The sequence below is a fragment of the Streptomyces sp. NPDC060027 genome (assembly GCF_042737005.1).
Taxonomy (GTDB): Bacteria; Actinomycetota; Actinomycetes; order Streptomycetales; family Streptomycetaceae; genus Streptomyces.
The window spans coordinates 1-57,671 of sequence record NZ_JBHWVI010000019.1 but is presented as its reverse complement, the minus strand read 5'-3'; the positions used below and the strand labels follow the sequence as shown (position 1 = coordinate 57,671).

Here is a 57,671-nt window from a genome sequence, read left to right as displayed (position 1 = left end):
CCCTCCCGGGCCGGGTCCACCCGGCCGACGAGCCGGCCGCCGGCCAGGACCGGCATCGCGAAGTAGCCGTGGATCCGCTTCGGCTTGGGTGTGTACGCCTCCAGGCGATGCGTGAAATCGAAGATCCGCTCCGTGCGCGCCCGCTCCCAGATCAGGGAGTCGAACGGCGACAGGAGCGTCGTACGGTGGCGGCCGCGCGGAACCGTCTCCAGTGCCACCGGGTCCGCCCACGCGTCCCCCGACGTTCTTCCGCCGAGGCTCCTGGCGCCGCCCTTCTGGGCCGTGGGCCTGCCCCAGCCCTCCACCGTCACCGGGACCAGGCCCGAGTCCGCGATCACCGCGTCGACCTGCTCGCCCCTGAGGCGGTGGTAGTCGGCGATGTCCGCGCGGGTGCCGACACCGAGGGACTGGCCGGCGAGGCGGACCAGACGGCGCAGGCACTCCGCGTCGTCCAGTTCGTCGTGCAGCAGCGACTTCGGGATGGCGCGCTCCGCGAGGTCGTAGACCCGCTTCCAGCCGCGCCGCTCCACGCACACCACCTCGCCGTACATCAGCGCGCGTTCGACGGCGACCTTGGTGCCCGACCAGTCCCACCACTCGCTGGTCTTCTTCGCCCCGCCCAAGTCCGTGGCCGTGAGGGGGCCTTCGGCGCGCAGTTGCTTGACGACCTGGTCGTAGGCGCCGTCGGGCAGGTCGTGGTTCCAGTGCGGGCGGGCGCGGTAGGCGCGGCGGCGGAACGCGAAATGCGGCCACTCCTCCACGGGCAGGATGCAGGCCGCGTGGGACCAGTACTCGAAGGCGTGCGGTGCCGGGGATGTGTCGGCGGCCGGTGACGACGTCCAGTAGGCCTGCTCGACGGTCTTGCGGCCGACGGCGCCGAGACGGGCGTACGGAATGAGTTCGTGGGAGCGGGCGAGGACGGAGATGGTGTCGAGCTGGACCGCTCCGAGGTGCCGCAGGACTCCGCGGACGCCCGCCCTGCGGTCCGGGGCGCCCAAGAACCCCTGGGCTCGCAGGGCGATGCGGCGGGCTTCGTCCGCCGAGAGTTCGGTGATGGGAGGCGGAAGACTCGTCATGCCCACACGTTAGGCGGTGCCACTGACAATGGGGCCCGGCCGGGCGACCGGGCCGATGACCGGAGCCCGTGGCCGAGCCCGTGGCCGAGCCCGTGGCGAGCCCGTGGCCGAGCCCGTGGCCGGCGACCGAGCCGGTGAGCGGTGCCGGTCACCGGCGCTCGTCGTCCGCGCCCGGCCGGGCTCACCTGGCCGGCAGGTACGGCGCCGTCGACGGCAGGCCCAGGTCCGACGGGAGCAGCGAGCCCACCCAGCAGTCCCTGCGTACGCCCTTGTTGTTGATGGCGGCGCGCAGGGTCCCTTCGATGGTGAAGCCGGCGCGTTCGGCGACCGCGCGGGAACCGGTGTTGCCGACCTCGGCACGCCACTCGACCCGGTCGACGGACAGGTCCGTGAAGGCCCATCGGGAGGCCGCGACGGTGGCTTCGGCGATGTAGCCGTTGCCGCGGTGCTCCTTCGTCGCCCAGTAGCCGACCTCGCCGACGCCCAGGGAGCGCATGGTGATGGCGAGCATGCCCGCCAACTTCCCGGAGGGGAGGAAGACGCCGAAGGCGAAGGCGGAGCCGTCCGCCCAGCCTTCGGGCACCATCTGGTCCGTGAAGCCCGTCGCGTGCTCGCGCAGATAGGGCGACGGGATCGTGGTCCAGCGCTGGATGTCGGGATCCTGGGCGGCCTCGTAGACGGCGTCGGTGTCGTCCGCCCCCACGATGCGCAGGACGAGACGGTCGGTGGTCAGCGTGACGGGGTCCATCGGCCGATTCTGCTCGGGCATCCGGACGGACGCCATTCCTTTGCTGTGAGTGAGGGGTTCGCTACTTTTCGCTGTGCGAACGCGGCACCTTCAGCAACCCCGGTCCGTTGTCCTGGTGGCTGTCACCGGCAGACCTCCCGGCGCGGTGTGGTCCTCGCTTACGATGGCCGTTGCTCAAGCTGTGATTTGAAACTGCCATTGAAACCGACCGTCCCAGGCCCGACCGGCAAGGAGACAAACCCCCGTGTCCGTCCTCTCGAAGATCATGCGTGCAGGCGAAGGCAAGATCCTGCGCAAGCTGCACCGCATCGCGGACCAGGTCAACTCCATCGAAGAGGACTTCGTCGACCTCTCCGACGCCGAGCTGAGGGCCCTCACCGATGAGTACAAGCAGCGGTACGCCGACGGCGAAAGCCTCGACGACCTGCTGCCCGAGGCGTTCGCCACCGTCCGTGAGGCTGCCAAGCGCGCCCTTGGCCAGCGTCACTACGACGTGCAGATGATGGGTGGCGCCGCGCTCCACCTCGGCTATGTCGCAGAGATGAAGACCGGTGAGGGCAAGACCCTCGTCGGCACCCTGCCCGCGTATCTGAACGCTCTTTCCGGCAAGGGCGTCCACCTCATCACGGTCAACGACTACCTGGCCGAGCGCGACTCCGAAATGATGGGCCGCGTCCACAAGTTCCTCGGGCTCGAAGTCGGCTGCATCCTCGCCAACATGACCCCGGCCCAGCGCCGCGAGCAGTACGCGTGCGACATCACGTACGGCACGAACAACGAGTTCGGCTTCGACTATCTGCGCGACAACATGGCGTGGTCCCAGGACGAGCTCGTCCAGCGCGGCCACAACTTCGCGATCGTCGACGAGGTCGACTCCATCCTCGTCGACGAGGCCCGTACGCCGCTGATCATCTCCGGCCCGGCCGACCAGGCCACCAAGTGGTACGGCGATTTCGCCAAGCTGGTCACCCGCCTCAAGAAGGGTGAGCCCGGCAACCCCCTCAAGGGCATCGAGGAGACCGGCGACTACGAGGTCGACGAGAAGAAGCGCACCGTCGCCATCCACGAGCCCGGCGTCGCCAAGGTCGAGGACTGGCTGGGCATCGACAACCTCTACGAGTCGGTGAACACCCCGCTCGTCGGTTACCTGAACAACGCCATCAAGGCCAAGGAACTGTTCAAGAAGGACAAGGACTACGTCGTCATCGACGGCGAAGTCATGATCGTCGACGAGCACACCGGCCGTATCCTCGCCGGCCGCCGCTACAACGAGGGCATGCACCAGGCGATCGAGGCGAAGGAAGGGGTGGACATCAAGGACGAGAACCAGACGCTCGCCACGATCACCCTCCAGAACTTCTTCCGCCTCTACAAGCGCCACGACCACGACGGCAAGGAAATGCCCGGTCTCTCCGGCATGACCGGTACGGCGATGACCGAGGCCGCCGAGTTCCACCAGATCTACAAGCTCGGCGTCGTCCCGATCCCGACCAACAGGCCGATGGTCCGCAAGGACCAGTCCGACCTGATCTACCGCACCGAGGTCGCGAAGTTCGAGGCGGTCGTCGACGACATCGCCGAGAAGCACGAGAAGGGCCAGCCGATCCTGGTCGGCACCACCTCGGTCGAGAAGTCCGAGTACCTCTCGCAGCAGCTCGCCAAGCGCGGTATCCAGCACGAAGTGCTGAACGCGAAGCAGCACGACCGTGAGGCGCCGATCATCGCCCAGGCGGGCCGCAAGGGCGCCGTGACCGTCGCCACCAACATGGCCGGCCGTGGTACCGACATCAAGCTCGGCGGCAACCCCGACGACCTCGCCGAGGCGGAGCTGCGTCAGCGCGGCCTCGACCCCGAGGAGCACATCGAGGAGTGGGCGCACGCCCTGCCCGCCGCCCTGGAGCGTGCCGAGAAGGCGGTGAAGGCGGAGTTCGAGGAGGTCAAGGACCTCGGCGGGCTCTACGTCCTCGGTACCGAGCGCCATGAGTCGCGGCGTATCGACAACCAGCTGCGCGGTCGTTCCGGCCGTCAGGGCGACCCGGGCGAGTCCCGTTTCTACCTCTCCCTGGGCGACGACCTGATGCGCCTCTTCAAGGCGCAGATGGTCGAGCGCGTGATGTCGATGGCGAACGTCCCGGACGACGTGCCGATCGAGAACAAGATGGTCACGCGCGCGATCGCGTCCGCCCAGTCGCAGGTCGAGCAGCAGAACTTCGAGACCCGCAAGAACGTCCTGAAGTACGACGAGGTGCTCAACCGGCAGCGCGAGGTCATCTACGGCGAGCGCCGTCGCGTCCTGGAGGGCGAGGACCTCCAGGAGCAGATCCAGCACTTCATGGACGACACCATCGACGCCTACATCGCGGCCGAGACCGCCGAGGGCTTCGCCGAGGAGTGGGACCTCGACCGGCTGTGGGGCGCCTTCAAGCAGCTCTACCCGGTGAAGGTCACCGTCGACGAGATGGAGGACGCGGTCGGCGACCGTGCCGGTCTGACCGCCGAGTTCATCTCCGAGTCCATCAAGGACGACATCCACGACCAGTACGCGGCCCGCGAGGAGCAGCTCGGCTCCGAGATCATGCGTGAGCTGGAGCGCCGGGTCGTGCTGTCGGTCCTGGACCGCAAGTGGCGCGAGCACCTCTACGAGATGGACTATCTCCAGGAGGGCATCGGCCTGCGCGCGATGGCCCAGAAGGACCCGCTGGTCGAGTACCAGCGCGAGGGCTTCGACATGTTCAGCGCCATGATGGACGGCATCAAGGAGGAGTCCGTCGGCTACCTGTTCAACCTGGAGGTCCAGGTCGAGCAGCAGGTCGAGGAGGTCCCGGTCGACGACTCCGCGCCCTCCCTCTCCAAGCGGGACGCCGTTCCCGCGGGCGCGATGCGGCCCGAGATCCGCGCGAAGGGGCTCGACGCCCCGCAGCGGCCGGACCGGCTGCACTTCTCCGCGCCGACCGTCGACGGTGAGGGCGGCATCGTCGAGGGCGACTTCGCCAACGGCGACGAGCCCGTGCGCTCCGAGGCGGACGGGCTCACGCGCGCGGAGCGCCGCAAGCAGCAGAAGGGCGCCCGTCGGCGTAAGAAGTAGGGCGAGAGGGTCGCGGGCGGGCGGTGACCGCCGCCGCGCGCGACCGGTGACACGTCGGAAGGGCCGGGCACCTGGTGCCCGGCCCTTCGTGTTCGCCGGGGGCGGAGGCGGCGTGCAATCAGTCGCCGTTCAGTCGTTCGGGTGGGGCATGCGGGGGCCGCCGAGTTCGATCGCCGTGCAGCGCCAGCGGAGGTCGGGGCCCTGCTCCAGCCGGAAGGCCATGGCGCGGAGCTGGTCGCCGGCGCCGATGCGGGCGAAGACCTCGACGGCGCCGGGGCGCGCGACGTAGTAGCCGATGTCCCGGACGACGGGACGGGTGCCGCGGGTACGGAGGGGGCCGCGCTCGGCGAGCCAGGCCAGTTCGTCGTACGCGCGGCCCGCGGTGTGCCGCAGCATGCAGTGCACGGGACGCGCGCCGCTCAGTACGGCCAGCAGACGCTCGGCGAAGACGTCGGTGGGGCGGGGCTGGGGTGCGGGCGGGCGAGGCGCTTCGGCGGATGTCGTGCCGAGCGGCCGGGCCCCGCCTCGCGCCGTCGCCGGGGCCCGGCTTCCGGCCGGTGCCGCCGACGGGCTCCCCGTGGTCGGCGCCGTACACGGGTGGCCGGCGGGCCGGGTGGCCGACGGGTGGCCGGTGGTCCGTGCCGCCGACGGGTCGCCGGTGGCCGGAGCCGCGTACGGCCCCGGAGCCGGGTACGGCCGACTCGGGCTTCCTGGCGCCGACGGGTGGCCCGTGGACGGTGTCGGGGACGGGCGGCCCGTGGACGGAGCGGCGGCCGGGAGGCCCGCGAGGGGTGGCGGAGACGTGGCCGCGTCACCCGGTGCCGGGCTGCCGCCCGGGGGCCTGGTGGGGGTGCCCGTGCCCGGGGTGCGGGGTGGGGTGCTGCCGGGGCGGTGGGTGTCCTGGCGGCCGGGCGGACGGGTGCCCGGGTGGCGCCGCGTCCTGGTCATCACCTTGTTCATACGTCGTCCCCGCTCGTCGGGACCGGTCGACGCCGGTCGCTGGAACCGATCTCTACCGGTCGGTAACTTTCGTGTTGGGGATCTTGTACGAGGCGGGAGCGGCCCTCCGCAAGGACGGCGGGAGCGTGTCACGGCGCCGGGAGAGTTCACCTATCAGGGTGGCCGGGACGGGCGGAACCCTTGGCGGCACAGGGGTGCACCGGGTGAATCGCGGGCCCGGGGTGGACGCCACGGAGGGTGCGGCCGGGAACTCGAAAGGGGACGCCCGCACGTATCCTGAAGGCCCTCCCCGGAGGCGCGGGACCGCTCTCGCCGGAGCGCCCCGCGAGCCCTCGGGAGCCCCCGACTACGAAAGCGGCCAGCCATGCGCGTCTACGTCCCCCTGACCCTCTCCGGTCTCGCCGAGGCGTACAAGACGGGAGAGCTGGAGGCGGGACCGTTCGTCGCGTACGCGGTGACGCCCGCCCTGCGCGAGTGGTATCTCTCCGACGACATCGAGGAGCTGGAGTACGCGGCGCTGAGCCGTGCCGCGCTGGCCTCGCTGCGGCTCCTGGCGGTCGATCCCGGGGCCGTACGGCGCCGGGTCGTCGTCGCGGTCGACGTTCCGGACCGGGCCGCGGTCGCCGACCCCGACCGGGGGCTCGATCCCGTGGCGCTCGGCGAGGTGCGGGTCTCCCAGGCGGTGCCGTTGACCAAGGCGGCCGCCGTGCACGTCGACTCGGACGACGCGGAGGCGGATGTGACCGCGGCAGCGGCGGCGCTGGGCGCGGCGGACATCGGGGACGACGACGCCCAGTTCGTGGTCGACGGGGCCGAGGACCACGAACTGCTCTGGTTCGCCAGGCAGGAGATCCCCAACCTGATCGGGCTCGGGGAGTAGCCGCCCGGTTCCCGCCCACGATGAGGCGTTGTCGGTGGCGGCGGGTACGTTCTTGGTATGGGGAAGCAAGGAAACGCGCACATTGTGTGGGACTGGAACGGCACGCTGTTCCACGACAATGTCGCGATCATCGGGGCGACGAACGCCGCATTCGCCGAGCTGGGTCTTGAGCCGATCACGCTGGAGCGGTACCGGGCGATGTACTGCGTGCCCGTGCCGAAGTTCTACGAGCGGCTCATGGGGCGGCTGCCCACGGACGCCGAGTGGCAGATCATGGACGAGACCTTCCACCGGTACTACGCCGAGCACCGCAGAACGTGCGAGCTCACCGCCGGGGTGCCCGCGCTGCTGGCCGGATGGGGCGCGGCGGGTCGCAGCCAGTCCCTCCTGAGCATGTACGGCCACGAGGATCTGGTCCCGCTGGTGCGGAACTTCGGCATCGAGCCCCACTTCGTCCGGGTGGACGGGCGGACCGGGCCCTCCGGCGGCAGCAAGGCCGAGCACATGGTGCGGCACCTCGGGGCGATCACGGGTGTCGAGCCGTCCCGCGTGGTGGTGATCGGCGACGCCGCGGACGACGCGATCGCCGCACGGCACGTCGGGGCCGGGGCGGTCCTCTACACCGGCGGTTCCCACAGCCGCGCCAGCCTGGAAGTGGTCGGCGTTCCCGTGGTGGACAGCCTGGAGGAGGCGGTCGAGGAGGCCGAGCGGCTGGCGGCCTGAGCGGTCCGAGAGCCCTGACGACAGCCAGGGAGTGGCCTGGGCGGTCCGAAAGACCTGACGGCAGCCAGGGGGGCGGGGCGTCCCGAGAGGTCTGGCGCCGGCCAGGGAGCGGTCGGGGCGGTCCGAGGCGAGTTCTGGCGAGGGGACCTTCTTGAGCCCCTCGCCCGGTCCGCCCGTCCCGCCCGTGAGCCGGCCGTGCCCCCTCAGCTCACCGGGGCCTTCGCACGCAGCACCTTGAGGAACTCGCGCATCCAGGCGGAGTGGTCCGGCCAGGCGCGGGCGGAGACGAGGGTGCCGTCGACGACGGCCTCCGCGTCCTGGAAGGTCGCGCCCGCCGCCTGCATGTCGAGTTCCAGCGCGGGATACGCCGTGACGCGGCGGCCGCTCAGGCTGTCGACGGCCGCGGTCAGCAGAGGACCGTGGCAGATCTGCGCCACCGGCTTGTCCGCGTCGAAGAAGGACTTGAGGATCTTGCGGAGCTCGGGGTCGTTGCGGAGGTACTCCGGGGCGCGTCCGCCGGGGATGACCAGGGCGACGTACGCGCCGGGGTCGACCTCCGAGAACGCGAGGTCCGCCGGCCAGGTGTAGCCCGGCTTCTCGGTGTAGGTGTCGAAGCCCGGCTCGAAGTCGTGGACCACGAACTGGAGCTTCTTCTGGGTGGGGGCGGCGATGTGGACGTCGTAGCCCTCCTCGCGCAGGCGCTGGTAGGGGTACAGGACCTCCAGCGACTCCGCCGCGTCGCCGGTGACTATGAGGATCTTCGCTGCCATGATGCTGCGCTCCCGTCGGCCGTCTCGCGTGTTCCGTTGGTCGTCCCGGTCAACCTGCCTCCGGGAGCGGTTCTTGCCAAGGGGGCGTGCGCTGTTCGGGGCACCCGCGGTGGGGCCCGCCCGCGCACCCCGGCCGCCACAGGACTCCGCGGCCGCCGCAGAACACCGCCTGTAGTACGACGGTAGCCCGCAGTCGGCCCGCACTGCATGTCATCGCCCCATTCGTCCCTGTGCATAGTGTCAAAGTTCCACCCCCGGTTTTGTACACATACGGCTCATGACGGGGGCCGGGTAGAGGGCGATAGCCTGGTGGCGTGATCAGCGCGATATCTCGCGGGGGCATCGTCGCCCCTGCCCCGCGCCCGGAGCGCACGGACGACATCCGTGACCGGGCGTCCATCGCTGATCTTCGCGGGCGGGACGGGATGACGGCGAACGCCGTGTGCGGACACGCAAACGCGGCGAGCACCGACGGCAATGCACCCCGTGCGTCGATGGCACCCCGGGAACGGACGTCGCCGAGAGCAGCGTCACAGTCTCCGAATGCGTCGAGAATGACCGATACCCCGCCGCTCATCTCACCTTGCGGCATAGCGTCGAAGCAGACCGGACACCCCGCGTCACGGCGTTGCGTCGGAAGAGACGAGACCGTACTTCCTTCAACGTCACGCAACGGCGCGCGACAGGAGCCAGAGGACAATGCAGACCAAGCTGGACGAAGCCAAGGCCGAGCTGCTCGAACGGGCCGCCCGGGTAGCTGAGAACAGCCCGGTCGGGGGGCACCTACCGACTGGGACGACGGACGAGGGCACCCCCGACCGGGACAACGTGCTCGCGTTCCTCCAGCGCTACTACCTGCACACGGCCCCGGAGGACCTCACCGACCGAGACCCGGTCGATGTCTTCGGAGCGGCCTTCTCCCACTACCGACTGGCCGAGAACCGCCCTCAGGGCACGGCCAACGTGCGCGTGCACACCCCCACCGTCGAGGAGAACGGCTGGACCTGCAGCCACTCCGTCGTCGAGGTGGTCATGGACGACATGCCCTTCCTCGTCGACTCGGTGACCAACGAACTGTCCCGGCAGGGCCGCGGCATCCACGTCGTCATCCACCCGCAGGTCGTCGTACGACGCGACCTCACCGGCAAGCTCATCGAGGTGCTGCCCACGCGGCCCTCCGCCGAGGACCTGCCGCACGACGCGCACGTCGAGTCGTGGATCCACGTCGAGATCGACCGCGAGACCGACCGCGCCGACCTGAAGCAGATCACCGCCGACCTGCTGCGCGTCCTGTCCGACGTCCGTGAGGCCGTCGAGGACTGGGAGAAGATGCGCGACGCGGCGCTGCGGATCGCCGAGGAGCTCCCCAAGGAGCCGACCGCCGACGATCTGCGCGACCAGGAGGTCGAGGAGGCCCGTGAGCTGCTGCGCTGGCTCTCGGGAGACCACTTCACCTTCCTCGGGTACCGCGAGTACCAGCTGCGCGACGACGACTCGCTGGCCGCCGTCCCCGGCACCGGGCTCGGCATCCTGCGCTCCGACCCGCAGCACGGCGAGGACAGCCACCCGGTCAGCCCGTCCTTCGAGCGGCTGCCCGCCGACGCCCGCGCCAAGGCCCGCGAGCACAAGCTGCTGATCCTGACCAAGGCGAACAGCCGGGCCACCGTGCACCGGCCGTCGTACCTGGACTACGTCGGAGTCAAGAAGTTCGACGAGAACGGTGACGTCATCGGGGAGCGCCGCTTCCTGGGCCTGTTCTCCTCGGCTGCGTACACCGAGTCCGTGCGCCGGGTGCCCGTCGTCCGCCGCAAGGTCGACGAGGTCCTGCGCGGCGCCGGGTTCTCGCCCAACAGCCACGACGGGCGCGACCTGCTCCAGATCCTGGAGACCTACCCGCGCGACGAGCTGTTCCAGACCCCCGCCGACGAGCTCCGGGCGATCGTCACGTCCGTCCTGTACCTCCAGGAGCGGCGCCGGCTGCGGCTCTACCTGCGCCAGGACGAGTACGGGCGCTACTACTCGGCCCTCGTCTACCTCCCGCGCGACCGCTACACCACCGGTGTGCGCCTGCGGATCATCGACATCCTCAAGGAAGAGCTCAACGGCACCAGCGTCGACTTCACGGCCTGGAACACCGAGTCGATCCTGTCCCGGCTGCACTTCGTGGTCCGGGTCGAACCGGGCACCGAGCTGCCGCAGCTGTCCGACTCCGACAAGGAACGCATCGAGGCACGTCTCGTCGAGGCCGCGCGCTCCTGGGCCGACGGTTTCGGGGAGGCGCTGACCGCCGAGTGCGGCGAGGAGCGCGCCGCCGAACTGCTGCGCCGGTACGGCAACGCCTTCCCCGAGGGCTACAAGGCCGACCACTCCCCGCGCTCCGCCGTCGCCGACCTGGTCCACCTCCAGGCGCTCGACCAGGAGCTCAGCAAGGACTTCGCGCTCAGCCTGTACGAGCCGGTCGGCGCGGCACCCGGTGAGCGCCGCTTCAAGATCTACCGCACCGGCGAACAGGTCTCGCTCTCGGCGGTCCTGCCCGCCCTGAACCGCATGGGCGTCGAGGTCACTGACGAGCGGCCGTACGAACTGCGCTGCTCGGACCGTACGACGGCGTGGATCTACGACTTCGGGCTGCGCCTGCCGAAGTCCCTGAACGGCAACGGCGACTACCTCGGCGACGACGGCCGCGAGCGGTTCCAGGAGGCCTTCGCCGCCACCTGGACCGGGCAGGCCGAGAACGACGGCTTCAACGCCCTCGTGCTGAGCGCCGGGCTGACCTGGCGGCAGTCGATGGTGCTGCGCGCCTACGCGAAGTACCTGCGCCAGGCCGGTTCCACCTTCAGCCAGGACTACATGGAGGACACCCTCCGCAACAACGTCCACACCACCCGGCTGCTCGTCTCGCTCTTCGAGGCGCGGATGTCGCCGGAGCGCCAGCGCGCCGGTGTCGAGCTGACCGACGCCCTGCTGGAGGAGCTGGACGCCGCGCTCGACCAGGTCGCCTCGCTGGACGAGGACCGGATCCTGCGGTCCTTCCTCAACCTGATCAAGGCGACCCTGCGCACGAACTTCTTCCAGGAGGCGGCCGGCGGCACCCCGCACGAGTACGTCTCCATGAAGTTCGACCCGACGGCCATCCCGGACCTTCCGGCGCCCCGCCCGGCGTACGAGATCTGGGTGTACTCGCCGCGTGTCGAGGGTGTGCACCTGCGCTTCGGCAAGGTCGCGCGCGGCGGTCTGCGCTGGTCCGACCGGCGGGAGGACTTCCGCACGGAGATCCTCGGCCTGGTCAAGGCGCAGATGGTGAAGAACACCGTCATCGTGCCCGTCGGCGCGAAGGGCGGATTCGTCGCCAAGCAGCTGCCCGACCCGTCCGTGGACCGCGACGCCTGGCTGGCCGAGGGCATCCGCAGCTACCGGACCTTCATCTCCGCGCTGCTCGACATCACCGACAACATGGTGGCCGGCGAGGTCGTCCCGCCCGTCGACGTCGTCCGGCACGACGAGGACGACACCTACCTCGTGGTCGCCGCCGACAAGGGCACGGCGACGTTCTCGGACATCGCCAACGAGGTCGCGGAGAGCTACAACTTCTGGCTCGGCGACGCCTTCGCCTCCGGCGGTTCCGCCGGGTACGACCACAAGAAGATGGGCATCACCGCCCGCGGTGCCTGGGAGTCCGTGAAGCGGCACTTCCGGGAGCTGGGCGTCAACACCCAGACGCAGGACTTCACCGTGGTCGGCGTCGGCGACATGTCCGGCGACGTGTTCGGCAACGGCATGCTGCTCTCCGAGCACATCCGCCTGGTCGCCGCGTTCGACCACCGGCACATCTTCATCGACCCGACCCCGGACTCGGAGACCTCCTACGCCGAGCGCCGCCGCCTCTTCGAGCTGCCGCGCTCCTCGTGGGCCGACTACAACACCGAGCTGATCTCGGCCGGTGGCGGCGTCTTCCCGCGTACCGCCAAGGCCATCCCGGTCAACGCACACGTCCGCGAGGCCCTCGGCATCGAGTCCGGCGCCGCGAAGATGACGCCGGCCGACCTGATGAAGGCGATCCTCCAGGCCCCCGTCGACCTGCTGTGGAACGGCGGCATCGGCACCTATGTGAAGTCGGCCGCCGAGTCGCACGCGGACGTCGGGGACAAGGCCAACGACGCGATCCGCGTCGACGGCGCCGACCTGCGCGTCAAGGTCGTCGGCGAGGGCGGCAACCTGGGTCTGACCCAGCTCGGCCGGATCGAGTTCGCCCAGCACGGCGGCAAGATCAACACCGATGCCATCGACAACAGCGCGGGCGTGGACACCTCCGACCACGAGGTGAACATCAAGATCCTGCTCAACGCGGTGGTGGCCAACGGTGATCTGACCGTCAAGCAGCGCAACAAGCTGCTCGCCGAGATGACCGACGAGGTCGGCGCCCTGGTGCTGCGCAACAACTACGCGCAGAACACGGCGATCGCGAACGCGCTGGCCCAGTCCCCGAGCATGCTCCACGCCCAGCAGCGGTTCCTCCGCCACCTGGTCCGGGAGGGGTACCTCGACCGGGCCCTGGAGTTCCTGCCCAGCGAGCGGCAGATCCGGGAGCGGCTCAACGCCGGCCAGGGGCTGACCGGTCCGGAGACGGCCGTCCTCCTCGCCTACACGAAGATCACGGTCTCCGTCGAGCTGCTCGCGACCTCGCTGCCCGACGACCCGTATCTGCAGAGCCTGCTGCACGCGTACTTCCCGACGGCGCTGCGCGACAAGTTCCGTGAGCAGATCGACGGGCACGCGCTGAGCCGCGAGATCGTGACGACCGTCCTGGTCAACGACACGGTCAACACGGGCGGTACGAGCTTCCTGCACCGCCTCCGCGAGGAGACGGGTGCCTCGCTGGAGGAGGTCGTCCGGGCGCAGACCGCGGCCCGCGCGATCTTCAACTCCAGTGCGGTGTGGGACGCGGTGGAGGCGCTCGACAATGTCGTCGCCGCCGACGTCCAGACCCGGATCCGGCTGCACTCGCGCCGCCTCGTCGAGCGCGGCACGCGCTGGCTGCTCAACAACCGGCCGCAGCCGCTTCAGCTCGCCGAGACGATCACCTTCTTCAGCGACGGTGTCGAGCAGGTGTGGTCGGAGCTGCCCAAGCTGCTCCGCGGCGCGGACCTGGAGTGGTACCAGCAGATCTACGACGAGCTGTCGAGCGCCGGCGTGCCGGACGAACTGGCCACCCGTGTGGCCGGGTTCTCCTCCGCCTTCCCGGCGCTGGACATCGTCTCGGTGGCCGATCGCATGGGCAAGGACCCGATGGCCGTCGCCGAGGTCTACTACGACCTCGCCGACCGTCTGAGCATCACCCAGCTCATGGACCGCATCATCGAGCTGCCGCGGGCCGACCGCTGGCAGTCCATGGCCCGCGCGTCGATCCGCGAGGACCTGTACGCGGCCCACGCGGCGCTCACCGCCGATGTCCTCGCGGTGGGCAACGGCTCCTCCACGCCCGAGCAGCGCTTCGAGGCCTGGCAGGAGAAGAACACGGCGATCCTCGGACGGGCCCGCACCACCCTGGAGGAGATCCAGGGCTCGGACTCGTTCGACCTCGCCAACCTGTCGGTGGCGATGCGGACGATGCGGACGCTGCTGCGCACGCACTCCTAGCCGGTAGGCGAACGGGGGCGCACCGGGCCATCACGGCTCGGGGCGCCCCCGTCGCGCGTGCGCCGCATCCGCTGCGCGAACGGCGCCCCGTCGAGCACGGGGTGCCTCGCCTCTCTCTTCGAAGTGCCCGGGCCGTGCGGTCCGGGCACTTCGCCGTTCCCGCCGTCTCCGGCGCTTCTCTGACGGTTTTCTGGTGAAACCCCGGCTCGCGATTTACCTATACCTGGTAAATAGGACATTTAGCTTAAGGTGAGTTCGACCGACGGACAGACGTGTGGAGGACCCGGACCCGTGACAGTGCACCTCTCCGAGAGGCCGGCCCCCGTGGCGGCCCTGCCCGTCATCCGCCCCCGGTACGCCCCGAAGGCCCCGAGGGTCCGCCGGCTCGCCCTGGAGGTGGCCCGCTTCTCGGTCGTCGGTGGCAGCGGGGTCGCCGTCAACGTCCTCTTCTTCAACCTGGCGTTGCACGGCCTGATGTGGGCCCCGATGACCGCCACGGTGATCGCCAGCTGTGTCGCCATGGGGACGAACTACCTCGGCTTCCGCTTCTTCGCCTACCGGGACCGGGCCTCGCGCACCCGGCGTCAGATCGCCCTCTTCTTCGCCTTCAGCGGGCTGGGTGTCGCCATGGAGAGCGCGCTGTTCTATCTCGGCTATCACGGCCTGGGGATGAGCGGCCCGCTCGGCTCGAACCTCGCCAAGGCGCTGTCGATCGTGCTGGCCTCGGGGTTCCGCTTCGTGGCGTACCGGACATGGGTGTTCCAACACGCGAAGAACGCACGATAAGCCTCCAAAAAGGGTCACGGTCTCTACGATTAATAGGATGAATGTGGATCAGCACCGCGTGACCGAGCACGGGACCGAGTTCGACGAACGCGGGACCGAATCCGCCGAGCCCGGGGCCCGGTCCGCCGAGTACGGGACCGCGTCCGGCGCGCGACGGCCGGCCGTCTCCGTGGTCGTCATCGTGTACAACGACGCCGCCAGGCTGCCCACGGCCGTGCGCTCCGTCCTGCGGCAGACGCTGCACGGCGTCGAGGTCGTCGTCGTGGACGACCGGAGCACCGACGGCTCGTACGAGGTGGCGCGAGGGCTGGCCGCCGCCCACCCCGACCGCGTCCGCGCCTACCGGCTGCCCGAGAACAGCGGTGGCTGCGGCGCCCCCCGCAACCGCGGCATCACCGAGGCCCGGGGTGACTACGTCCTCTTCCTCGACAGCGACGACGTCCTGGAGCGCGACGCCTGCCGCAACATGCTGGAGGCAGCCGAGGCCACCGGTGCCGACCTGGTCTCCGGGCTGTGCGTGCGCGTGCACGTCGACTCGCGCACGGGCAAGGAGGTCAAGTGGTACCCCTGGCTGTACGAGCGCACCCGCACCCTGGAGTCGATCTCCGAGCTGCCCGACCTGATGGTCTTCGACACCCTGTCGACCAACAAGTGCTATCGCCGGCGGTTCCTGCTCGACGAGGGGCTGCGCTTCGCGGTCGGCATCCACTACGAGGACCTGCTCTTCTCCGCCCAGGCGTACGCCACCGCCCGCCGCATCACCCTCATCCCCAACCGGGTGTACGACTGGAGGGTCGCGGACAAGGCGGCGGCGAAGTCCATCAGCAACCGGCGTGACGAGATCGCCAACTTCACGCACCGCATGGAGATCCACCGGCGGGTCGACCGACTCCTCGCGGACAAGGGCCTCCTGGAGCTGAAGTTCGCCAAGGACGTCAAGTTCCTCAAGCACGACCTCGTGCTGCATCTGCGTGAGCTGCCCTTCCGGGACGAGGCCTTCCGTGAGGAGTTCGCGGCGATCGCCCGGCAGTACCTGGAGTCGATCGACCGCGCCGCCTTCGACGAGGCCGAGCCCATCCACGCCATCTGCGCCTATCTCCTCCAGGAGAGCGACTGGGGCAATCTGCTGCCCGCCGTGGACACGCTCACCAACCGCGACAAGATCTCCTCGCCGCTCGTCGAGCGCGACGGCCGCGTGTACTGGTGCGCCGAGCATCTCGACGACCCCTTCGGCCGGCACATCCTGGACGTCACCGACCTCGGCCACCACGCCAAGCCGGTCGAGAAGATGTTCCTGCGCAATGTGCTGACCTCGTACGAGAGCGCCGCGGGCATCGTCCGGCTCACCGGGCGCGTCACCAACCCGCTCGGAGTGATCCCGCCCGGCGCCCGGCTCGCCGGACAGCTGGAGTTCTACGCCCGCCGCCGCGGGGTGCGCTTCCAGACCTTCCGCTTCCCCGTGGCGAACGTGTGGCACGCGGGCGAGTCCATCGCCTGGGAGGGCTCGGCGGACCTCGCGTCCGTGCGGCCACTGGGCATCGTGGACGCGGTGTGGGACGTACGGCTCCACCTCGACGTCGACGGCGTGCGCACCACCACCCGGCTCAGCGCGGCCGAACCCGGCCTGGCCAACGGGCAGTTGCCCGTCCGGCCCCGGCTCACCCGGCTGGTCGCCGACCGTATCGAGCCGGTCGTCTCCTCGCGCGGGCACCTGTCCTTCCGGCTGGTCCCCGACAAGAAGGCGAACGCCCTCGTGCAGCGAGGCGTGCACGGCCGGGCCGGAACGCTCGCCAAGTCGAGCTACCGCAAGGCCCGTTCCCTGCGCAAGGAACTCACCTCGGGGAAGACCAAGATCCGCCTCTACCACGAGGTGTTCAGCCGGCTGCCCGTCAGGAAGGGGCTCGTCGTCTTCGAGAGCCACCTGGGCCGCCAGTACAGCGACAGCCCCAGGGCGATCTACGAGGAGATGCGCCGCCAGGGCCTGGAGTTCCAGGCGGTCTGGTCGTACACGGGCGGTCCGGCCGGGTTCCCGGAGGACGCCACTCTCGTGCGCCGCTGGTCGCTGCCCTACCTCAGGGCGCTCGCGCAGGCCGAGTTCTGGGTCGACAACCAGAGCTACCCGCTGAAGCTGACCAAGCGGCCGAGGACGACGTACATCCAGACATGGCACGGCTCCGCGCTCAAGCGGATGGGCTTCGACGAGCCCCAATGGAAGCTCAAGTCCCATGAGGGGCAGGCCGAGCAGCAGCGCACCCTGGACCGCTTCGACCGGTTCCTGATCCGCTCCGAGCACGATGTGCGCACCCTCGCCCGGGCGTTCCGGCTCCAGGAGCGGACCCTGCTGCGGGTCGGCTATCCGCGCAACGACGCCCTCGCGCAGGCGAGGCAGCGGGAGGATGCCGAGGGGCGACGTGAACGAGGGCCGCTGGCAGCCGAGTTGGGCATCCCCGAGGACAAGCAGATCCTCCTGTACGCCCCGACCTTCCGGCAGCGCGGCAGCGGACAGCGGCGGTTCGAGCTGCCCTTCGACGTGGAGCGCTTCGCCGACGCCTTCGGTGACCGCTATGTCCTCCTCGTCCGCTCCCACTACCTCAACCACGTCGTGCTCCCGCCCTCCGTGCGCGGCCGGGTCATCGACGTCACCGCGCACCACGACATGACCCCCCTGCTCGCTCTCGCCGACGGGCTGATCACCGACTACTCGTCCGTGATGTTCGACTACGCACTCCTCGATCGCCCCATGTTCTTCTTCGTGTACGACTACGACGCGTACGTGCACGAGGGGCGGGGCACCTATTTCGACCTGCTGGAACGGGCCCCCGGACCCGTCGTGCGCACCGAGGACGAACTGCACGCGGTGCTCGGTTCGCTGGAGGAGCAGGCCGTCAAGTACGCACCCAGAAGGGAGCAGTTCACCGCCGACTTCGGCGAGTACGACCAGGGCACGGCGGCCCGGAGCATCGTCGACGAGTTCTTCGCGCACTGGAGGCGTTGATGACCGGCCGTCCGCAGCGGGACATCTTCTTCGTCTCCAACAGCGTCGACGAACTGGGCGGGGTGACCAGCTGGTCGCACCAGATGGCCCGCCTGTTCACCGAGCGGGGTCACCGGGTGCACGTCGTCGGCGTCACCGAGCCCGCCGTCCCCCAGGAACTGGGCGAAGTCCCGTACCCCACCACGACGTTGTACGACGCCCATCCGCCGCGCGTCGGACCGGCGCGCGGACTCAGGGGGCGGCTCGACGTCACCGAGCGGAGGCTGCGCGCCGAACGGGCGGCGGGCATGCGCGAGCGGGCCGCCGAGCTGACCGCGCTGTTCCGGGCCGCGCGGCCCGGCGCCGTCGTGATCGTCACCCAGGTGTGGGCCATGGAATGGGTGGAGCTCGCCGACACCAACGGGCTGACCGTCATCGGGATGAGCCACGAGTCCTACGCGTACAGCCGGACGACCTCGCGCTTCCGGCGGGTCCTGAAGCACTACAAGGACGTCGACCGGATGCTGGCGCTCACCCGCGAGGACGCCGACCTGTGGATCAGGCAGGGCATGAACAACGCGTCCTTCATGCCGAACCCCCTTCCGTTCATGCCCGAGGTGCCCTCGCCGCGCACCGGGAACGTCGTCGTCAGCATCGGCCGGCTGCACGACCAGAAGGGCATCCACATGCTCCTCGACGCCTGGGCCGAGACCGCGCCGCGCCACCCCGACTGGCGGCTGCGGATCTACGGCTCCGGCGAGGACGAGGAGATCCTGAAGAAGCAGTGCACAGCGCTCGGACTCGACGGTTCCGTGGACTGGATGGGGCGGACGGGCGATGTGCCGGCGGCTCTGCGGGGCGGCTCGGTCTTCGTGCTCTCCTCACGGGGCGAGGGCTTCCCGCTCGCCCTCATGGAAGCCATGGCCGCCGGTCTGCCGTGCGCCGCCTTCGACTGCGCGCCCGGCGTCCACGAGATCGTCCGGGACGGCGAGGACGGCCTGCTGGCCACCCTCGGCAACACCGGTGAACTGGCCCGCAGGCTGGACACGCTGATGTCCGACAAGGCCCTGCGGGACGCCATGGGCGAGGCGGCGCGTGTGAACGTCCAGCGGTTCACGACGGAGGAGATCGTCCGCAGGTGGGAGGAGCTGTTCGCGTTCCTGGAGCGCTGAGCGAGCGCTGAGCGAGCGCTGAGCGAGCGTCGGTGCACGGAACGACCGGAGGCGGAGCCCACCCACGGCTCCGCCTCCGGCGTCGTTCGAGCACTACTTGCCCGTGAACTTCTCGTACTCCTTGAGGACCTCATCGGTCGGTCCGTCCATGCGCAGTTCGCCGCGCTCCAGCCACAGGACCCGGTCGCAGGTGTCGCGGATCGACTTGTTGTTGTGGCTGACCAGGAAGACCGTGCCCGCGGTCTTGCGCAGCTCGCGGATGCGGGCCTCGGACCGCTTCTGGAAGGAGCGGTCGCCGGTCGCGAGGGCCTCGTCGATCATCAGGACGTCGTGGTCCTTGGCCGCCGCGATGGAGAAGCGCAGCCGCGCGGCCATACCGGAGGAGTAGGTCCGCATGGGGAGCGTGATGAAGTCGCCCTTCTCGTTGATGCCCGAGAAGTCGACGATCTCCTGGTAGCGCTGCCTGACCTGCTCGCGGGACATCCCCATGGCGAGGCCGCCGAGGTAGACGTTCCGCTCGCCCGTGAGGTCGTTCATCAGGGCCGCGTTGACGCCGAGCAGCGAGGGCTGGCCGTCGGTGTAGATCCTGCCGTTCTCCACGGGGAGCAGACCCGCGACCGCCTTGAGCAGCGTGGACTTGCCGGAGCCGTTGGTGCCGATCAGGCCGATGGCCTCGCCCCGGTACGCGGTGAAGGAGACGCACTTGACGGCGTGCACCTTGCGGACGCCGGCCGCCTTCTCGCTCTGCTTGCGGCGCAGGATGCGGTTGAGGGCGGCGGTCGCGCTGCCCCGGCCGGCGCCGGTGCCGTTGACGCGGTAGACGATGTCGACGCGGTCCGCGATGACGGTGGGGATGCGCCCGGCGCCGGTCACGGCGGTGTCCTCGGCCGTGACCTCGGCGCTCCGCGGCCGGATGTCCTGCGTGATGATGTCAGCCACGGCCGTACGTCTCCTCAGCCTTCCAGAAGTAGATGAAACCGCCGACGCCGGCGAGCAGCGCCCAGCCGACCGCGAGCGCCCAGACGTGGTGCGGCAGCTGGTGCGCGTGGAAGCTGTCGATCAGCGCGAAGCGCATCAGGTCGATGTAGACGGCCGCGGGGTTGCTCTCCAGTAGGACCATCGCCCAGCGCGGCAGGTCGCTGCCGCTGAGCACCTTGTCGATGCTCCACATGACACCCGAGACGTACATCCAGGTGCGCAGGATGAACGGCATGAGCTGCGCGATGTCCGGCGTCCTGGCGCCCATCCGCGCCACGATCATCGCGACGCCCGCGTTGAACGTGAACTGGAGCACCAGCACGGGCACCGCGAGCAGCCACGAGACGCTCACCGGGACGCCGAAGCACAGCAGGATGACGGCCAGCGCGGCCATCGAGAACAGCAGTTGCTGGAGCTGCTGGAGGGCGTACGACACGGGCAGTGCGGCGCGCGGGAAGTGCAGGGCGCGGACCAGGCCGAGGCTGCCGGAGATCGCCCGGGTGCCCGCCATGATCGAGCTCTGCGTGAAGGTCCAGACGAAGACGCCGGTGACCAGGAACGGGACGTAGTCCGGGACACCTTGCTTGGTGCCGAGCAGGACACCGAAGATGAAGTAGTAGACCGCCGCGTTCAGCAGCGGGGTCATCACCTGCCACACCTGGCCGAGCTTGGCCTGGCTGTACTGCGAGGTGAGCTTGGCGGTGGCGAACGCGGTGATGAAGTGGCGCCGTGCCCACAGCTGGCGGACGTACGCGGGCAGGGTCGGGCGGGCGCCGCTGACGGTGAGGCCGTACCGGGCGGCGAGGGCCGCGGCGTCGTCGGCGGGGGTGACCGGCGTCGCTGTCGGGGGCGGGGTGTGGAGGACCTGGCTCACATCCGTTGCTTTCGCTCGGGGGGTGGGGTTGCGCGAGGTCCGTCCGTGACGTTTCCTGTGCCGTTCTTGCCGTTTTCTTACGTCGGGACGGGACCGTATCGTCGCAACGCGAGCGTAGGCCTTTTCGACGTCGGAACGCAACCGTTTCGTCGTAACGGCCTATGCTGGTCCGTATGACGACGAACGCCGACAACGCCGCGAGTGCCGCCACGCCCGCGCCTGCCGCCGGGAAGGCCCCGCGTCGCCGGGCTCCCGCCGGTGCGGCCGTCCTTCGTGAGGATGTGACCGAGGCCATCCGCGCCGCCGTCTTCGAGGAACTCGCCTCCGTCGGCTACGCCCGGATGTCCATCGAGGGCATCGCGCGCCGCGCGGGGGTCGGCAAGACCGCGGTGTACCGGCGCTGGCGCTCCAAGCTCCATCTCGTGCTCGACCTGGTCTCCGCGGTCGCCGTCCAGGGGCTGCCCGCCCCGGACACGGGCTCTCTGGAGGGCGACCTGCGGCTGCTGTACGAGGTCACCTCGCGCGCCCTGCGGCATCCGGTGGCCGGCCAGATCATCCCCGACCTCCAGGCCGAGGCGGCCCGCAATCCCGAGATCGCGGACGCCATGCAGAAGGCGCTGCGGGAGGGCCAGCAGGGCGTCGCGAGCGGGATCGTCGCGGCGGCGACCGCCCGGGGTGAGGTGCGCGAGGGTGTCGACCTCGACCTCGCGCTCGACCTGATGTCCGGGCCGCTGTACTGGCGCGCGGTGGTGGTCCGCGGCCCCAAGGTGCCGAAGGGCTACCTGGCGAGCCTGGCCCGCGCTACGGCGGCAGCGCTGAAGGCACTGTGACCTGGGCGCTGCGGGTCCTGCGGGCCCGGGTGCTGTCGGTCCTGCGGGCTTGGGTGCTGCTGGTTCCGCGAGCTTGGGTGCTGCCGGTCCTGCTGGCCTGGGTGTTCTGAGGTCCCGGCGCTCCACGGTCCGGCCGGCTCCCCGGCCGGGCCGGTTCTCCGGCTCCGCCGGTCCTCCTGCTCCGCCGGTTCCCCGGGCCTCCTGCTCCCCGGGTTCCCCGGGCCTCCGGTTCTGCCGGTTCCCCGGTTCCTCAGTCCTTCACGGTTGCGAGGCCGAGCAGGTCGGGGACTCCGCCTGGGCCCGCCTCGGCGGTGCGTACCAGCCGGAGGCCCGCCGCGGTGGTGGCGTTGAGGAGGTCCGCGAGCGGCAGGTGCCAGGCTCCGACGCGGGCCCGGACGCCCGCCGGGTTCCACGCCTCGAAGCTGCGGGCACGGTCGGCGTACCGCGCGTCGACCACGATCCTCGGCCGCTCGCTCCAGTCGGCGAACGCGCCGATGTAGCACGGGTGCACCCCGAGGTGCACGAACCGTCCGCCGGGCCGCAGCACCCGGGCGACCTCCCTCAGCACGGCGGCGTAGTCCGGCACGTCGGTGTGGGCGAGCACGCACGCGGCGGCGGGCAGGGAGCCGTCACGGAACGGCAGCGAGGTCGCGTCGGCCCGCACCACGGGCAACCGCCCCACGGCGTGCCTCAGTTGGCCACCCGACAGATCCACGCCCACGGGTGTCCAGCCCCGCTCGGCCAGCGCGGACGCGTGGGCGCCCGTGCCGCAGCAGACGTCGAGGCAGGTCCCCGTGCCGGGTTCCAGCAGCTCCCCGATCGTGGCGTGCACCCGCGCCATGTACTCCCCGGCCGTGCCCGCCGACATGAAGTCGTTGTACCAGTCGGCGTGTGCGTCGTACGTCGCCCCGGATCCCATGGTGCCGATGGTAGGGAGGCGGCTCCGCGCGCCGAGCGGCGTTCGCTCAGGGCATGCGCTCCCGTGCGGACCGCCGGTCGGTCGGTGTTCAGGGTGGGCCGGGTTTCGTGCCGGTCTCGGGCCGTGGCCGGTGCTACGAGCGGCTTGCTCCCGGGTGGTGGCGGACCCAGCCCGACCAGGCCGAGGTGATCATGTCCTCGACGTCGTAACGGGCCTTCCAGCCCAGTTCGGTGGCGATGCGGTCGGCGGAGGCGATGACGCGGGCCGGGTCGCCGGGGCGGCGCGGGGTGGTGACCGGGGGGCGGTCGTAGCCGGTGAGGGCGTTGATGCGGTCGATCATCTCGCGGACCGAAACGCCCTCGCCGCGGCCGATGTTGAGGGTCAGGTCGGTGCCGGGGGAGGACTGGAGGGCGCGGGCCGCGGCCACGTGCGCCTCGGCCAGGTCGACCACGTGGATGTAGTCGCGGACGCAGGTGCCGTCGGGCGTCGGGTAGTCGTCGCCGAAGATGCGCGGCGCGGCATCGTCCGTCAGCTTCTCGAAGACCATGGGGACGAGGTTGAAGACGCCGACGTCGGCCAGTTCGGGGGCGGCGGCTCCGGCCACGTTGAAGTAGCGCAGGGAGGCCGTCGACAGGCCCGTGGCGCGGCCGGTCGCCCGCACCAGCCACTCACCCGCCAGTTTCGTCTCGCCGTACGGGCTCAACGGCGCGCACGGGGTCTCCTCCGTCACCAGGTCCACGTCCGGCATCCCGTACACCGCGGCCGAGGACGAGAAGACGAAGGCGGACACGGACGCCGCGGTCACGGCCTCCAGCAGGACGCGCAGGCCCTCGACGTTCTCCCGGTAGTAGTGCAGGGGCAGGTCCACGGACTCGCCGACCTGCTTCTTCGCCGCCAGATGGACGACACCGGTGACCGCGTGTTCCGCGAGCGTCCGGGACAGCAGCTCGCCGTCCAGGGTCGAGCCGACCACCAGCGGAACCTCCGACGGCACCCGCTCGGCGATGCCCGTGGACAGGTCGTCGTAGACCACGGCCTGTTCGCCCGCCTGGCGCATCGCGCGGACGACGTGCGCTCCGATGTAGCCGGCGCCGCCGGTGATCAGCCAGGTCATGTGCGGCCGTTCCCCTCGTCTGTGATCACGTGGTGTTCCGTGGTCCGTGTTCCTTGTTCCAAGCCGTCGGAGACGGGTGCGCGCTTACGGTGTCCGCGTTCGCGCGTCGCCTCTCCGCGTCCGCGTATCAGTGAAGCAGGCGGCCGAGCCTTCGGTACACCACTTCGGTCATTCCTCGCCAACCGGACGCCGTGCGCAGGGCCAGCGCCCCCGCGTGCGTCCGGTACGGCTGCACGAGGAGGACGCCGGGAACGCCGAGAACGCCATGGTGGACGTCGGGTATCGCGCGGCGGCGCAGCAGTCCGGGGCCGCCGCGCGCGTGCGCCGTCACCTCCCGGCACGCGCCGTCGCGAAAGCGCACGGTCAGGCGCAGGTCCCAGGTGCCCGCGCCCAGTACCGACAGTTCCACCGGTGCCTCGGCCGACCAGGTGTCGCCATGGCGGTCGGCCAGCAGGGGCGCCGTGCCGCGCAGGCCCACCCGTCCGTCGTCCCGGTGGATGAACTCGACGTCCACCGAGGTCGGACCCGCCTCCGCCACCCGCCCGTACAGCTCGTGCAGGCGCAGCCGCAGCAGGGTGCCCCGCACGCGGGGCCGCAGTTCCGCGTCGACGGCGGCCGGCAGCAGGTGGGCCGGGCGGTGCAGGACGTGGTCCAGGGTGACCTGGGGGAGGTCGGAGGACCAGACGGGGGTGCCGTCGGAGGCGCGGGTGTACGGCGGGAGGAGTCGTGCGGGGCGGGCCGCCAGCTCCCGGAGGCGGGGCAGGTCGCGCGGGGCGGGGGAGGCGAGGAGCACGCGCGCCACGAGACGGCCGGGGGCGGCCTGGTTGACGGTGAAGTCGGTGGCGTCGAAGGTCGCCAGGTACGCGCGCGTGAGGTCCCACCAGGCGCGCCGGTACTCGGGAGCGCGCAGTTCCAGTTCGCGCGTGTACATCCGCAGCTCGTGGTCGAGGAACTTGGTGTGCACGGCTCGCGCGAGTTCCTTCTCCCCGGCGCTCAGGAGGATCTCGTAGGCCGCCCGGTTCGCCTCGGTCCGTGCCCGCCAGTTGCCGATGTCGGCGCGGTCGAGCGATATGGACAGGTGGTCGGCGGCGCGCCGGACGTTCCAGACGTACACCGTGTCGGGTATCAGCGCGATGCGCGGCGCGGCGGCCAGCACGCGCGCGGTGAACACGAAGTCCTCGTAGGGGTAGCGGCCTTCGGGGAAGCGGATGCCGTGTTCGCGCAGGAAGTCGGCGCGGTACAGCTTGTTGACGCAGAGGGTGTCGTGCGCGAGACGGAGGCGACGCGAGGGGTGGGGGATCAGGGCGCGCCGTGCGTAGAGCGCGCGCTCCCAGGGGGTCGCGCGGCCCGAGGGCAGTTCGCGGCGCACACACAGCCCGGCCGTGACCGGGACGCCGTGTTCCTCGGCGGCGCCGAGCAGCGCGTCCACCGCGCCGGGCGGCAGGACGTCGTCGCTGTCCAGGAACATCACGTACGGGGCCGTGGTCGCGTCGATGCCGTCGTTGCGCGGGCTGCCGCAGCCGCCGCTGTTGGCCGGGCGGTGGATCACCGTCAGGCGCGGCTCTTCGGCGGCGAGGGCGTCGAGGAGGGCCGCGCTGCCGTCCGTCGAGTGGTCGTCCACGGCGATCACCTCGCGCACGGCCGTGCCCTGCGCGAGCGCCGAGCGCACGGCGTCCGCGACATGGGCGGCGTCGTCGTACCCGATGACGACGATGCTGGCCTTCGCGTGGTGAGGGTTCATGGGATCCATGGGGCGAAATCGTAGGTATTGCGGGTAATTCTCTGTTAAGAGGTGCTCACTGTCCTGTTCGGAGAGTGGTCGGAATCCGGTGTGGGCTCCGCGCCGGTCCGTCCGGCGCGGTGCGGGGCCGCCGTGGGCAGGCCCGACCGCCACAGCCGTACGAGCGACACTCCCGCCGCCGTGGCCAGCAGGCCGTTGCGTACGAGCATCAGCAGGCAGCCCGTCCAGGTGCTGTGCACCACCTCTCCGTACAGCCCCGGGTACACGGCCGTGCTGACCGCCGTCGCCGCCACGATCAGCGCGGCGACGGGGCGCTGGGTGGTGTGCCGCGAGGTCAGGCAGACGCCGGCGAGGCCCAGCAGCCACACCATGTACTGGGGGCTGATCACCCGGCTCGTCACGGTGAACAGCAGGACGGCCGTGAGTGCCGCGTCGTACGGGGTGGCCGTGGTCCAGCGGCGGGCCCGTACCCGCCACAGCAGCACGAGCCCGAAGGCGGCGACCGTCAGGGCGAGCGAGCCGGCCGCGACCAGGCCGACGTACGGCCCGACGAACTCCATCGCGCCGTACTGGTAGCGGACCGTCCCCGGCCATCCGGCGCGGCGCGCGAAGCCCAGTACGGTGCCGCCGAGGGACTCGATCTGCACGCCCCGGCCGCTCTGCTGGCGCAGGAAGTCGAACGGGCCGCTGAAGACGGCCGCCAGGACGGCGAGCAGCGCGGCCGCGGTGACCGCCGCCGACGTCGCCGCCTCCCGGGTGGTGCGGCCCCGGGGTGTGCCGATCAGCGCCAGCGCGGGCCAGACCTTGACCAGGGCCCCCATCGCGGCGAACGCTCCGCACGCGCGCGTGGAGCGCGAGAGCGTCAGCAGGGAGACGACGGCGAAGGCGGTGACCTGCACGTCGTACCGGGCGAGCGGGATGTGCAGCAGCAGGGGCAGGCCCAGCACCCAGAGCGCGGCGCCGCGCAGGCTGCGGCCGGGCCGCCTCCCCGCGCGCGTGAGAGCGACGGCGATCACCGCGTCGGCGGCGAGCGTGAGGGCGACGAACGCCGTGAAGTACGTCAGCGACGGCAGCAGCGCGGGCGCCAGCAGGACCGGGCCGGCGCCCGGCGGGTACTGCCACAGCCGGTCGCCCACCGGGAACGCGCCCTGGGAGAGCACGCCGTACCAGCGGAAGTACAGCTGACCCACCTCGCGCGACACCCCGCCCCGGCCGAGCGGGGCCAGATGGTCGTGGGCCAGGAGCCAGAGCATCAGGGCGCGGGTGGCGAGCCAGGCGGCGGCGAGGGCAAGCGGGCGGTGGTTCCTGAGGGCGCTCATCAAGCCTGGATCGTAAGCCGCATGGATGGGTCATACCGTCAGATACGCCGTCAATACCGATCAAAGGTTGTTTAATAGCAAAAAATCACGCTCATGATGCATGCATGGGTGACACGGTCGGCGGCTCGGCGCGCGGAGGCGGTGGCCGTTCTCCTGCCCGTGCTCGTCATGCTCGTGATCGGGCTCTGGGGGCTCGACCGCGGCGGCATGTGGCGCGACGAGGCGGTGACCTTCCAGGTCGCCCGGCGCTCGGTGCCCCAGATCTGGCACCTGCTGCACTCCGTGGACGTCGTGCACGGCCTGTACTACCTCCTCATGCACGCGGTCCTCGCTCCGCACCCGGGCGAGGTCGCGCTGCGCCTGCCCTCCGTCTGCGGTGCCGCCGCGGCCGCCGGGTTCGTGGCCGCCCTCGGTGTCCGCCTGTGCCGCCCGCGCGTCGGCCTGTGGGCGGGGCTGCTGTACGCCGTCACGCCGATGACCGGCCACTTCGCCCAGGAGGGCCGCTCCTACGCGCTCGTCGCGGCCGGAGCGGCGGGGGCGACCCTGCTGCTGGTGCGGGCCGCCCGGTCCACCCGGCCGGGGCCCTGGTGCGCGTACGGAGCGACGGTCGCCGTCACCTGCCTGCTGCACGAAATGGCCCTGCTCCTGCTGCTCGCCCATGCCGGGACGCTGGTGCTCGCCCGTGTACCGGCGCGGGTGTGGCGGGTCTGGATCGCGGTCGCCGCGGCCGTGGGTCTGGTGCTGCTGCCCCTCGTCCTGGTCTCCCAGGGCCAGTCCGCGCAGGTCGCCTGGCTGTCACGGCCGGGCCTCGGGAGCGTGAAGCGTCTGCTCGGGCTGTTCACCGGCCCGGCACGGCTCGTGACGGTGCCGTACCTCGCCCTCGTCGTCCTCGCGCTCCGGCCGGCGCGCACCCGGCCCGGCACGTTCTCGCTCCAGGCCGTCGCCCTGCCCCTGGTGACCGTGCCGCCGGCGGTGCTGCTGGCGGTGTCGCGCTGGTGGCCGCTCTACGACGAGCGCTACGTCCTGTACGCCCTCGCCGGGGCCCCGCTGCTCGCGGCCGCCGGGGCCGAACGGCTCGCGGCGAGACTGCCGCGGCTGCTGCCCCATGCCGCCCTCAGCGGCGTCCTCGCCGTGACCCTCGTCTTCGCCGTCCAGCTCCCGCTGTTGCGCCGGGACCGCGTTCCCGACCGCCGCCCCGACAACCTGGCCGCCGTCTCCGCCGTCGCCCACCGCGAACTGCGCCCCGGGGACCCGGTGCTGTTCCTGCCGTCGATCGCGAGGCGCTCGGCGCTGGCGTACCCGAAGGCCTTCCGCGGGATCCGCGACATCGCGCTGAGTGTCCCGGCGCCCGCCTCCGGCACGCTGTACGGCCGGGAGGCGGACCCCGGCGAACTGCGCCGGAGGCTGGACCGGCTCGACCGTGTGTGGCTGGTCGCCGCACCCTTCGCGACGGCCCCGGCCTGGTACCCGGGCAACGCGACCGAGCGCGCCAAACTCGCCGTGGTCGACGAGCAGTTCGTGCCCCGGGAGGAGGTCGTACGCAGGGGAGTGACGCTGCGCCTCTATGTGCGCAGGCCTACATACACCCCGGTGATTCCGACAGTGCGGCCTCGTCCAGAGCGGCCGTCAGCCGGTCGAGCCGGGCCCGGAGCTCTCGGATCTCCTCCAGGTCCGCGCCGGTAGCGGCCGCGATCCGGCGCGGTACGGCCAGCGCGCGCTCCCGGAGCGCGGTCCCCTCCTCGGTGAGCCGCACCCGCACGGACCGCTCGTCCCGCGCGCTGCGCTCCCGCAGGACGAGCCCCGCCGCCTCCAGCCGCTTCAGCAGCGGCGACAGCGTCCCGGAGTCGAGCCGCAGATGCTCGCCGACCTTCTTCACGGGCAGCTCGCCGTGCTCCCACAGCACCAGCATCACCAGGTACTGCGGGTAGGTGAGCCCGAGGTCCTTGAGGAGCACCCGGTAGACACCGCCGAAGGCGCGCGAGGCGGCGTTCAGGGAGAAGCAGATCTGCTCGTCGAGCCGGAGGAAGTCCCCGTCCGCGGGGGCGTGGGGGCTCGGGGAGGGTGTTGCGGTCATGCCCCCAGGGTAGCTCTTGCGGCCCATTAAGTTGTGCACAACTGAATTGTGTGCTCTAATTCTGATCGTGGGTCGCCGGACGGTGGCCCCGCCAGGTTTCCGACTTGAGAGGGACGGTCCCCATGGACGCGATCTACACCGCTGTCGCCACCGCCACCCACGGCCGCGAGGGCCGCGCCGTCAGCTCCGACGGCACGCTCGACCTCCAGCTGGGTATTCCGGTGGAGATGGGCGGCAGCGGTCAGGGGACCAACCCCGAGCAGTTGTTCGCCGCCGGCTACGCCGCCTGTTTCGCGAGCGCCCTCGGCCTGGTCGGCCGCGCCGCGAAGGTCGACGTCACCCAGGCCGCCGTGACCGGCGAGGTCGGCATCGGCAAGCAGGGCGAGGGCTTCGGCCTGGCCGTCACGCTCCGCGTCGAGCTGCCCGACACCGTGGACGAGGCCACCGGCCGCAAGCTGGTCGAGCAGGCCCACCAGGTCTGCCCCTACTCCAACGCCACCCGCGGCAACATCCCCGTCGAGCTCGTCATCGAGTAGGGCGGAGCCGCGCACCGGCCGCCGTGCCGGTGCCCGTGACCGGGCCGGCCCCCGTGCCGACCCGGGCCAGCACCTCCCCGGTCTCCCGGCTCCACGCCACCACCGTCGCCTCCTCGGGCACCTGCCGCCAGCGCGTCAGCAGCAGCCAGCGGACGTGGTACCGGCGGGCGACGGCGGTGCGCCCGGCCCGGGTCGAGGACGGGGAGAGGTAGGCGCGGACCGCCGCGAGCCGGCGCAGCCGCTCGCCCTCGTCGAGCGCGGGGTCGGGCCAGGCGGGCGCGGCCAGGTCCGGGCCGTACCCCGCGATCAGATGGACGGAGTAGTACCCGTCGGTGATGACCGCCTCGCCGGGCCGGATGTGCCGGGCCGCCCAGTCGTACGTCGGCCAGCGCGGCGGCTGGTCGAAGCCGACCGGATCGAGCGAGCGCGGCACCACCGCCCCGGCGTGCACCGTCAGGAAGCCGGTCAGGGCGCAGGCGGCCGCGGTCCCGCCCAGCAGCCGGCGCCCCGGTCCCCACGGCCGCGGCGCCGCCAGCTCCACCCCGAGCGCGAACTGCAGCGGCACCAGCGTGAGTCCGAGGATCCTGCCGTACGTGTAGTGCCCGCTCGCCCAGCCGTACGCCACCACCGCGCACTCCAGCGCGAACATCAGCACCAGGGGATCGCGCCACCCGTGCCCCTCGCTCCGCCGGGCGCGCCGGGCCCGCAGCCACAGCGCGGGCACCCCGGTCAGTGCCAGCCAGAAGTGTCCGGGCATCCCGTCGTACAGCCGCTCGTGCATGGCGTCCACACTGCGGTCCCCCGTCAGCCCGAAGACGTCGAAGTACGGCCAGCAGCCCGCGACGAGGAGCGCCACCGCGCCCGTGAGCAGCCACCGGCCCGCCACGGCCGGACGCCATCCGCGCTGCCCGCCCGCCACGAACGCCACCGCCCCGAGCACCGCCGCGATCGACGTGATCGGATGCACGAGCAGGATCAGTCCGTACAGGGCGCCGAGGGCCGCGTACCCCCACCAGCTCCGGAGGCCGCTCGGACCCACGTACCGGACGGGGCCGCCGGTGCCGGCCGCGCGCGCGGCCGTGAACGCCCAGGCCCAGAAGGCCAGTCCGATGGCGAACGTCGAGGGGTAGCCGAGGTTGCCGGTCATCGACATCAGCCCGAGGTAGCCGCTCCACCAGGCCCGCTCGGTGCCCCACAGCAGCACCATCGCGAAGAGGCAGAGGACCGGCGCCCAGGGGCGGGGCGACAGCACCCGCGCGAAGCGGCCGATGCCGGTCAGCAGCACCAGCAGGTTCACGGGGCCGGACAGCCGCACCACCGCCCAGCCGCCGAGACCGGTCAGCCGGGCGAAGGCGCCCTGCGCCACCGCGTACGGCGAGTAGTACGGGCTTCCGGCGCCCGGCAGATCCGCCATCGGGTGCAACGGGTGGAGCAGGTTCGCCCGCAGGCGTTCGACGACCGCCGCGTGCTGTCCCGCGTCGCAGCACAGTGGGGTCCGCCAGTAGGCGAGCGTCATCACCAGCCAGAACAGGGCGCCGAAGAGCTGGTACGGCGTCGGGCGCCAGGTGCCCCGGCCGCGCAGCGCGGTCGAGCCGCGGACGGCACCCCGCCGGGCGAGGACTTCGGCGCTCATCGGGCGGTGGGGGAGGCAGGGGTGTCGGATTCCGGCATTTGCGGTATATGCCCGCCGCGATCTATGCCCTAGCCCAAGATCACCTCATCGGGCGACCCCGGCATTCCTCCGCGACGGCCCCGGAACCGTGCCGGGAACAGCCCGCGCGCCCGGCCGGACGACCTCGTCGAGGAGCAGCGGAAGGCCCACCACCGGCAGCAGCCACAGCAGCACGATCAGCCGGTCGCCCCAGATGTTGATGTCGGGGTGCCCGGCCTGGTTGAGCACCCCGGTGAAGGCCGCCGCCAGCAGGAAGGGGGCGAACGCGCGATGTCGGCGCAGCGCCCCCCAACCGGCCGCCACCAGGGCCGTCAGGAACAGCGGCTCCCAGAACTGGCGGCGCAGCCACTCCACCCAGAAGGCCACCTCCAGATGGAGGAACTCCGACCACGGCCGGGCGCGGTCCGGGCGGGCGAAATGCCCCGTGAGCAGGTCCTGAAGACTCTCCGACTCGGACGGGTAGTGCAGCGCCTTCGCGAGCAGCACGGTGGCCAGCGCTCCGCAGCCCGCCACCACCCCGAGCGTGCGCGACGGTCCGTCCCACCGGCGCCCGCGCACCAGGAGCAGAGCGCAGGCACCGGCCAGGCACAGCCCGAGGAAGAGCGACTGCGAGTGCTTCACCGTGAAGAGGACCGCCAGGGAGCCGCCGACCAGCCAGGTCCCGGCCCGCGCACGGCCCTCCAGCACCAGGGCGCAGCCCCACAGCGCGGCCAGGGTCCCCGTCAGCAGCAGGCCCTCGGTCATCGGACGCATCGCCGTCGTCCCGCACGGCAGGACGTAGAAGAGCGCCTGCCCGGCCAGGGCCGCGCCGGTGGAGGCGCGCAGGGTGCGCAGGACGAGGAAGGCGAGGACGCCTCCGGCCACCGTGACGACGACGCTCGACGCCCACAGGCCCCAGGTCACCCCCAGCACCGTGACGAACGGCACCAGCAGGACCGGATACCCCGGCCGCACCTCGAAGATCCGCATGAAGCGGGGCGGCATGAACGGCACGGTGTGTCCCGCCGTCTGCCCGGCCGCGAGCCGCGCGGACACCCCCCGCCACTGCTGGCGCCGGCACTCCTCCATGACCCGCCGCGTCGGACTGGCCCGGTGGAAGCGCACCACGTCGACGGCCTGGTTGCGCCGTGCGACGGACGCCTTTCCCGCGCAGGCGTAGTCGATGGTCAGCGCGGCGGCCTCGTGCTTGCTCTCGCCGCGCAGACTCAGCGCGTACGAGAGGTAGTTCTTGGTGTCGGGGGTGTCCCGGCCGGTCAGGTTGGCGAGCTGCAGGACGGCGAAGACGGCGGCGATCAGGACCACCCAGGCGCGGGCGGAACGCGGTCGGCGCAGGGCCCGCGCCCAGGCCCGGGGGGTGCGCGTGGTCACGGGGGCGCTCACGAGGACGCGAGGACGTCGTGTCCCGCCTGCGCGGGCACCGGGGCGGCCGGGGCCGGCTCCTCGGCCCGCTCGCCGAGCATCAGCGTCCGCACCACCCGCTCGGCGGCCCGGCCGTCGTCGAACTCGCAGAACCGCTCCCGGAACCCGGCGCGCAGCCGCGCGGACTCACCGTCCCGCCAGCCTCCCGACGCGAACAGCCACGCCAACTCCCGCTGCGAGCCCGCCACATGGCCCGGCGCGTCGGCCGTGATGTCGAAGTAGGCGCCCCGGCTCGCCGCGTACGCTCCCCAGTCGTCGGCGAGGAGCACGATCGGCCGGTCCAGGTTGGCGTAGTCGAACATGAGGGCCGAATAGTCGGTGACCAGGGCGTCGGAGGCGAGCATCAGATCCTCGACGCGCGGCTCGTCGGTCGCGTCGACCACGACACCGCGCCGGTGCAGTTCGGACAGGCCCATCCCGCGGGCCGGACCGTCGGCGAGCGACGGATGCAGCCGCACGACGAGGGTGTGGTCCCCGCCGAGATCGTCCGCGAACCGGGCCAGGTCGAGACGGTCGGCATGGCCGCCGCGGACATAGTCGCGGCGCGTCGGCGTGTACAGCACCACCCGGTTCCCGGCCGGGACGCCGAGGCGGGCGCGGACCGCCTCCCCGTCCTCGGGCCGGGCCCGCACGAGGACGTCGTTGCGCGGACTGCCGCTGCGCAGCGAGGTGAAGTGACAGGGGTAGGCGCGGTCCCAGACCAGCTCCGAATGGCGGTTGGCGACCAGGCTGTAGTCCCAGCGGTCGGCGCGGCGCAGCATCTGCGGCACGTCGAGGCCGTGCCGGGCGCCCGGCTTGTGCAGCAGGTCCGCGGCCATGAACTTCAGCGGGGTGCCCTGATGGGTGTGGATGTGGACGCTGCCGGGGCGCTTGGCCAGGGAGCCGGGCCAGTTGACGTTGTTCACGAAGTACGTGGCCCGCGCGGTGACCTGGCGGTAGCGCAGCGAGTCGAGCAGGACGTGCTCGGTCTCCGGCGGCAGCAGCGCCGCCTGCTCCTCGTCGCGCACCACCCACACGCCACGGATGTGCGGGGCGAGTTCCCGCGCCGCGGCGTACACCGCCGCGGGATCGCCGAGGACCCCCTTGTGCGAGAACGCCGAGTACACCGCCAAGTTCGGGTCCAGCGAACGGTGTTCGTGCACCGCGGACCAGCCGCGCCTGACGCGCGTGGCGGCCGTCCGGCGTGCCTGCCGACCGCGCCGGACGAGTTCCCGGCCCGCGCGGCCCGCCTGCCGCCGCATCCGGTAGCGCGTGAACCCGCCCTCCAGGACGCGCAGTTCGGAGGGCACCGGACCGCTTCGGTGCTTCCGGAAGAGCGCGGCCGTCAGCCGGAAGAACTCGGCCTTGTCCTCCTCCGGAAGCCGGTCGTTCTTGGAGAGGATGTCGAGGCAGTGCTCGCCCATCTTGTGGTGCAGATACGGGCGCCAGCCCGACAGCTCCGGGCGGGAGTCGACGAACGCGAAGACCCGCTCGTACTGGTCGTGGATGTCGAAGTGCTTGCGGCTGGTGGTGGACAGGATGTTGCCCTGGCGGCGCTGGCGGTAGGCCAGGCAGATCCGGTCCAGCGTCGCGATCCGCTCCGCGCTGAGCATCACCGGGAACGTCCAGGGCGTGTCCTCGTAGTACCCGGGCGGGAAGGCGAAGCCCTCCCGTTCGACGAACGCCCGCCGGTAGACCTTGTTCCACACCACCATCAGCAGGTCGAGGATCTCCGGGTGGTCGGCCGCCGAGAAGGTGTCGGCACCGGCCTCCGTGAGCACCCGCGCCAGGACGTTCCTGCGCGTGCCGCCCCACCAGTAGGTGCGCGCGTAGTCGAAGACCAGCACATCCGGGTCCGCCGTCTCGTCCAGCCGGTCGGCGACGGCGCGCAGCGCCCCCGGCGTGAGGGTGTCGTCGCTGTCCAGGAAGAAGAGGTAGTCCCCGGTGGCGAGCGGCATTCCGGCGTTGCGGGCGCGCCCGAGCCCCACGTTCTCCGGCAGGTGCAGCACCCGTACGCGCGGTTCGCGGGCCGCGTAGCCGTCGAGGATCGCGCCGCAGCCGTCCGGGGAGCAGTCGTCGACGGCGATGACCTCGATGTCCGTGTACGACTGCTGCAGGACCGAGTCGAGGCACTCGCGCAGAAAGCCCTGCACCTTGAAGACGGGGACGATGATGCTGAAGCGGGGCACGTCAGCTCCTTACGAGGGTGGACGCGGCGGGAGCCGGGACACGTTCGGCGAGCGGCAGGACGGGCGGGATCGCCTCGGGGGGTTCGCCCAGCAGCACCCTGCGCACGACCCGCTCGGCGGCCCTGCCGTCGTCGAACTGGCAGAAGCGCTCACGGAACCGGGCCCGCAGGTCCGCCGCGGCCGTGTCGGCGTACGAACCGTCCGTGAAGAGGCCGGCCAGCTCGCCCGGGGTGCGCGCCACCCGGCCCGGCGGCTCCTCCATCACGTCGAAGTAGACGCCCCGCGTCTCCCGGTAGACCTCCCAGTCGTCCGCGTACACGACGATCGGGCGGTCGAGGTTGGCGTAGTCGAACATGATCGACGAGTAGTCCGTGATCAGCGCGTCGGCGGCCAGGCACACGTCCTCGGAGGACCGGTGCCCGGTCACGTCGATGATCCGGCCGTCGCTCCGCACGCGGCCCTCGTCGTAGAAGTAGTGGGCGCGCAGCAGGACGACGAACTCCTCGCCGATCTCCTCGCAGAAGGCCTCCAGGTCGAGCCGTGCCTCGAAGCCGGTGCTGTAGTCGCGGTGCGTGGGCGCGTACAGCAGCGCCGTCCTGCCCTCGGGCACCCCGAGCCGCTCGCGGACCCGGGCCACGTCCTCGGCGGTCGCCGTGCAGAAGACGTCGTTGCGCGGATAGCCGTACTCCAGGGCCTCGTAGGCGCCGGGGAAGGCCCGCTCCCACATCTGGGTGGAGTGCCGGTTGGAGGAGAGGTTGTAGTCCCAGCGGTCCACCCGGGACAGCAGCTTGGTGAAGCTGCCGGACGCGGCGGCCACCACCGGATACGTCGACTGATCGACGCCCATCTTCTTCAGCGGCGTCCCGTGCTGGGTCTGGACGTGCACGCTGCCGGGGCGTTTGACCACCCCGTCCGCGAAGTTGGCGTTGTTGACGAGGTACTTGGCGCGGGCCAGCACCTCCCAGGCGCGCCGGCTGCCGATCACCGCGTGCTCGACGTCCTTCGGCAGCGCCGCCACCGCCTCCGGCTCGACCAGGAACACCGAGCGGATGTGCGGGGCGAGTTCGCGGGCCTTGGCGTGGATCGCGGCCGGGTTGCAGGCGTAGCCGCGGCCCCAGTACGCGCAGTACACCGCGAGGTTCTCGTCGAGGGGGCGGCGCAGTTGGGCGGCGTAGCGCGCGCGGGTGCGCAGCATCCTCGGGCGCGGCATCCGCCGGACCACCCCGGCGGCGGCCCGGTTCGCGCCGCGCAGCGCGCGGAACGCGCCGTAGGCGCCGACCGCGAGCAGCCGGTGCTGCACCCCGAGACTGCCCGTCGGCGCCCGGAACCCGGCCGGGCGGTGGCGTCGATAGAGCGTGCCCGCCCGGCGGAAGAAGGCGCGTCGGCGGCGCGCGGGCACCCGGGCGGGGTGGGCCGCCGTCTTCAGGACCAGGGTGAAGAGCTGACCGAACAGCGCCTTCGACCGGGCCGCGGGCACGGTCTGTTCCGACACCCGGGTGAGGACCCGCTCGACCTGGTCGAGGAGTTCGAAGTGGTGCTCGCCCGGCGCGTTGAGCCGGCTGCCCTGGCGGCGCAGGTGGTGCCGTACGCAGACCGTGCGCAGCAGGGCCGACCGCTCGGCCGCCACCGTCACCAGGCCGCCCCAGCCCGCGTCCGTGAAATGACCCTCGGGGAAGGTGAGCCCGTGCTCGGTGAGGAAGCCGCGGCGGTAGGCGGCGCTCCACGCCGGGACGTGCGCGCCGAGGACCTCCGGGGCCTTGTCGAGCGGCGGTGTGCTCGGCTCGCCCTCCCACCAGTGCACCCGCTGATGGCCGAAATAGAGGACGTCCACGCCGGCCGGGAGTCCCGCCTCCAGGGCGCCCAGCGCGCCCGGCACCAGGTCGTCGTCGCCGTCGAGGAAGAGCAGGTAGTCGCCGGTCGCCGCCGCGATCCCGGTGTTGCGCGCCCCGCTCAGCCCGCCCGAGGGCGGCGAATGGACCGGGGTCACCCGGGGGTCCCGCGCGGCGTAGGCGGCGGCGACCGCCGCGGCCGGGGAGTCCGGCGCGTCGCAGACCGGGATCAGCTCGACGTCGCCGAAGGACTGGGTCAGGACCGAGTCCAGCGCGCGGGCCAGGTGCCCGGCGACTCCGAAGGTGGGCACGATGACGCTGAAGCGGGGCATTCTGCTCTTTCTCTCAAGAGGCGCCGAACGGGCGGTTCATCGCCCGGGGCGCCCGGTCGGCCGCCAGGTGGTGGGCCGGGTGGGCGTGGGCCGCGACGGGCTGGAGGGCACGCGGACTCCGGTTCAGAGGGTCTCGGTCAGGGGAACGGCACCACCCGGAGCCGGAACGGCCGTGCGGGGCGCGGTGGCCGGCGCCCCCTCCGGTGGGGCGGAGCCGGCGCGGGGGAGGGCCGCCGCGGCCGACGGGACCGGGTGGCGCTCGGCGAACGGGACGAACGGCGGCAGACCGGCCGTCTCGCCGAGCACCACCCGCCGTACGACGCGCTCGGCGGCGCGCCCGTCGTCGTACGGACAGAACCGCTCACGGAAGGCGGCCCGCCGCTGCGACGAGCGCGAGCCGCGCCAGTGACCGGTGGCGAAGATGTCGATCAGCTCGTCCTCGGTGCGCGCCACCGCACCCGGCGGGAAGGCGCGCAGGTCGAAGTAGGTGCCACGGGCCGCCTCGTACGCCTCCCAGTCGTCCGCGTGGACGACGATCGGCCGGTCCAGGCCCGCGTAGTCGAACATCAGGGACGAGTAGTCCGTGACCAGCGCGTCCGAGGCGAGGCACAGCGACTCGACGCTCGGATGGCCGGACACGTCGATGACCCGGCCGCCCGCGGTGTCCGGGAGCGGAGTCCCGTACGTGGGGTGGGCGCGGGTCAGCACCACGAAGCGCGGGCCCAGTCGGCGCAGCACGCGGTCCAGGTCCAGGGTGCCGTGCAGGCCGCTCCGGTAGTCCCGGTAGGTCGGCGCGTACAGCACGGCGATCGCGCCCGCCGGGATGCCGAGCGTCTCGCGCAACCGGGCCACGTCGGCCGAAGTCGCCTTCTGGAACACGTCGTTGCGCGGCGTCCCGTACTCCAGCGTCGTGTACGAGGAGGGGAAGGCGCGCTCCCAGACCAGCGTGGAGTGGCGGTTGGCGGACAGGCAGTAGTCCCACTTGTCGGTGCTGCGCAGCAGCTCGGCGAAGTCGGTGCCGCGCGCGGCGGCCGGGCGGTCCTGGAGGTCGAGGCCCATGCGCTTGAGCGGCGTCCCGTGCTGCGTCTGGATCATGATCTGGCCGGGCCGCTTGACCAGCCGCCGGTCGAAGTTGACATTGTTCACCAGGTACTTGGAACGGGCGAGCGCCGTCCAGTACCCGGCCGTGCCGGGCCGCACCCGGCGCGTCGCGGCCGGGACGGTGTGGTGGTGTTCGAGGTGCGCGATCCACGCCGTGCGGACATGCGGCGCGAACGTGCGGAACGCCGACTCCAGAGCCCCCGGATTGCAGCCGTGGCCCCGGCCCCAGTAACTGGAGAAGACGGCCCGGTCGGCGCGCAGCGGGAGACGGAGCTGCACGCGGTAGTGGAACTGGAGCGCCGCCCCCCGAGCCCCGCGCAGCAGCCCGGAGGCCAGCCGCACGGCTCTCTTCCGTGTCCGCGACAGGAAGGAGAGCAGGCGGTACGTGCGATGCGCGCCGAACCTGACCAGTGCGTGCCGCAGCCGGGCACCGCCGCCGGCCGGCACGCAGCCCGGGACACGGTAACGGCGGTAGTACGCGCGGGCCTTGCGCAGGAACTCGGCGCGCGCGCCGCGCGGCAGCCGCCCTCGTTTCACGAACACCGTGGAGAGGTGGTCGACCATGCGCCGGAACAGCACCGGGCGCCACCGGTCCAGCTCCGGGTGCGCGTCGACGTGCGCGAAGACACGGTCGTACTGCGCGAAGACGTCGAAGTGCTTACGGCTGCTGGTGCCGAGGATGCTGCCGTGCCGCCGCTGGCGGTAGTGCACGCAGACCCGGTCGAGGGTGGCGATCGTCTCGGCGGACATCAGCGCCGGATAGGTCCAAGGCGTGTCCTCGTAGTACCCGGGCGGGAAGGCGAGGCCCGCGAGCTCGACGAACTCCCGGCGGTACGCCTTGTTCCACACCACCATCAGCAGCCGGAGCAGTCCGGGCCGCTCCTCGAGCCGGAACGGCGCGGGTCCCTCCTCGGTCAGCTGCGCCGAGACCTGGTTGCGTACGACGTCGCCCGACCAATACGTGCGCGCGTAGTCGTAGACCAGGACGTCCGGTTCGTCGGTCTCCTTCAGCCGGTCGGCGATCGCGTGCAGCGCGTCCGGGGTGAGGCTGTCGTCGCTGTCCAGGAAGATCAGGTAGTCCCCGGTGGCCCGTTCGAGACCGGCGTTGCGGGCCCGGCCGAGTCCCACGTTCTCCGGAAGGTGCACGGGGAGCACGCGGGCGTCGCGGGCCGCGAACTCGTCGATGATCGCCCCGCAGGCGTCGGGTGAACAGTCGTCGACCGCGATGAGCTCAAGGTCCGGGTACGACTGTCCGAGCACGGATTCGAGGCACTCGTGCAGGTACGCCTGAACCTTGTACGCGGGGACGATGACACTGAACCTGGGCAAGGGACATCCATGGGTCGGCGCGGGCATACCTGCCCGGGAACGGCCGAAGGGGTGACTTGGTTACGCCAGATGTGGCATACGGGGGATGCCCGGTGAACGCCGAGGGGCCGCCCGGTGTCCGGACGGCCCCTCGAACGCCGCTGAAATCGGCTTATTTGACCGCGCCCGCCATCACCCCGGACACGAACTGCCGCTGGAACGCGAAGAACACGGCCAGCGGGATCACCATCGAGATGAAGGCACCCGGCGCCAGTACGTCGATGTTGTTGCCGAACTGGCGTACCTGCGTCTGGAGCGCGACCGTGATGGGCTGGCTCCCCGCGTCGGAGAAGACCAGCGCGACCAGCATGTCGTTCCAGACCCACAGGAACTGGAAGATGCCCAGCGAGGCGATCGCGGGCCCGCCGAGCGGCATCACGACCCGTACGAACAGGCGCAGTTCACCCGCGCCGTCCAGCCGGGCCGCCTCCAGGAGCTCCCTCGGGATCTCCGCGAAGAAGTTCCGCAGCAGGAACACCGCGAAGGGCAGGCCGTATCCGACGTGGAACAGGACCACGCCGGTGATCGACCCGAAGACGCCGATCTTCCCGAAGAGTTCGGCGATCGGGATCAGCGCCACCTGCACCGGCACGACCAACAGCCCCACCACACCGAGGAACCACCAGTCCCGGCCCGGGAACTCCATCCAGGCGAAGGCGTAGCCCGCGAGCGAGCCGATGACGACGACCAGGAGGGTCGCCGGCACGGTGATCAGCACCGTGTTGAGCAGCGAGTCGGTGATGTCGCCGTTCTCCAGGAGCTTCTGGTAGCTGTCCACCGTGAGCTGCGAGGGCTCACTCAGGACCTTCCACCAGCCGCTCGCGTTCATGTCCTCCGGCCTGCGCAGCGAGGACAGCAGCAGCCCGATCGTCGGCACCAGCCAGAACAGGCCGACGAGCAGCAGGAAGACGCGGACGACGCCGCTGCTGACACCGCTCGCGAGCCGTGAACCGAGCGAGGGCCCGGCCCGGTCCACCGCCGTGGCGGGTGCCGTCTCCGTCAGACGTCCGGCCTGCGTGGTCATCGCCGCACCTCCCGCCTGAGCCTGCGCACATTGAAGAGCATCACCGGGATCACGAGCAGGAGCAGGAACACCGCGATGGCGCTCGCGACGCCCGGCCGGCCCTCCGAGAAGCCCTTGCGGTACAGCTCCAGGGCCAGCACGTCGGCGTCGTCCTGGGAGGAGCCCGGCGCGATGATGAAGACCAGGTCGAAGACCTTCAGCACATTGATCATCAGCGTCACGGCGACCACCGCGAGGACCGGCGCGAGCAGCGGCACCGTGACCCTGCGGAACACCTGCCACTCGTTGGCCCCGTCGACCCGGGCCGCCTCGAGGAGTTCGCGCGGCACACCGGCCAGACCCGCCGCGATCAGCACCATCGCGAACCCGGCCCACATCCAGATGTACGAGCCGATGATCGCGGGGGTGACCAGGGACGGGCCGAGCCAGTCGAGGCCGTTGTACGGCTCCTTGAAGTTGCTCGCCGGGAGCCGCAGCCGGGCCCCGTCCGCCTTGTCCGAGAGCGTGAACGTGCCGTCGTCGCCGACCTTCGCCGAGTCGACGACCCTGCCGTCCCTGACCGCCTCGATCCGCATCCCGGAGTAGCCCAGCTCGCCCGGGTCGACCTGCCCGAGTCTCCCCACGCCCTTGCCGCGGGTGAAGTCCTGCCAGGCCGTGCCGGTGACCTTGCCGCGCTCGGGCCCGGCCTGAACGGCCCTCTCGGCGCTGTCCGGCATCTGGTCCGGGGCGACACCGACGAGCGGGACGGTGACGGACTGCCCCGTGTGCACGGCCCCCCGGGTGATGAAGCCGCCCTTCTCGGCCTCCAGGGGCGACTGCCGGCCCAGGTGGGCCTTCGGGAACGCCGACGAGGAGGCGAAGGTGTCGTGCACCCCCACCCACACCGCGTTCGCGACGCCCTTGTCCGGGTCCTGGTCGTACACCAGCCGGAAGATGATGCCCGCCGCGAGCATCGAGATCGCCATCGGCATGAAGACGACCAGCTTGAACGCCGTTCCCCAGCGCACCCGTTCGGTGAGCACCGCGAAGACCAGCCCCAGCGCGGTCGCGACGGTCGGGGCGAACACCACCCAGATGACGTTGTTCTTCAGCGCGGTGCGGATGCCGTCGTCGGTGAACAGCTCCTTGTAGTTGTCGAGTCCGGCGAACCCGTCGCCCGACTGGTCGTAGAGGCTGCGGACGACCGAATACCCGATCGGGTAGACCACGAGCGCGCCGAGCAGCACCAGGGCGGGCAGCAGGAAGAGCGCCACCACGGTCCTGCGGGTACCGGTCACGCTCTTGCGCGTACGGGCCGGAGGCACCGGTGCGGTGCCTCCGGCCGTTGCCGACGTCATCGCCGGATCAGCCCTTGTAGGCGGCTGCGGCGTCCGATTCGAGCTTCGCCTGCGTCCCCGCCACGTCCTTCGGGTTCTTCAGGAAGTCCTGGAGGTCCTTCCACTCGCCCTTGCCGGGCGTTCCGCCGAAGGCCTGGGGGGCCTGGTCGGACATGTCGAAGCGGAAGTCGTCGCCGGCCGCGATCAGCGCCTTGGCCATGGACTGCTGAACGGCGTTCGGATAGGCGGAATCGGCCACGCTCTTGTTCGGCGAGAGATAGCCGCCGAGCTTCGCCCAGATCGTCGCCGCGTCGGGCGAGGCGAGGAAGGTCAGCAGCGCCTGGCCCGCCTCGGACTCCTTGAGCAGGACGGCCGCGTCGCCGCCGCTCACCACGGGCGCCTTGTCACCCACGGCCGGGAACGGGAACACCTTCGCGTCCGTGCCGATCTTCGCCTTGGTCTCCGCGATGTTGACGCCCACGAAGTCGCCCTCGAAGACCATGCCCGCCTTGGGCTGGTCGCCGCCGGTGAACGTCTGCGTCACGGACGCCGGGAACTCCGTCTGGAGCGCGCCGTCCGGGCCGCCCGCGATGTAGTTCTTGTTGCCCCACACCTGGGCGAGCGTGGTCAGCGCGTCCTTCACGGACGGATCCGTCCACTTGATCTTGTGCTGGGCGAGCTGGTCGTACTTCTCCGGTCCCGCCTGGGAGAGATAGATGTTCTCGAACCAGTCGGTGAGCGTCCAGCCGTCGGCGCCGCCGACCGAGACGGGGGTGACACCGGAGTCGTAGACCGTCTGCGCGGCGGTCAGGAAGTCCTTCCAGGTCTTGGGTTCCTTGGCCCCCGCGTTCTCGAAGACCTTGGTGTTGTACCAGACCAGCGACTTGTTGGCGGCCTTGAAGTAGACGGCGTACTGCTTGCCGTCGACCTTGCCGAGGTCCTGCCAGCCCTGCGCGTAGTTCTTCGTCAACTGCGCCTGCGCGTCCGCGCCGACGGGCTTGGCCCACTTCTTGTCGACGGCCTGCTTGATCGCGCCGACCTGCGGGAGCAGCGCGACGTCCGGCGGCGCACCGCCCGCGATCTTCGAACCGAGGAAGTTGATGATCGGGTCCTGCGCCGGTACGAAGGTGACCTTCGCGCCCGTGCGCTTCTCGAACTCCGCCAGCACCTTCTTGAAGTTGGCCTGTTCGGCGCCTGTCCACACGGCGGCGACTTCCAGAGTGGCGCCGTCGAGCTTGGGGAGGGCGACGGAGCCCGCGCCGGTGCCGCTGCTCTCCGTGCCCTTGCCGTTGTCGTTCCCCTTGTCCTTGTCACCGTCGCCGCCGCACGCGGTGAGCGTGAGAGCGCCTGCGACGACGGCGGCCGCGGCGGCCTGCGCGGCCCTGCGCGAGCGGTGCGTGGAGTGATTGGGCGACCTGCGTATATGAGGATTGCTGCGCATCACTGCCCCGTTCTTCGTTCTTCGTCGAACGTCCGAGCGGTTGTCCCGTGCGCTCTGGTCTACGCCCGGTCACTCGGGGGCGGCAAGACCGCCGGTACTGTCAAGTGAGCGATCGTGATTGGGTCGTGACGTCGGGTCACCGAAGGTGAAGGGCGCCGACGGGGCGATCCGGAGGGCGGCCGGGCCGCGCGGCGGCGGCGGCCCGCTCCACTTCGCGGCGCGTCGGGCCACGGCCAACGACAGCACCGAGCCGCGCCGCGGCTGCCGCTGAGCACCGAGCCGCGCCGCGCCGGGGTGCCGCCGAGCGGCCCCGCTGGGGCTGCCCGCGGTGCCGGGGCTGCGCCTGTGTCGGCCCCGGGGCGGTGGCGCCCGGGCCGAACGAGACGCGCGCCGCGAGCGGCCGCCCGGGGGCTGCGCCCCGGCCGCGCCGCAACTGCTCCTGTGTCGACCCCCAGGCGGAGACGCCGGGGCCGAACGAGACGCGCGCCGTGAGCGGCCGCGCCGGGGCTGCGCCTGTGTCGGCCCCGGGGCATGGCGCCCGGGGCCGAACCGAGACTCGCGCCGCGCGGGCTACAGCAGAGACGGCACCTCGGTCGCGGAGACGGAACGCGCGGCACGCTCCAGGGCGCTGGCGAGCAGGGCCAGGTCCGTGGGTCCGTTGCCCAGCTCGCGGACCGGGCGGCGGGCCGGCGGGTCGCCCATGCGCTGCCACTCCAGCGGGACGACCGTGGGGCGGAGCGTGGCCGTGCGGGGGATGCGTCCCGTGACCCGGCCGCCCTGGAAGGGGGTCTCCCGGCCGTCAGGGCGGAGCAGCCGGCCCCGCCCGGGAGCGGGTTCCTCCGGTCCGGGCGACGGTGTGTCGAGGGTGACGCGCAACGCGGCGGAACGCGCCAGTTCCGATCCCGCCGTACGGCCGCCGGCCCCGGACGACGCCACGAGGTGCACCCCGAGCCGGTCCCCTTCCCGGGCGACGGCCTCCAGCGCCCGTACGACCGAACCGGCCGCGGGACGCCCCGGGGACCCCAACGACGGTGACAGCAGGGCGTCCAGGTCGTCGACGACCACGACCAGCCGGGCCAGCGCCGGCCCCGGCTCGATCCGCTGCCGTGCGGCGGCCGGCCGCAGCCGCATGGTCGAGCTGGGTGGTGAGTCGAGGTCCGAGGCCCCCAGGGACGAGGTCCCGCTCGACGAGGTGCCGGCCGAGCGCTGCGACACGATCCGGCCGGACGCCGCCCGCCCGGCGTGCCACTCCGCGAAGCCGAGCCGGCCCAGCAGTTCGGACCGCCGCTTAAGCTCGGCGCTCAGGGACTGGGCGAACTCCCGCATCCGCACGGGGTCGTTGGCCGTCAGGTGCGTGGTGACATGCGGCAGGTCCGTGCAGACCTGAAGCCCTTCCCCGCCGTTCCCCGCGCCGTGGCCTCCCGTGCCGTCGCGTCCGTCCAGCAGGATGATCCCGAGCCGGTCGGGCCGTTCGGCGGCGGCGAGGGACGCGGCCACCGAGCGCAGCAGTTCCGTACGGCCGCTGCCCGGCGGGCCCTCGATCAGCAGGTGCGGGCCCTCGACGGGCAGGTCGACGGCGACGGGTCCGCGCGGGCCCGCGCCGAGGACGGCCCGGGCCCGTCCGCCGAACGCCTCGGTGTCGTCCGCGGCATCCGCCCAACGCGCCATCAGGGAGGCGGGGGTGGCCCGCGCCAGCCCCAACTCGTCGAGCAGGCGCGCCATGTGAGGCAGCGGTGCGGACACGCGCGCGTGACGGTCCCCGTGCGCTGCGTCCGTCCGCAGCGGCGCGAGGGCGCGGGCGAACCGCTCGGCCCAGGCGACCGACACGGCGTCCACGGCGGCGACGGTGCCATGCCCCACGGGGCCGCGCGGCAGCTGCCCGGCGCCACCGGAGGCACGGCCCGCGCGCGGCGCGGCGGCGTGACCGGTTCCGCCACCGGCTCCGGGACGAGGAATGCCCGTGTGGGTGGATCCCTCGTGCCGGGAGCCGGAGTGCGACGGCCCCGAGCGCGCATGCCCGGCCGGACCCGCTCCGGTGCGGTCGGGGCCACCGTGGGACCCGGCGTCCGGCGCCGCCTCCGGGGCGGGTTCGCCGGTCCCGCCCGGTGCGACCCGCATCAACCGCAGTGCCGTGGCCACGTCCCCGCTGAGCAGCGCCACCGCCCCGCACTCACGGAACGCCGGCGAGGCCTGGCAGGCGGCTTCGTAGGTGTCCGTCACCGGCGACGCGGGCGACGCCGCCGCGGTCTCGGCGAGGCACACCAGATGGATTCCGGCCCGTGAGCCCTCGTGCGCGAGGCGCACCACGGCCTCCCGTACGTCGGCGCCTCCGGGGTCCCCGTCCACGACGACCACCGTGTACGGGCCGTCGTAGCCGGCGTCCGTGTCCTCGGTCCGTGCCCAGGCGGGCCGCCGCACCGCGCCCCGCGGACCGCCGTCGCCGGCGCGCTCGCCGTCGTCGTGCGTCCCGGAGCGGGCGGCCGGAACCGTCGCTCCGGCGCCTATGGACCGTGCGCCCCGGCCGCCCGGTGCGCCCTCGGTCTCCGCGAGGTGGTCCTCCAGGCGGCGCAGGAGTTCGTCGGTGCGCGCCGCCGCCTGTTCGCGGTCGTACGCGAGGAGGAGACGGCAGTCCTGGCCGTGGGCGGGGCGCAGATGGGGGAGCCAGCCGAGCCAGGACCACTCGGAGCCGCGTTCCTCCACCGTGCGGGCGCGGTCCGTGCTGATGAGGACGATTTCCAGGGTGTCGGGGGAGTGCAGCGCGGCGAGCTGGGCGACGACCGCGCGGGCCAGCCCCGCGAGACGCGCGCGTGGTCCGGCCAGGCCCAGTGAGCCGACCTCCCGCAGCCCGGCGGTCACCGGCACCGCCGGGAGCAGGCCCGAGCCGTCCGGTGCGGCCCGGTCGGCCGTGCCCAGACGCACCGTCAGTGCCTCGGGGTGTCCGGGGCCCCGCTCCCACAGCCGGGGACCCGGTCCCAGCGCGGTGAGCAGCAGGGTCGCCGGGTCGGGCCAGCTCTCGGGCGACCGCCGCACGGCGGGAAGGGACTCCTCCACCGCGACGGTTCCGTCGTCGTACGCCTCCCGCGCGGTCCCCGCCGGCTCTCCGCGGCCGCCGGTCAGCCGCCGGGCCCACGCGCCGATGCCGCCCCGCCTGCGCACCCCCGCCGGGATGTCCGTGCCCCGGGTCGGCGTGCCTTTGCGCGCGCCCGGGATGCCCGGTCCGTCGAAGCCGGACGCGTCGGAGGCCCCGGTGCCGAAGGTCCCCGCTGCCTCCGTCCCGGCCCGTCCTTCGGGAGTTCCCGCGGGTCCGTCCGGGCGACCCGCCCCGTGCGGGGACGCGCCGGGGGCTGAGCCGCCGTCCGCCGCCCCGCCGCGCGGCCTGTTCTCGATCCGGGGTGCCCCGCCCTGCTCCGGCACGGCCGGGGGCACCGCCCGTCCGTGTTCCAGCGCCCCGGGGACGCCGCCACCGGAGGCACCCCACTCCGAGGTCCCGTAGGCGTGATGCGTCTCGCCCGCGGGAGGGAGGGCGCCCCTCTGCGCGAGGGTGGCGCTCTCCCCGCGCGCGTGGGGCACGGCGCCGTGCGGATGGGGGGCGCCCGGTGCGGAGGTCTGCGAAGAGAAGGAGGCCTGGGCGCTCGGCTCGGTGGCCGATCCGCCGCGCGAGCCGTTCGAAGGGGAACCGGCCGTCGGCGCGGGGGTGGCGTCCGTGCGGGCGGCGGTGCCCGCGCCCGCCCGGTCGCCGGACCCGGCGACTCCGAACGCGCCCTCCTCGGCCGCCCCGGCCTGCACCCGTACATGGCCCTCGCCGTCCGGTGCCGTCCGTACGGCGCCCGGTCCTCCGGGCGGCGCGAGGCGCAGGGCGGACTCGCCGACGCGCAGCAGCGCGCCCTCGGTGAGGCGGACCGGGCGGCTGCCCACGCGGGAGCCGTCGAGTGTCGTGCCGTTCGTGGAGCCGATGTCGGCGACCGAGACGCGGCCCTCGGGAGTGACGGTGACCGCGCAGTGCAGGCGGGACACGTCGGGGTCGTCCAGGGGCACGTCGGCGTCCGCGGAGCGGCCGATGCGGATCTGGCCGCCGTGCAGCAGGTGGACCCCGCCGGCGTCGGGGCCCGCGACCACGTGCAGCTGGGTGGAGACATCGTCCAGGTCGGGACCCGGCTCGGCGGGTGCGCCGAGGCACAGCACGGCGCCGTCGGTCAGGGGCGGCTCGCCGAGGGTGCAGCGCTGGGCGTCGAGCCGCTCCGTGCCCGCGTAGAGCACGATCTGGCCTCCGCCGGGCTCACGGCCCCGCTCGCCCTGGGAGGTGCCCCCGCTCCCCCCGACCGCCGCGGCCAGCCCCGACGCGACCGCGGCCAGCGCCGTCCCGGCGGGCGCGGTGACCAGCACATCGCAGGCCGTGGCTCGCCCCCGCGGCTCCGAGTGCGGGCCCAGCGGGTCTACGACGGTCAGCCGGATCTGCATCGCCGTCCGGGGTCCCTTCCGCGCAGGTGTCCGCGACGAGGACGAGGCTGCGCTGCGGTCCCCCACCGCAGATCTCCCCCACCGCACACGGGCACGTCGGCCAGTACTGGAGGCATCCTCGCACCTGCCACCGACAACACGCCCGCCCCCCACCCGTAAGTGATCTTGATTGGTCGGCTCTGCCCGTAAAAGTGCCTGACCAGTGCCCGCCCGCTGTCCGCTTGAGATCGGTCACGCCCGCCCCGCGGCAACCAAGTGACCGGACTGAGCGTCTTTCCGTCGAACATGAGCGAGCGTCTTTCGGGCGTCTTCCTGTCGAACATGTACGGGAACGCGTACGTAAGCGCTTATGCGGACCACAGGCGCGCATGGGACCTATGGGGAAGTACACGAAGACGACAGCCCGGTGCCGCGTACGGCGGCACTACAGTGGGTCGGAACACCTGTACCACGGTGATCACGGTGGTCGGACCAGGCAAGCAAGCAACAGGGAGCGCATGACGTGCGGCCGGTAGGGAGCAAGTACCTCCTTGAGGAGCCGCTGGGGCGCGGCGCCACAGGCACGGTCTGGCGAGCCCGCCAGCGGGAGACCGCGGGCGCCGAGGCGGCCGTCGCCGGGCAGCCCGGCGAGACCGTGGCGATCAAGGTCCTGAAGGAAGAGCTCGCAAGCGACGCGGACATCGTGATGCGGTTCCTGCGGGAGCGGTCGGTGCTGCTGCGCCTGACCCACCCGAACATCGTGCGCGTACGCGACCTCGTCGTCGAAGGCGATCTCCTCGCCCTGGTCATGGACCTGATCGACGGGCCCGACCTGCACCGCTATCTGCGCGAGAACGGGCCGTTCTCGCCCGTCGCCGCCTCCCTCCTGACCGCCCAGGTCGCCGACGCGCTCGCCGCCAGCCACGCCGACGGCGTCGTGCATCGCGACCTGAAGCCCGCGAACGTCCTGCTCAAGCAGGACGCCGGCGGCATGCACCCGATGCTGACCGACTTCGGCATCGCCCGGCTCGCCGACTCCCCGGGCCTGACCCGCACCCACGAATTCGTCGGCACGCCCGCGTACGTCGCGCCGGAGTCCGCCGAGGGGCGCCCGCAGACGTCCGCCGTCGACATCTACGGCGCCGGCATCCTGATGTACGAGCTGGTCACCGGGCGCCCGCCGTTCGCCGGCGGGTCCGCCCTCGAAGTGCTGCACCAGCACCTGAGCGCCGAACCGCGCCGCCCCTCGACCGTGCCGGACCCGCTGTGGACCGTCATAGAGCGCTGCCTGCGCAAGAACCCTGACGAGCGGCCCAGCGCCGAGAACCTCGCCCGCGCGCTGCGCGCCGTCGCCGCGGGCGTCGGGGTGCACGCGAACGCCGCGCAGATCGCCGCGGCCGAGGGCGTGGGCGCCCTGCTCGCCCCCGACCCGGCCCCGGCACCCGTCCCGGACATGCCCGGCGCGGCCGACCCCACCCAGGTGCTGCCCCACAACGCGGGCTCCTACGACCCGTACGGCGCGACCAGCGTGCTGCCGCACACCTCCGGCGCCGCCGACGCCACCTCCGTGCTGCCGAACCGCGGCGCGGCCGACCCGACCGCCGTGATGCCGCCGGTGCCCCCGCACCAGCCGGGCGGACAGGGCGAGGACCCGCACCCCTGGCAGAACCAGCTCCGCGCGGCCCGCGACCGCAACGAACAGACGCAGGTCCAGTACCTCGACCCGAACGAGGACCCGCTGCGCCGCCGCCCCCAGCGGCAGGTCGCCAGGCCGCAGCAGCAGCCCCAGCGGCAGCGTCCGCAGCAGGGCCAGCAGCCGCCGCCCGGATACGGATATCCGCAGCAGCAACAGCCGCAGCAGTACGCGCCGCAGCACCAGCAGCCGCAGCGCTACGCCCCCGCGCCCCAGCAGCAGCCCCAGCCGCAGCGGTACGCGCCCGAGCCGCAGCGGCCCCAGCAGCCCGCGCCGCGTCAGCCGCGCGAGCCCCGTCAGCGCAGCTCCAACCCCATGAAGATCCCGGGGCTCGGCTGCCTCAAGGGGTGCCTGTTCACGATCGTCATCCTGTTCGTCGCCGGCTGGCTGGTCTGGGAATTCAGTCCTCTTCAGGACTGGATCGGCTCGACCAGGTCCTTCTGGGGCCAGCTGACCCACTGGTACAACGACGTGAGCGACTGGATCGGGGAACTCGGCGCAAACAGCCCCTCGGGCAACTGACTCTGGGGATTTGTCGATACCTGACGGGTGATTTCGGTCTCGGGAGTGAAGGTTGGCTCCTCGGGCGCGTACTTTAAGCGGCAACACGCGTCTGTAGGAGCAGTCTTGGCACGCAAGATCGGCAGCCGGTACACCGCGAACCAGATCCTGGGGCGGGGGAGCGCCGGCACGGTGTGGCTGGGCGAGGGACCCGAGGGGCCCGTCGCCATCAAGCTGCTGCGCGAGGACCTCGCGTCCGACCAGGAGCTCGTGGGGCGCTTCGTGCAGGAGCGCACCGCACTGCTCGGTCTCGACCATCCCCACGTGGTGGCGGTGCGCGACCTGGTCGTGGACGGCAACGACCTCGCCCTCGTCATGGACCTCGTACGGGGCACCGACCTGCGCACCCGGCTCGACCGGGAGCGCCGGCTCGCCCCCGAGGCCGCGGTCGCGATCGTCGCCGACGTCGCGGACGGACTCGCGGCCGCGCACGCCGCCGGGGTCGTCCACCGTGACGTGAAGCCCGAGAACGTCCTGCTCGACATGCAGGGCCCGCTCGGCCCCGGCGGTTCCCACCCGGCCCTCCTGACCGACTTCGGTGTGGCCAAGCTCATCGACTCGCCGCGCCGGACCCGGGCCACGAAGATCATCGGCACGCCGGACTACCTGGCGCCCGAGATCATCGAGGGCCTGCCGCCGCGCGCCGCCGTCGACATCTACGCGCTGGCGACCGTGCTCTACGAACTGCTCGCCGGGTTCACGCCCTTCGGGGGCGGACACCCCGGCGCGGTCCTGCGCCGCCACGTCACGGAGACCGTGGTCCCGCTCCCCGGCATCCCGGACGAGCTGTGGCAGCTGATCGTGCAGTGCCTGGCCAAGGCGCCCGCGTCGCGGCTGCGGGCCTCCGAGCTGGGCGCGCGCCTGCGGGAGCAGTTGCCGCTGCTGGCCGGGATGCCCCCGCTGGACGTGGACTCGCCGGACGCGGAGTCCGAGGACGAGGAATACGAGGAGACCGCGGAGCCGGCCGAGCCCGCCGCCGCCCGGGTGCGGCGTGGCGCCGTACCGCTCGTGCCCGGCGCCGCGCCGGACTCGAACCGGGACACGCACACCTCGATGCGGGTGCCCGCGCCCGACGAGCTGGCCGGCGGGGCCCGGGGCACCGCCCGGGCGCCCCGGGCCGCGGGAGCGCCCCGTCCGGGATCCGCCCGGCACCGCGCCTCCGCCCGCCGACGGCGGATCACCCTGGGTACGGCGGCGATCGCCCTCGTCGCCGCGGTGGGCGTCGGCACCTGGCTCGCCACCTCCGGCGACGACGCCGACGCGACCCCGCGGGACACGAAGAACTCGGCCCCGGCCTCCCCGTGACCCCCGGAGCCGACGGAGGTCCCCGGCGGGCGGAGTCACGGCACCGGGGGAGGGCGGAGGCCCCTCGGGGGTGAGGGGCGGGCCCCGGTTGCCGTAGCCGTTACGCTGGAGGCGTGGCAGTCGTCGATGTTTCCGAAGAGCTCAAGTCCCTCTCCTCGACCATGGAGTCGATCGAGGCCGTCCTGGACCTCGACAAGCTGAGGGCAGATGTCGCCGTGCTCGAGGAGCAGGCGGCCGCGCCGTCCCTGTGGGACGACCCGGACGAGGCGCAGAAGATCACCAGCAAGCTGAGCCACCTCCAGGCGGAGGTCAGGAAGGCCGAGGCGCTCCGCGGGCGTATCGACGATCTGAGCGTGCTCTTCGAGATGGCCGAGGAGGAGGACGACCCGGACACCCGTGCCGAGGCCGACACCGAGCTCGTCGCCGTCAAGAAGGCGCTGGACGAGATGGAGGTCCGCACGCTCCTGTCCGGCGAGTACGACTCCCGCGAAGCCGTCGTCACCATCCGTGCCGAGGCCGGCGGCGTCGACGCCTCCGACTTCGCCGAGAAGCTCCAGCGCATGTACCTCCGCTGGGCGGAGCGCCACGGCTACAAGACGGAGCTCTACGAGACCTCGTACGCGGAAGAGGCGGGCATCAAGTCCACCACCTTCGCCGTCCACGTCCCGTACGCCTACGGCACGCTCTCGGTGGAGCAGGGCACGCACCGGCTGGTGCGCATCTCGCCCTTCGACAACCAGGGGCGCCGCCAGACCTCCTTCGCCGGTGTCGAGATCCTGCCCGTCGTCGAGCAGACCGACCACCTCGAGATCGACGAGTCGGAGCTCCGGATCGATGTGTACCGGTCCTCCGGTCCCGGCGGTCAGGGCGTCAACACCACGGACTCCGCGGTGCGTCTGACCCACCTCCCCACGGGCATCGTCGTCTCGTGCCAGAACGAGCGGTCGCAGATCCAGAACAAGGCCTCGGCCATGAACGTTCTGCAGGCCAAGCTCCTGGAGCGGCGCCGGCAGGAGGAGCAGGCCAGGATGGACGCCCTCAAGGGCGACGGCGGCAACTCCTGGGGAAACCAGATGCGTTCGTACGTCCTGCACCCGTACCAGATGGTCAAGGACCTGCGCACCGAGTTCGAAGTCGGCAACCCCGAGGCCGTGTTCGGCGGCGAGATCGACGGCTTCCTCGAGGCCGGAATTCGCTGGCGCAAGCAGCAGGAGAAGTAGACGCGCGAGAAGCGCGGTACGGGCGGACGATTTCCACCCTTCCGAAAACCTCTTTGTCGACAAGGCAACTGCCGTCCACCGGACGGCAGTTGCCTTTGTTGTAGGGGTTGTCTGGGTTTTATGTCACAGTCACAGGTCCGCACGGCAGGCAAACGATGTTGTTCCGGACATCGCGTACGCAACGACCTTGACGATGCTTTGAAAACTGGGAAGGGTGACGCGTGGCATGCGTAATCATCGGGGCGCATGTGAACCGGGGGGCCCAGCGACGCCGCCTGTGACGCCGTGGCCCCGGGCGCTGCTCCATTGACGATCAGCTACTGGGGGTAGCAGGCAGATGACCAAGAAGACGCGGATCCGCGTGGCGCGGATAGCCGCCGGTGCGGTGATTGCCGCAGGTGCTTCGCTGACCGCGGCGGGCGCCGCCTCGGCACTCGACCTCAATGTCGGCATCAGCGTGGACGGCGACGACCCGACCCCGACGCCCACCGACACCGGCATCCCGACCGAGCCCACCGGGGAGCCGACCGAGCCCACCGAGGAGCCCACGGAGCCCACGGAGGAGCCGACCGAGCCCACCGAGGAGCCCACGGAGCCCACGGAGCCCACGGAGGAGCCGACTCAGCCCACCGAGGACCCGGACCCCGGCGAGACGACCGAGGAGCCCAGCTCCGCGCCCTCCGAGGCCGGCACCGGCGGCACGGGTGGCAGCGGCAACGACAACGACGCCGACGGTGGCTCCTCCACCCAGGAGGAGGGCTCCTCGGCCCTCACCGACACGGGCTCGGAGACCACCGCCCAGGGCAGCAACGACGGCGAGCTGGCCGAGACGGGTGCGGGTCAGACCACGTTCCTGATCATCGGTGCCGCCACGATGATCGCCGGCGGTATCGGCTTCCGCCTGCTGCCGCGCCTCGCGGGCGGCCGCGGTGGTGCCGCCGCCTGACGCACACACGCACGACGAAGGGCCCGGAGCAGCTCGCTCCGGGCCCTTCCCGTGTCAGGGGCGGTCCGGCGCCTCCGCGCCGTCCGCGTGGCTCTCACACCGTCTGGTGGGCCACCAGCGCCAGCGCCGCGATCAGTACCGCGAGCAGGGCGATCAGTGCCATGGGGTTCAATCCGGCGAAGGGGCTCTCCTGCTGGAGCCGCTCCCGGTTCGCGCGGCACACGCGGCAGCGGCCCTCGCTGACGGGCGACGCGCAGTTAGCGCATACCAATCGGTCGTACGTCATGCGCTGGCCCTCCTTGCGCCGTCTCCGCGTACGCACCGTTCTCGCGTACGCGTCGCTCTCTTAACGCTGCGGGGAACGCAACCGTTCCCCTACCACTGTGCCAGGTTCCGCGGATTTCGGCGCGGCTCGCCTTATCCTGCCCCGCCCGGACAGCCGTCAGCCGCTCCGATCAGAGGTGAAACGCACCTCAGATCCGTGACAAAACGTGCAACCCTCGCGCAACCCCGTACGCCGACTGCGCTTGCACACCCGGTTCGCGTATGGTCACGCACACCTACCCCCGGCGACCCGTGGTGCATCCGTGATCCGATTCGACAACGTCTCCAAGGTCTACCCCAAGCAGACCCGCCCCGCTCTCAGGGATGTCTCCCTGGAGGTCGAGCGCGGAGAATTCGTGTTCCTCGTGGGGTCCTCCGGCTCCGGAAAGTCCACCTTTCTGCGGCTGATCCTCCGCGAGGAGCGGACCAGTCACGGTCAGGTGCACGTCCTGGGCAAGGACCTCGCGCGCCTCTCCAACTGGAAGGTGCCGCAGATGCGCCGCCAGCTGGGGACCGTGTTCCAGGACTTCCGTCTCCTGCCCAACAAGACGGTCGCCGAGAACGTGGCCTTCGCCCAGGAGGTCATCGGCAAGTCCCGCGGCGAGATCCGCAAGTCCGTGCCCCAGGTGCTCGACCTCGTCGGCCTCGGCGGCAAGGAGGACCGGATGCCCGGCGAGCTGTCCGGTGGTGAGCAGCAGCGTGTGGCCATCGCGAGAGCCTTCGTGAACCGGCCCAAGCTCCTCATCGCCGACGAGCCGACCGGAAACCTCGACCCGCAGACCTCCGTCGGCATCATGAAACTGCTCGACCGGATCAACCGGACGGGCACGACGGTCCTGATGGCGACGCACGACCAGAACATCGTGGACCAGATGCGCAAGCGCGTCATCGAGCTGGAGCAGGGCCGTCTCGTCCGCGACCAGGCACGCGGCGTCTACGGCTACCAGCACTGATCATCGTCCACGGAAAGGTCTGAGGAAGACGCCATGCGCGCGCAGTTCGTTCTGTCGGAGATCGGTGTAGGTCTCCGCCGCAACCTGACCATGACCTTCGCGGTCGTCGTCTCGGTCGCCCTCTCGCTCGCCCTGTTCGGCGGTTCGCTCCTGATGAGCGACCAGGTGAACACCATGAAGGGCTACTGGTACGACAAGGTCAACGTCTCGATCTTCCTCTGCAACAAGAGCGACGCCGAGTCCGACCCCAACTGCGCCAAGGGCGCGGTGACCAGCGACCAGAAGAAGCAGATCCTCGCCGACCTGGACAAGATGTCCACGGTCGTCCAGAAGATCGCCTACGAGTCATCGGACCAGGCGTACAAGCACTACAAGGAGCAGTTCGGCGACTCCCCGCTGGCCAGCTCCCTCACGCCGGACCAGATGCAGGAGTCGTACCGGATCAAGCTGAAGGACCCGGAGAAGTACCAGGTCATCGCGACCGCCTTCGACGGCCGGGCCGGCGTGCAGTCCGTGCAGGACCAGAAGGGCATCCTGGACAACCTCTTCGGGCTCCTCAACGGCATGAACTGGGCGGCCCGCGCGGTGATGGCGATGATGCTCGTCGTCGCGCTGATGCTGATCGTCAACACCGTGCGCGTCTCGGCGTTCAGCCGACGGCGTGAGACCGGCATCATGCGCCTCGTCGGCGCCTCCGGCTTCTACATCCAGGCGCCGTTCATCGCCGAGGCCGCGGTCGCCGGACTCATCGGCGGCGGTGTCGCCTGCGGCTTCCTGCTGATCGCCCGGTACTTCATCATCGACCACGGGCTGGCCCTGTCCGAGAAGCTGAACCTGATCAACTTCATCGGCTGGGACGCCGTGTTGACCAAGCTCCCGCTCATCCTCGCGACAAGTCTGCTGATGCCCGCGCTGGCCGCGTTCTTCGCGTTGCGCAAGTACCTGAAGGTGTGACGCATGCCAAGAGGGCCGTACCGTCAACCGGCGGTGCGGCCCTTCGCGTTGTCCTAGACTCACCGGCATGTCAGGCCGTGACCTGTTCTGCGAGCCCCGCCGCATCCGCCGCGGGGCGGCCCTGACATTGGTGTTCGCGAGTGTCCTCGTCGCCGGAGCGGCGACCGGGTCCTTCTCCGACTCCGACCGGAAGACCGAGGCCGGCACGCCCCGTTCGACGTCGGCACGCCACCACGACGAGGTCACCGACGCCGCCGCCCGGGCGATGGCCGACGGCAAGTCCCCCATGGAGGCCGCCGCGCGCGCCGTCAGCCGCAGTGGCGACCGCTGGGGCGCCGTCTACTCCCAGGGCGACTACGAGGAGTTCGAGGAAGCCCTCGACGGCCAGTACACCGGCGTCGGCCTGTGGGCCCGCCGCGAGCGCGACGGACGGATCGAGGTCACCCGCGTCCGGACCGGCTCGCCCGCCGCCGCGGCGGGCATCCGCGAGGGCGACCGGCTGCGCACCGTCGACGGCGCGAAGGTGGACGGCCGGCCGGTCACCGAGGTCGTCTCCTTACTGCGCGGCGACGCGGACGACGCGGACGCGGGTACGAAGGTCTCCCTCGGCCTGGAGCGCGGCACGCGGACGTGGAGCAGGACCCTGCGCCGCGCCAGGCTCTCGACGGACTCCGTGACCGTCAGAAGGCTCACCGGCGATGTCACCATGATCAAGGTCGACGCCTTCACCAAGGGCGTGGGCGACGCCGTACGGTCCGCCGTCGGCCGGGCGCCGGGCCGCGCCGGGATCGTCCTCGACCTGCGCGGCAACTCGGGCGGCCTGGTCACCGAGGCCGTCACCGCCGCCTCCGCCTTCCTCGACGGCGGCCTCGTCGCCACGTACGACGTGAACGGCGCCCAGCGCGCCCTGCACGCCGACTCCGGCGGCGACACCACCAGACCCCTGGTCGCGCTGGTCGACGGCGGCACGATGAGCGCGGCGGAACTGCTCACCGGAGCCCTCCAGGACCGCGGGCGCGCGGTCGTCGTGGGTTCCAGGACCTTCGGCAAGGGCTCGGTGCAGATGCCGAGCCGGCTGCCCGGCGGCTCCGTGGCCGAGCTGACCGTCGGCCACTACCGCACCCCCGCGGGGCGCTCCGTCGACGGCCGGGGCATCACCCCCGACCTGGAGGCGGACAAGGAGTCGCTGCAGCGGGCCGAGACCGTGCTGAGCGGGCTCGGGGACCCTTCGTGACCCGCGGGGACCGGGCCCGTTAATCGGCTTTCCCTCGAGCCCCCCTGTAGTGCGAAAATGGCCAGCACTATGAGCAAGGGAATGTACGTACCGAAGGAGTCCCAGCCCAAGCAGGGCGGCCAGGGCTCCGGCAAGGCCAAGGACGGCAAGCGCAAGATCGTCGCGCAGAACAAGAAGGCGCGGCACGACTACGCGATCATCGACACCTACGAGGCCGGGCTCGTCCTGACCGGCACCGAGGTGAAGTCGCTGCGCCAGGGCCGTGCCTCGCTGGCCGACGGCTTCGTCCAGATCGACGGGAACGAGGCGTGGCTGCACAACGCCCACATCCCGGAGTACAGCCAGGGCACCTGGACGAACCACACCGTGCGCCGCAAGCGCAAGCTCCTCCTGCACCGCGAGGAGATCGACAAGCTGGAGGCGAAGACCCAGGAGACGGGTCACACGATCGTCCCGCTCGCCCTGTACTTCAAGGACGGCCGGGCGAAGGCGGAGATCGCGCTCGCCCGAGGAAAGAAGGAGTACGACAAGCGGCAGACCCTGCGCGAGAAGCAGGACCGGCGCGAGTCGGACCGCGCGATCGCGGCGGTCAAGCGGAAGCAGCGCGGCGAGTAGAGCGGCGGGCGGGGCCGCACCGCAGGAAGGCGGCACGGCCGGCCCGCGGGAATAGGCTGGCACCGTCGTGCGTTGGTCACGTACGATGGCAACGCACCTCACAGCGGGTGCGAACCGGTTCCTCCTCGGAGGGGCCGAGCTTTGAAAAATCAACATGGGGATGATCGGTTTCGACAGCGGCTGTTGAAGCAGGGGAAGCGTGTCGAGGAAGCGGCAATGATCTCGTAAACCATATGTCGCAAAAAATAATCGCCAATACCAAGAGCGATTCCCAGTCCTTCGCCCTCGCTGCCTAATAAGCAGTGAGTGAGGGACCCTTAATGGGTGTCAGCCCGGGAGTGTTCCCGACCCGGATCCTGGCATAATCTAGGGGACTAAACCACCGAGCCCGGTCACGGGGTTCGGTGGGAAATCAAACAGTGACTGAGCCCGTCGGCGACTTGTTCGCGTGATCACCGGGGCTGAGAAAATCGCAGCGAACTGCACACGGAGAAGCCCTGATTTTGCACCGTTGGACGCGGGTTCGATTCCCGCCATCTCCACTCATCCCATGTGGGCACCTG

General features: G+C 71.6%; 39 protein-coding genes and 1 other RNA gene (1 of these 40 running past the window's edge). 19 read left to right on the top strand and 21 right to left on the bottom strand.

Annotation, left to right across the window (positions count from 1 at the left end; translation table 11 throughout):
* A protein-coding gene (locus ACFWBT_RS07670) for a winged helix-turn-helix domain-containing protein (protein ID WP_385697126.1) crosses the window boundary here: on the bottom strand, positions 1-1,076 show its 5' portion. It extends 178 nt beyond the left edge of the window; 1,076 of the gene's 1,254 nt are visible here — the first part of the coding sequence; the start codon lies at positions 1,074-1,076; its stop codon lies beyond the left edge, outside the window.
* Positions 1,077-1,257: 181 nt separating this feature from the next.
* On the bottom strand, positions 1,258-1,824 hold the full coding sequence (locus ACFWBT_RS07665; RefSeq protein WP_385697144.1) for a GNAT family N-acetyltransferase: 567 nt from the start codon (positions 1,822-1,824) through the stop codon (positions 1,258-1,260).
* Positions 1,825-2,068: 244 nt separating this feature from the next.
* Here ACFWBT_RS07665 and secA point away from each other — a divergent pair, with 244 nt between their 5' ends.
* Positions 2,069-4,909 (top strand): preprotein translocase subunit SecA, encoded by a 2,841-nt coding sequence (gene secA / locus ACFWBT_RS07660; protein ID WP_385697124.1) that lies wholly within the window; start codon positions 2,069-2,071, stop codon positions 4,907-4,909.
* 129 nt (positions 4,910-5,038) lie between these two features.
* Here the strand turns inward: secA and ACFWBT_RS07655 are convergent, their stop codons facing one another.
* A complete protein-coding gene (locus tag ACFWBT_RS07655) occupies positions 5,039-5,869 on the bottom strand; it encodes an Rv3235 family protein (RefSeq protein ID WP_385697122.1) in 831 nt (276 codons plus the stop codon).
* A 364-nt stretch (positions 5,870-6,233) separates the two neighbouring features.
* Between ACFWBT_RS07655 and ACFWBT_RS07650 the strand changes: the two genes are divergently transcribed.
* Both ACFWBT_RS07650 and ACFWBT_RS07645 read left to right on the top strand, forming a co-directional pair.
* Positions 6,234-6,749, top strand: a complete 516-nt coding sequence (locus ACFWBT_RS07650) for a DUF6912 family protein (protein WP_385697120.1) — start codon at positions 6,234-6,236, stop codon at positions 6,747-6,749.
* A 57-nt stretch (positions 6,750-6,806) separates the two neighbouring features.
* The gene (locus tag ACFWBT_RS07645; protein ID WP_385697119.1) at positions 6,807-7,472 is read left to right on the top strand and encodes an HAD family hydrolase; all 666 of its coding nucleotides are present in this window, start codon (positions 6,807-6,809) and stop codon (positions 7,470-7,472) included.
* Between the two features lie 203 nt (positions 7,473-7,675).
* On the opposite strand, the gene ACFWBT_RS07640 is transcribed toward ACFWBT_RS07645, so the two are convergent.
* The gene (locus tag ACFWBT_RS07640; RefSeq protein WP_266759401.1) at positions 7,676-8,242 is read right to left on the bottom strand and encodes a DJ-1/PfpI family protein; all 567 of its coding nucleotides are present in this window, start codon (positions 8,240-8,242) and stop codon (positions 7,676-7,678) included.
* Positions 8,243-8,941: 699 nt separating this feature from the next.
* Between ACFWBT_RS07640 and ACFWBT_RS07635 the strand changes: the two genes are divergently transcribed.
* The 4 genes from ACFWBT_RS07635 (at position 8,942) to ACFWBT_RS07620 (ending at position 18,811) form a co-directional block, all read left to right on the top strand.
* Complete coding sequence (locus tag ACFWBT_RS07635; protein ID WP_385697117.1) at positions 8,942-13,879, top strand: NAD-glutamate dehydrogenase; 4,938 nt, start codon at positions 8,942-8,944, stop codon at positions 13,877-13,879.
* Between the two features lie 291 nt (positions 13,880-14,170).
* Positions 14,171-14,665, top strand: coding sequence for a GtrA family protein (locus tag ACFWBT_RS07630; RefSeq protein ID WP_385697115.1), 495 nt, complete (start codon positions 14,171-14,173; stop codon positions 14,663-14,665).
* Between the two features lie 37 nt (positions 14,666-14,702).
* Complete coding sequence (locus ACFWBT_RS07625; protein WP_385697114.1) at positions 14,703-17,660, top strand: CDP-glycerol glycerophosphotransferase family protein; 2,958 nt, start codon at positions 14,703-14,705, stop codon at positions 17,658-17,660.
* Entirely contained in the window at positions 17,660-18,811 is a 1,152-nt protein-coding gene (locus ACFWBT_RS07620) for a glycosyltransferase (protein ID WP_385697112.1), read from the top strand. Before ACFWBT_RS07625 ends, ACFWBT_RS07620 begins: the two co-directional genes overlap by 1 nt.
* A 93-nt stretch (positions 18,812-18,904) precedes the next feature.
* On the opposite strand, the gene ACFWBT_RS07615 is transcribed toward ACFWBT_RS07620, so the two are convergent.
* Together ACFWBT_RS07615 and ACFWBT_RS07610 are read right to left on the bottom strand one after the other, a co-directional pair.
* The gene (locus ACFWBT_RS07615; protein WP_385697142.1) at positions 18,905-19,726 is read right to left on the bottom strand and encodes an ABC transporter ATP-binding protein; all 822 of its coding nucleotides are present in this window, start codon (positions 19,724-19,726) and stop codon (positions 18,905-18,907) included.
* A 16-nt stretch (positions 19,727-19,742) separates the two neighbouring features.
* Positions 19,743-20,663: an ABC transporter permease gene (locus tag ACFWBT_RS07610; protein ID WP_385697110.1), complete on the bottom strand. Its 921-nt coding sequence runs from the start codon at positions 20,661-20,663 to the stop codon at positions 19,743-19,745.
* Between the two features lie 173 nt (positions 20,664-20,836).
* Between ACFWBT_RS07610 and ACFWBT_RS07605 the strand changes: the two genes are divergently transcribed.
* Positions 20,837-21,493, top strand: a complete 657-nt coding sequence (locus ACFWBT_RS07605) for a TetR/AcrR family transcriptional regulator (protein WP_266759394.1) — start codon at positions 20,837-20,839, stop codon at positions 21,491-21,493.
* A 250-nt stretch (positions 21,494-21,743) separates the two neighbouring features.
* Here the strand turns inward: ACFWBT_RS07605 and ACFWBT_RS07600 are convergent, their stop codons facing one another.
* The 4 genes from ACFWBT_RS07600 to ACFWBT_RS07585 all read right to left on the bottom strand — a co-directional run bounded on the left by ACFWBT_RS07600 (position 21,744) and on the right by ACFWBT_RS07585 (position 26,586).
* On the bottom strand, positions 21,744-22,412 hold the full coding sequence (locus tag ACFWBT_RS07600) for a class I SAM-dependent methyltransferase (RefSeq protein ID WP_385697108.1): 669 nt from the start codon (positions 22,410-22,412) through the stop codon (positions 21,744-21,746).
* A 133-nt stretch (positions 22,413-22,545) separates the two neighbouring features.
* A complete protein-coding gene (gene galE, locus ACFWBT_RS07595; protein WP_385697106.1) occupies positions 22,546-23,526 on the bottom strand; it encodes a UDP-glucose 4-epimerase GalE in 981 nt (326 codons plus the stop codon).
* 127 nt (positions 23,527-23,653) lie between these two features.
* Positions 23,654-25,276 carry a glycosyltransferase family 2 protein gene (locus tag ACFWBT_RS07590; protein ID WP_385697104.1) on the bottom strand — a complete coding sequence of 541 codons (1,623 nt, stop codon included), beginning with the start codon at positions 25,274-25,276 and terminating at the stop codon, positions 23,654-23,656.
* Between the two features lie 35 nt (positions 25,277-25,311).
* Positions 25,312-26,586, bottom strand: coding sequence for a glycosyltransferase 87 family protein (locus ACFWBT_RS07585; protein WP_385697102.1), 1,275 nt, complete (start codon positions 26,584-26,586; stop codon positions 25,312-25,314).
* Positions 26,587-26,679: 93 nt separating this feature from the next.
* On the opposite strand from ACFWBT_RS07585, the gene ACFWBT_RS07580 reads away from it, so the two are divergent.
* Positions 26,680-28,269, top strand: a complete 1,590-nt coding sequence (locus ACFWBT_RS07580) for a glycosyltransferase family 39 protein (protein ID WP_385697100.1) — start codon at positions 26,680-26,682, stop codon at positions 28,267-28,269.
* Here ACFWBT_RS07580 and ACFWBT_RS07575 read toward each other — a convergent pair.
* Positions 28,163-28,660, bottom strand: coding sequence for a MarR family winged helix-turn-helix transcriptional regulator (locus ACFWBT_RS07575; RefSeq protein WP_385697098.1), 498 nt, complete (start codon positions 28,658-28,660; stop codon positions 28,163-28,165). The genes ACFWBT_RS07580 and ACFWBT_RS07575 overlap by 107 nt on opposite strands.
* Positions 28,661-28,782: 122 nt before the next feature.
* Between ACFWBT_RS07575 and ACFWBT_RS07570 the strand changes: the two genes are divergently transcribed.
* Entirely contained in the window at positions 28,783-29,196 is a 414-nt protein-coding gene (locus tag ACFWBT_RS07570) for an organic hydroperoxide resistance protein (protein WP_328451845.1), read from the top strand.
* Here the strand turns inward: ACFWBT_RS07570 and ACFWBT_RS07565 are convergent.
* The 9 genes from ACFWBT_RS07565 to ACFWBT_RS07525 all read right to left on the bottom strand — a co-directional run bounded on the left by ACFWBT_RS07565 (position 29,186) and on the right by ACFWBT_RS07525 (position 47,324).
* Positions 29,186-30,829 (bottom strand): hypothetical protein, encoded by a 1,644-nt coding sequence (locus ACFWBT_RS07565; RefSeq protein ID WP_385697095.1) that lies wholly within the window; start codon positions 30,827-30,829, stop codon positions 29,186-29,188. The genes ACFWBT_RS07570 and ACFWBT_RS07565 overlap by 11 nt on opposite strands.
* 84 nt (positions 30,830-30,913) lie before the next feature.
* The gene (locus ACFWBT_RS07560; protein WP_385697141.1) at positions 30,914-32,170 is read right to left on the bottom strand and encodes a hypothetical protein; all 1,257 of its coding nucleotides are present in this window, start codon (positions 32,168-32,170) and stop codon (positions 30,914-30,916) included.
* Positions 32,171-32,244: 74 nt separating this feature from the next.
* On the bottom strand, positions 32,245-34,455 hold the full coding sequence (locus tag ACFWBT_RS07555) for a CDP-glycerol glycerophosphotransferase family protein (RefSeq protein ID WP_385697093.1): 2,211 nt from the start codon (positions 34,453-34,455) through the stop codon (positions 32,245-32,247).
* A 1-nt stretch (position 34,456) separates the two neighbouring features.
* The gene (locus ACFWBT_RS07550) at positions 34,457-36,616 is read right to left on the bottom strand and encodes a CDP-glycerol glycerophosphotransferase family protein (RefSeq protein ID WP_385697091.1); all 2,160 of its coding nucleotides are present in this window, start codon (positions 36,614-36,616) and stop codon (positions 34,457-34,459) included.
* A gap of 123 nt (positions 36,617-36,739) precedes the next feature.
* On the bottom strand, positions 36,740-39,046 hold the full coding sequence (locus ACFWBT_RS07545; RefSeq protein WP_385697089.1) for a CDP-glycerol glycerophosphotransferase family protein: 2,307 nt from the start codon (positions 39,044-39,046) through the stop codon (positions 36,740-36,742).
* Positions 39,047-39,197: 151 nt separating this feature from the next.
* On the bottom strand, positions 39,198-40,109 hold the full coding sequence (locus ACFWBT_RS07540; protein WP_385697087.1) for a carbohydrate ABC transporter permease: 912 nt from the start codon (positions 40,107-40,109) through the stop codon (positions 39,198-39,200).
* Complete coding sequence (locus ACFWBT_RS07535) at positions 40,106-41,446, bottom strand: carbohydrate ABC transporter permease (RefSeq protein ID WP_385697085.1); 1,341 nt, start codon at positions 41,444-41,446, stop codon at positions 40,106-40,108. The genes ACFWBT_RS07540 and ACFWBT_RS07535 overlap by 4 nt, the downstream gene beginning before the upstream one ends.
* 7 nt (positions 41,447-41,453) lie before the next feature.
* Complete coding sequence (locus ACFWBT_RS07530; RefSeq protein WP_385697083.1) at positions 41,454-42,866, bottom strand: ABC transporter substrate-binding protein; 1,413 nt, start codon at positions 42,864-42,866, stop codon at positions 41,454-41,456.
* A 570-nt stretch (positions 42,867-43,436) separates the two neighbouring features.
* Positions 43,437-47,324 (bottom strand): FHA domain-containing protein, encoded by a 3,888-nt coding sequence (locus tag ACFWBT_RS07525; RefSeq protein ID WP_385697081.1) that lies wholly within the window; start codon positions 47,322-47,324, stop codon positions 43,437-43,439.
* 502 nt (positions 47,325-47,826) lie between these two features.
* Between ACFWBT_RS07525 and ACFWBT_RS07520 the strand changes: the two genes are divergently transcribed.
* The 4 genes from ACFWBT_RS07520 (at position 47,827) to ACFWBT_RS07505 (ending at position 53,028) form a co-directional block, all read left to right on the top strand.
* Positions 47,827-49,518, top strand: coding sequence for a serine/threonine-protein kinase (locus ACFWBT_RS07520; protein WP_385697079.1), 1,692 nt, complete (start codon positions 47,827-47,829; stop codon positions 49,516-49,518).
* A 105-nt stretch (positions 49,519-49,623) separates the two neighbouring features.
* Positions 49,624-50,862 (top strand): serine/threonine-protein kinase, encoded by a 1,239-nt coding sequence (locus ACFWBT_RS07515; protein WP_385697078.1) that lies wholly within the window; start codon positions 49,624-49,626, stop codon positions 50,860-50,862.
* A 113-nt stretch (positions 50,863-50,975) separates the two neighbouring features.
* The gene (gene prfB, locus ACFWBT_RS07510; protein ID WP_385697076.1) at positions 50,976-52,082 is read left to right on the top strand and encodes a peptide chain release factor 2; all 1,107 of its coding nucleotides are present in this window, start codon (positions 50,976-50,978) and stop codon (positions 52,080-52,082) included.
* Positions 52,083-52,419: 337 nt separating this feature from the next.
* On the top strand, positions 52,420-53,028 hold the full coding sequence (locus ACFWBT_RS07505) for a hypothetical protein (RefSeq protein WP_385697074.1): 609 nt from the start codon (positions 52,420-52,422) through the stop codon (positions 53,026-53,028).
* A 94-nt stretch (positions 53,029-53,122) separates the two neighbouring features.
* Here the strand turns inward: ACFWBT_RS07505 and ACFWBT_RS07500 are convergent, their stop codons facing one another.
* On the bottom strand, positions 53,123-53,314 hold the full coding sequence (locus ACFWBT_RS07500) for a hypothetical protein (RefSeq protein ID WP_385697072.1): 192 nt from the start codon (positions 53,312-53,314) through the stop codon (positions 53,123-53,125).
* Between the two features lie 301 nt (positions 53,315-53,615).
* Here ACFWBT_RS07500 and ftsE point away from each other — a divergent pair, with 301 nt between their 5' ends.
* The 5 genes from ftsE to ssrA all read left to right on the top strand — a co-directional run bounded on the left by ftsE (position 53,616) and on the right by ssrA (position 57,653).
* Positions 53,616-54,305 carry a cell division ATP-binding protein FtsE gene (gene ftsE, locus ACFWBT_RS07495; RefSeq protein ID WP_266759363.1) on the top strand — a complete coding sequence of 230 codons (690 nt, stop codon included), beginning with the start codon at positions 53,616-53,618 and terminating at the stop codon, positions 54,303-54,305.
* Between the two features lie 33 nt (positions 54,306-54,338).
* On the top strand, positions 54,339-55,259 hold the full coding sequence (gene ftsX, locus ACFWBT_RS07490) for a permease-like cell division protein FtsX (RefSeq protein ID WP_385697069.1): 921 nt from the start codon (positions 54,339-54,341) through the stop codon (positions 55,257-55,259).
* 67 nt (positions 55,260-55,326) lie between these two features.
* Positions 55,327-56,493, top strand: a complete 1,167-nt coding sequence (locus ACFWBT_RS07485; protein WP_385697067.1) for a S41 family peptidase — start codon at positions 55,327-55,329, stop codon at positions 56,491-56,493.
* A gap of 69 nt (positions 56,494-56,562) precedes the next feature.
* Complete coding sequence (gene smpB, locus ACFWBT_RS07480) at positions 56,563-57,108, top strand: SsrA-binding protein SmpB (protein WP_385697065.1); 546 nt, start codon at positions 56,563-56,565, stop codon at positions 57,106-57,108.
* Between the two features lie 156 nt (positions 57,109-57,264).
* Positions 57,265-57,653, top strand: a transfer-messenger RNA (tmRNA) gene (ssrA, locus tag ACFWBT_RS07475).
* Positions 57,654-57,671: the final 18 nt, after the last annotated feature.

What these genes read in the sequence shown, in the direction of transcription:
- ACFWBT_RS07500 (WP_385697072.1), bottom strand. Translation starts at nt 53,314, where the DNA reads ATGACGTACGACCGATTGGTATGCGCTAACTGCGCGTCGCCCGTCAGC.
- ACFWBT_RS07540 (WP_385697087.1), bottom strand. Translation starts at nt 40,109, where the DNA reads ATGACCACGCAGGCCGGACGTCTGACGGAGACGGCACCCGCCACGGCG.
- ACFWBT_RS07535 (WP_385697085.1), bottom strand. Translation starts at nt 41,446, where the DNA reads ATGACGTCGGCAACGGCCGGAGGCACCGCACCGGTGCCTCCGGCCCGT.
- ACFWBT_RS07570 (WP_328451845.1), top strand. Translation starts at nt 28,783, where the DNA reads ATGGACGCGATCTACACCGCTGTCGCCACCGCCACCCACGGCCGCGAG.
- ACFWBT_RS07580 (WP_385697100.1), top strand. Translation starts at nt 26,680, where the DNA reads ATGATGCATGCATGGGTGACACGGTCGGCGGCTCGGCGCGCGGAGGCG.
- ACFWBT_RS07665 (WP_385697144.1), bottom strand. Translation starts at nt 1,824, where the DNA reads ATGGACCCCGTCACGCTGACCACCGACCGTCTCGTCCTGCGCATCGTG.
- ACFWBT_RS07525 (WP_385697081.1), bottom strand. Translation starts at nt 47,324, where the DNA reads ATGCAGATCCGGCTGACCGTCGTAGACCCGCTGGGCCCGCACTCGGAG.
- ACFWBT_RS07625 (WP_385697114.1), top strand. Translation starts at nt 14,703, where the DNA reads ATGAATGTGGATCAGCACCGCGTGACCGAGCACGGGACCGAGTTCGAC.
- ACFWBT_RS07550 (WP_385697091.1), bottom strand. Translation starts at nt 36,616, where the DNA reads ATGCCCCGCTTCAGCGTCATCGTGCCCACCTTCGGAGTCGCCGGGCAC.
- ACFWBT_RS07620 (WP_385697112.1), top strand. Translation starts at nt 17,660, where the DNA reads ATGACCGGCCGTCCGCAGCGGGACATCTTCTTCGTCTCCAACAGCGTC.
- ACFWBT_RS07590 (WP_385697104.1), bottom strand. Translation starts at nt 25,276, where the DNA reads ATGGATCCCATGAACCCTCACCACGCGAAGGCCAGCATCGTCGTCATC.
- ACFWBT_RS07585 (WP_385697102.1), bottom strand. Translation starts at nt 26,586, where the DNA reads ATGAGCGCCCTCAGGAACCACCGCCCGCTTGCCCTCGCCGCCGCCTGG.
- ACFWBT_RS07505 (WP_385697074.1), top strand. Translation starts at nt 52,420, where the DNA reads ATGACCAAGAAGACGCGGATCCGCGTGGCGCGGATAGCCGCCGGTGCG.
- ACFWBT_RS07485 (WP_385697067.1), top strand. Translation starts at nt 55,327, where the DNA reads ATGTCAGGCCGTGACCTGTTCTGCGAGCCCCGCCGCATCCGCCGCGGG.
- ACFWBT_RS07565 (WP_385697095.1), bottom strand. Translation starts at nt 30,829, where the DNA reads ATGAGCGCCGAAGTCCTCGCCCGGCGGGGTGCCGTCCGCGGCTCGACC.
- ACFWBT_RS07635 (WP_385697117.1), top strand. Translation starts at nt 8,942, where the DNA reads ATGCAGACCAAGCTGGACGAAGCCAAGGCCGAGCTGCTCGAACGGGCC.
- ACFWBT_RS07650 (WP_385697120.1), top strand. Translation starts at nt 6,234, where the DNA reads ATGCGCGTCTACGTCCCCCTGACCCTCTCCGGTCTCGCCGAGGCGTAC.
- smpB (WP_385697065.1), top strand. Translation starts at nt 56,563, where the DNA reads ATGAGCAAGGGAATGTACGTACCGAAGGAGTCCCAGCCCAAGCAGGGC.
- ACFWBT_RS07600 (WP_385697108.1), bottom strand. Translation starts at nt 22,412, where the DNA reads ATGGGATCCGGGGCGACGTACGACGCACACGCCGACTGGTACAACGAC.
- ACFWBT_RS07530 (WP_385697083.1), bottom strand. Translation starts at nt 42,866, where the DNA reads ATGCGCAGCAATCCTCATATACGCAGGTCGCCCAATCACTCCACGCAC.
- ftsX (WP_385697069.1), top strand. Translation starts at nt 54,339, where the DNA reads ATGCGCGCGCAGTTCGTTCTGTCGGAGATCGGTGTAGGTCTCCGCCGC.
- ACFWBT_RS07605 (WP_266759394.1), top strand. Translation starts at nt 20,837, where the DNA reads ATGACGACGAACGCCGACAACGCCGCGAGTGCCGCCACGCCCGCGCCT.
- ACFWBT_RS07645 (WP_385697119.1), top strand. Translation starts at nt 6,807, where the DNA reads ATGGGGAAGCAAGGAAACGCGCACATTGTGTGGGACTGGAACGGCACG.
- galE (WP_385697106.1), bottom strand. Translation starts at nt 23,526, where the DNA reads ATGACCTGGCTGATCACCGGCGGCGCCGGCTACATCGGAGCGCACGTC.
- ACFWBT_RS07575 (WP_385697098.1), bottom strand. Translation starts at nt 28,660, where the DNA reads ATGACCGCAACACCCTCCCCGAGCCCCCACGCCCCCGCGGACGGGGAC.
- ACFWBT_RS07640 (WP_266759401.1), bottom strand. Translation starts at nt 8,242, where the DNA reads ATGGCAGCGAAGATCCTCATAGTCACCGGCGACGCGGCGGAGTCGCTG.
- ACFWBT_RS07655 (WP_385697122.1), bottom strand. Translation starts at nt 5,869, where the DNA reads ATGAACAAGGTGATGACCAGGACGCGGCGCCACCCGGGCACCCGTCCG.